The following is a 57,671-nucleotide window of genomic DNA, read 5'->3' as shown; positions in this document are numbered from 1 at the left end:
GACCGGGATCGCGGCCAGCGCGGGATCGTCGCGCAGCTGTGCGAGCACCGCGAGCCCGTCCAGGTCGGGCAAGCGGAAATCCAGAAAGATGCAGTCGACGCGGCCGCCGTCGCGCAGCGCGCTCAACGCCGCGCGCCCGGCTCCGGCTTCGACGACCCGATGACCGAGATCGGCGAGCGTCTCGGCCAGGCCGTCGCGAAATGCCGCGTCGTCGTCGACTATGAGGATGGTTGCCATGGGATTTCAATGACGAAGGATGCGCCGTGCGGAACGTCGTCGAGCCAGGCCTGGCCGCCATGCGCCGCGGCCACTTCGCGGACGACGGCAAGACCGAGGCCGGTGCCGTCCGCCCGCCCCGTCACGAACGGCTCGAAAATCCGCTCGCGCTGCTCGGCGGGAACCCCGGGGCCGGTATCCGACACGGTGATCCTCAGCCAGTCGCGTCCGGCGAACGTGCGACGCGCGGCGGCGAGCGTCACCGCGCCGCCGTCGCCGGCATGGCGCAGTGCATTGAGCAACAGGTTGTCGAGCGCGCGACGCATCTGGTCGGGATCGAACACGGGGAACGCGGCGGGCTGCGCAAGGCGTTCGCCCTGCTCGCCGGGCAGCCATGCGAGATCGATCGCCTGCCGCTGCGCCAGCTCGCGGTGCGCGTCGACGACCTGCGCGAGCCACGCGTCGACATCGACGCGCGTCGCATGCGGGCTGACCGGCTGCGTCAGCGCGAGCAGGCCCGACAGCTGCGCATCGATGCGTTCGATCTGCGCCAGGATCACGCGCAGCGCGTCCTGCTGCCGTCGGCTGTCGCCGGCCAGCGCGTTTTCGGCTTTCAGGCGCATCGCGCCCATCGGGTTGCGAATCTCGTGCGCGACCTGCGCGGCCAGTTTGCCGAGCATCCCGAAGCGTTCCGCCTGCGCGAGCCGCGTGCGGAGTTCGGCGGCCTGCTGTTGCAGTTGCTCGGCGCGCCGCGCATGCGCGTTGAACGCATCGATGATCCGGTCGAGATCGGGCTCGCCGACATACGGCAGGTGCGGTGCGCGGCCGTCGGGCGCCAACCCGGCTTCGATCCGCGCGAGATTGCCTTTCCAGCGCCGCAGCGCGATGGCGAGCGCCGCCGCGATCGCGAGAATCACCGCGAGCACGCCGGCAAGGCCCGTCGCCAGCAGCTCGCCGTGCCGGCCGAGCGGCGGGCGGGCGCGCGTCAGCATCCAGACGAACAGGCCCGATCCGGCGCGGACCGGACACGCCGCCGCGATCACGGCATCCTGCGCGCCCTCGACCGCATTCGACGTCGTGGCACGCGTCGCGGCGGCCGCGCGCAGCGTGCGGAGAATCAGCGGCGTTTCCGCGTCCGGCACGTCGCGCTTGATGCCGCTGCCTTGATAAGTCGGAAAGGAATACGCAAGAAAACCGCTCGCCGCGGGTGCGCCGCCGGCCGTCCAGAAACCGCCTTCCATGTCCGGTGCGCGCGCCAAAACGATATCGAGGATCGCATGCATCAGCGCCGAATCGGGCTGCGCGCCGGCCGGCGCGGACGCATCGTAGCGCGACGCGACCGCTTCGCAGGCCGCTTCGCCCGCGGCCCGCGCGCCGGCGATCTGCTGCCCTTCGGCGGAACTGGCCATCACCCAGACGACCGCGACGAGCGTCGCGCAGAGCGTCGCGACGAGCGCCCAGAGCATGACGAGTTGAGTGGAAAACGGCGGACGCTTCATCGGATCGGGCAGGCGGTCGAGGGCGACAGGATAACGTAAAGCATACGACGCCGGGACCCGCACCGCCGGCCTGCCGGATCGGGCAGGCCATCGCGCCGGACGGCAGCCGCCGCCATCGGGAAAGGCCGCTGAAAGATCGAACCGCTAGACTGCCTCCGGCCCGACGCGGTGGAGAATCCCGACAGTTTCAGGACAATCACGCCGGTCAGGCAGGACCTGTTCCCGTGGACGTTCCGCGACGAGCTGAGCTGGGTCGAGCCGTACTATGCGCGCTTCGGCGATCGCCGCCTGCCGGCGATCATCGCGCCGCGCCGCCCGTTCAGCGAATGGCGGCTCGGCGGCGACGTGACCGCGGTGTGGGGTGCGCCGCTGCCGTAACGGTCGCCCGCGCGCGTTCAGGAAGTTTCGCTGTCGCGAACCGCCGCGACGGCAAAACGAGCCGGGCCATGATCACGGATCGTGTCGACGCCCGCTTCAGCCGCTTTCCAGTGCGAAATTGTTCGGTCGACGCACAACCTCGCGCAATCTCGCGCGAACGGCGCCGGCCAGGCCATTCATGTATCAGCGCGCAGCGCCCGGAACGGACTCGTTCATCGCGTCGCCGTATCGCTCCGCGCGCTCGACGATGCGCGCGAGCCGGATGATGTCGGTCAGCGCGAAATCGTTCGCGTCCGGCCTCGGACGATCGTGCTCGTCCGCCACGCGCATCGCGAACGCGAGCGCTTCCGAGCGCTCGCGCAACAGCGTGCGCAGCGCATCCGCGATGATCCGGCGGTCGCGCGGATCGCCCAGGCCGAGCGCGGCCCCGTGATCGTATTCGACGGCCGGCGTCGCGAGCGGCGACGCCGTCAGCATGGAGATCCCGCGCATCGGTACCGTGTTCCGTTTCATGTCCACCTCCCGTTGACGGGCGGCCAGGGCGCGACGCCTCACCGCCGGTTCGACCGCGACACCACGTCGATCCACACCGCCAGCACCAGCACCGCGCCCTTGACGATCATCTGCCAGTACGCGTCGACGTCGAGCATCGACATGCCGTTGTCGAGGCTCGCCATCACGAGCGCGCCGATCAGCGCGCCGTACACGGTGCCCGAGCCGCCGCGCATCGACGTGCCGCCGATGAAGCACGCGGCGATCGCGTCGAGTTCGCCCATCGTGCCCGCCGACGGCGAACCGGCCGCGAGCCGCGCGGTGTTCACGATGCCGGCGAACGCGCACATCAGCCCCATCAGCGCGAAGATCGCGAGCTTCACGCGGTCGGTATCGACGCCGGACAGCCGCGTCGCCTCGAGATTCGAGCCCACCGCATAAATGCGCCGGCCGAACACGGTCTGCGTCGCGATCCACGAGAAGATGCCGAGCAGCGCGAGCAGCAACAGCACCGGCACCGGGATGCCGCCGTAGCGGTCGAGCGTCGCGACGAACGCGAACAGCACGGCCCCCGCGCCCACGATCTTGACGGCGTCCTGCCACAGCGGCGCGACCGCAAGCCGGTAGCGGCGCCGCGTGCCGCGCTGGCGCACGACCAGCAGCGCGACGAGCGCGAACAGCAGCAGCGCGAGGCCGTCGCCGGCCACGCGCGGCAGGTAACCCTGCCCGAGGAACACGAAGCCGTCGGACACCGGGGCGATCGTCGAGCCGCCCGTCACGCCGAGCAGGATCCCGCGAAACGCGAGCATCCCGCCGAGCCCGACGATAAACGACGGCACGCGCCGGTAGGTCGACCACCAGCCGTTGAAAAGCCCGATCAGCACACCGAGCGCGAGCACCGCCGGGACCGTCACGGCGACGGGCCAGTGGCGGTTCACGTCGAGGATCGCCGCGACGCCGCCGAGCAGCCCGAGCAGCGAGCCGACCGACAGGTCGATCTCGCCCGCGATGATCACGAACACCATCCCGCACGCGAGCATGCCGGTGATCGACATCTGCCGCAGCAGGTTCGACACGTTGCGCGGCGTGACGAACGCGCCGTCGGTCAGCACCGAGAAGAATGCCCAGATCGCCGCGACCGCGAGCAGCAGCGCGAGGATCTTGTAGCGCACGAATATCTGGCGAAGCTGGCTGCCGGTCGAGCGCCCGGCCGGTTGCCCTGCTTCGTGGCCGCTTGAACGGCGCGCATCCGCGTCCTGCGTCGCCGGGGTGGAGGAAGAAAGTTCGGAATTCATGTCGCACTCGTTGCGGTGGGTTCGGTCGGCCGCCGGCCGGATTTCAGCGCGGCGCCGAGGATCTGTTCCTGTGTCAGGCCGTCGTTGACGAAGTCGCCGCGCAGCTCGCCTTCGCCGATCACCAGCACGCGATCGGCGAGCCCGAGCACCTCGGGCATTTCCGACGACACGACGATCAGCGCGACGCCGCGCTTCGCGAGCGCGAACACGAGGCGGTAGATCTCCGCTTTCGCGCCCACGTCGACGCCGCGTGTCGGCTCGTCGAGAATCAGCACCTGCGGCTCGGCCAGCAGCATCTTCGCGAGCACGGCCTTCTGCTGGTTGCCGCCGGACAGGCTCGCGATCGGCAGGAACGGATGCGCGGCACGCACCGACAGCCGCTGCATCTCGGTGCGGATCGCATCCAGCTCGGCGGCCGCGTCGATCCGGCCGCGCGCCGCGAAGCGCCGCAGCACCGTCAGCGTGATGTTGTGGCCCACACCGAGCTGCGGCACGATGCCGTGGCGCTTGCGGTCCTCGGGCACCATCGCGATGCCGGCGCGGATCGCATCGGCGGGCGTGCGGATCGACAGCGGCTGGCCGTTCATCAGCACGGTCGCCGTGCACGCGCCCGGATACGCGCCGAAGATCGCCTGCATCAGCTCGGTACGACCCGCGCCGACGAGCCCCGCGACGCCGAGGATCTCGCCGCGCCGCACGCTGAACGACACGTCGTCCACCCGCTTGCGGCGCGGGTTCGTCACGTCGCGGCAGGTCACGTGGCGCGCTTCCAGCACGACGTCGCCGATCTCGTGCGGCTCGCGCGGGTACAAATCGCGAATCTCGCGGCCGACCATCATCGCGATGATCCGGTCGGTCGTCAGCGCGCGCATCGGCTCGGTCGCGACATGGCGGCCGTCGCGGATCACCGTCACCGTGTCGCACACCGCCTCGACCTCGTCGAGCTTGTGCGAGATGTACACGCACGCGACGCCGCGGCGCTTCAGGTCGCGCACGATGTCGAGCAGGATGCGCGTTTCGGACGCGCTCAGCGACGACGAAGGTTCGTCGAGGATCAACAGCTTCGCGCGCTTGTTCAGCGCCTTCGCGATCTCGATCAGCTGCTGGTGGCCGCCGCCGTAGTTCATCACCGGCTGCGCGACGTTGATCGAGTCGATCCGCAGTTCATGCAGCAGCGCCTCGGCACGCTGCACCATCGCCGCGTAGTTCATGCGCCCGCCCGGCAGCGTGATCTCGTTGCCGAGAAAGATGTTCTCGGCGACCGACAGCTCGGGCACGAGCATCAGTTCCTGATGGATGATCACGATGCCCGCGCGCTCGGTGTCGCGTACGCCGGACGCGACGAGCGGCGCGCCCTCCCAGCGGATCTCGCCCTCCCACGTGCCGTGCGGATACACGCCGGACAACACCTTCATCAGCGTCGATTTGCCCGCGCCGTTCTCGCCGCACAGCCCCACGCACTCGCCCGGCCGCACCACCAGGTCGATGCCGTCGAGCGCCTTCACGCCGTCGAATTCCTTGACGATGCCGCGCATCGTCAGCAAGGGTTCGGTCATTCGCTCATGCCTCGCAGTGTGCGCGCGGACGCACCGGTGGGACGCCCGCGCGCCGCGTCGTTACTGGCTCGCCAGCTGCGCCTGGGTATAGAAGCCGTCCTTCACGACGACGTCGACGTTGCGCTTGGTCAACAGCGTCGGCTGCAGCAGCACCGTGTCGACCTTCTTCTTGCCGTTGTCGTATTGCGCGTTGAACGCGGGTTTCGTGCCCTTCGCGAGATCCACCGCGAGTTTCGCTGCTTCGCTCGCGATCAGCTTGAGCGGCTTGTAGACGGTCATCGTCTGCGTGCCGGCGATCACGCGCTTGACCGCGGCGAGATCCGCGTCCTGCCCGGACACCGGCACCTTGCCGGCCAGGTGCTGCGCGGCGAGCGCCTGGATCGCGCCGCCCGCGGTGCCGTCGTTCGACGCGACGATCGCGTCGATCCGGTTGTTGTTCGCGGTCAGCGCATCCTCGACGATCCGCAGCGCGGTCGACGCGCTCCACTCCGGCACCCACTGCTGGCCGACGACCTTGATGTCGCCGCGATCGATCGCCGGCTTCAGCACCTTCAGCTGCCCTTCGCGCAGCATCTTCGCGTTGTTGTCGGTCGGCGCGCCGCCGAGCAGGAAATAGTTGCCCTTCGGCTTCGCGTCGACGACGCCCTGCGCCTGCAGTTCGCCGACCTTCTCGTTGTCGAACGAGATGTACGCGTCGACGTCGGCGTCGAGGATCAGCCGGTCGTACGACACCACCTTGATGCCGGCCTTGCGCGCTTCGGCGACCACGTTGCCGAGCGTCTTCGAGTTGAACGGGACGATCACGATCACGTCCACGCCGCGCGAGATCAGGTTCTCGATCTGCGAGATCTGCCGCGCCTCGCTCGCGTCCGCGGACTGCACGGACACCTTCGCGCCGAGCTTCGTCGCGGCGGCCACGAAATAGTCGCGGTCGCGCGACCAGCGCTCGACGCGCAGGTCGTCGATGCAGAAGCCGATTTCAGGCTTGTCCTTGCTCGCCTGCGCGAGCGGGGCGCCCAGTGTCAGGATCGCCAGCGCAGCGGCGCCGGCAAGCGAGCTCAATACCGTACGACGTTTCACGGATTTCATGTCTCCATTCCTCTCTTTATAGGACTACTCCACGAACGCCGGGCAGCCGCCGAAGCCGGTCGCCCATCGTCTTGCCACCGCGCGGCACGGCTTCGTGCGGCCTGTCACACGCCCGTCACGCGCCTGTCGCAAACACCGGCTCGAGCGCCCGATACAGCGCGCGAAACGTCGGCCGCCGCGCGTCGCGATACCACGCGTGGCGCGCCATGTCGGGCTCCCGTACCGCGACGACGGGCGGCTGCGGGCACACCGCGTCGAGCGGCGCATCCGGTTCGAGCGCGAGATGCGCGAGCCGCGCGGCGCCGAGCGCCGGGCCGACTTCGCCGCCCGCGCGCAGGGTCAGCGCGCGGCCGCTCAGGTCGGCCAGCATCTGCGTCCAGTACGCGCTGCGCGAGCCGCCGCCGATCACCGTGATGCCGTCGGGCGCGAGGCCGGCCGCATGCAGCGCGTCGATCCCGTCGAGCAGCGCGAAGCCGACGCCTTCGAGCGCCGCGTTCGCGAGATCCGCGCGCCGCGTATCGGGCGTCATCCCGTAGAACACGCCCTTCGCATTCACGTCGTTGTGCGGCGTGCGCTCGCCGCTCAGGTAAGGCAGGAACCACGGGCGCTCCGCGCGCGCGTTCGCTTCCGCGTCGGCGAGCAGCGCGGCAACGCCGTCGTAGCCGGCCAGCTGCGCGGTGAAATCGACGCAACCGGCCGCGTTCAGCATCACCGACATCAGGTGCCAGGTGCGCGGCAACGCGTGACAGAAACTGTGAACCGCCGATTCGGGATTCGCGCGAAAACCGTCCGACACCGCGAAGTAGACGCCCGACGTGCCGAGCGACAGCAGCGCGTCGCCGGGCCGCACGATGCCGACGCCCACCGCGCCGGCCGCGTTGTCGCCGCCACCCGCGACGACCGGGATCTCGCGCAACCCGAGCGCGCGTGCGACGGCCGGCAGCAGCGTGCCGGTGATGCGGTTGCCTTCGAACACGGCGGGCATCTGCGCGCGCGAGAGCCCGCATGCGGCGAGCAGCGTGTCGTCGTAATCGCGCTTCGCGACATCGAGCCACAGCGTGCCGGCCGCATCCGACGGATCGGTCGCGAACGCGCCGGTCAACCGGTAGCGCAGATAATCCTTCGGCAACAGCACATGGGCGATCCGCGCGAATACGTCCGGCTCGTGCCGGCGCACCCACAGCAGCTTCGGCGCGGTAAAGCCCGGCATCGCGAGATTGCCGGCGACGGCGCGCAGCGTGGGCGCGAGCCGCTCGAGTTCCGCGCACTCCGCATCCGCGCGGCCGTCGTTCCACAGGATCGCGGGGCGCAGCACGTCGCCCTGCGCGTCGAGCAGCGTCGCGCCGTGCATCTGCCCGGTCAGACCGAGTGCATCGATGGCACGCGGATCAATGCCGGCCGCGCGCGCATCGGCGACGAGCGCCGCGAGCGCACCGCCCGCCGCGTCCCACCAGTCGCGCGGCGCCTGTTCGGACCAGCGCGGCCGCGGCCGGCTCACCGCCAGCGGCCGGCTCGCGCTGGCCCGCACAACGCCGTCACGGTCGAGCAGCACGGCCTTCACGCCCGACGTACCGAGGTCGACTCCGATGTACATGGCGTCAGCGCAACCCGTAGATGGCCTGGTTCACGATGTTCTCGAGCCGCTCCTGCCCGCCGCTCGCATGCTGCGGGTTCACGCCGCGCGCGAGCGCGTCGGCGGCGAGCGACTCCAGCGTATAGCCGCCCGACAGGATCTCGCGGCCGAACGCGCTGTCCCACTGCGCGTAGCGCTGCCGGCGCAGCGCGTCGAGCCGGTCGTTCGCGACCAGCACGGCGGCGCGCTCGAGCCCGAGCGCGAGCACGTCGATCGCGCCCACATGGCCGTGGAACAGGTCTTCCGGATCGACGCTCTGGCGCCGCACCTTCGCGTCGAAGTTCATGCCGCCGGTAGTGAAGCCGCCGTGGCGCAGGATCTCGTAGAACGCGAGGGTCAGCTCCTCGACGCTGTTCGGGAACTGGTCGGTGTCCCAGCCGTTCTGCGGATCGCCGCGATTCGCATCGACGCTGCCGAACACGCCGAGCGCGAACGCGTTCGCGATCTCGTGATGGAACGAATGGCCGGCGAGCGTCGCGTGGTTCGCCTCGATGTTCACGCGGATCTCGTTCTGCAATCCGTATTGCGTGAGGAAACCGTGCACGGTCGCGACGTCGTAGTCGTACTGATGCTTGGTCGGCTCCTGCGGCTTCGGCTCGATCAGCAGCGCGCCCTTGAAACCGATCCGGTGCTTGTGCTCGACGACCATCGACAAGAAGCGCGCGAACTGCTCGCGCTCGCGCACGAGATCGGTATTGAGCAGCGTCTCGTAGCCTTCGCGGCCGCCCCACAGCACGTAGTTCTCGCCGCCGAGCCGGTGCGTCGCGTCGAGCGCGTGGCGCACCTGGGTCGCCGCCCACGCGAACACGTCGGGATTCGGGTTGGTCGCCGCACCCGCCGCGAAGCGCGGGTGCGAGAACAGGTTCGCGGTGCCCCACAGCAGCCGCACGCCCGTGGCCTGCTGACGCTCGCCCAGGTAGTCCGTCATTCGCGCGAAGTTCTCGACGTACTCGCGCAGGCTGTCGCCTTCCGGCGCGACATCGGTGTCGTGGAACGTATAGAACGGCGTGCCGAGCTTCGTGAAGAACTCGAACGCCGCGTCCGCCTTCTGCCGCGCCCGCTCGAGCGGGTCGCCCGGCTGCTGCCACGGCCGCCGGAACGCGCCCTGGCCGAAGATGTCGTGCCCCGGCCACACGAACGTATGCCAGTAGCACACCGCGATGCGTAGATGCTCCTCGAGCGTCTTGCCGAGCACCTGCTTCGTGCGGTCGTAATGGCGGTAGGCAAGCGGGTTGTCCGATTGCGGACCTTCGTAGCGAATCGCGGGAATCTGTTCGAAATACGACATGGCGTCTCCGTCCGGTTTCTTGTTGCAGTGCGGCGCGCGGCGCGTTGGCGTGCGGGCCGAATTCGGTCTGGCTGGATCGTGCCCGCGCGCCCCCGCCCCCGCAATTGCGAAATTGCGCAGCACGCTTAACGTTTCTTGCCAGCGCGCTGCGCACCGCACGCGTTCCGTCCTACAATCGCCGGACACCAGACAAGCGCGCGGCACCGTCCGCGCCCCCGGAGACAACGGCGCGACGCCCCGCACGGCACGCGCCTCGAGACCGAGATGACCCGCGCCCCTTCCAGCCAGACACCGCACCGCATCGCGCTGCTGTTCAACGCCAACAAGGTCTACGACCGCGAGATCATCAGCGGCATCGGCCAGTACCTGCGCTCGACGCGCGTGGTGTGGGACCTGTTCCTCGAGGACGACTTCCGCTGCCGGCTCGCCGGCATCGAGCATTTCGACGGCGACGGCATCATTGCCGACTTCGACGATCCGGCCGTCGCCGACGCGCTCGCCGGCTCGCCGCTGCCGATCGTCGCGCTCGGCTCGTCCTACGAAGATCCCGCGCAGTATCCGGACGGCGTGCCGTATATCGCGACCGACAACGCGAAACTCGTGTCGCTCGCGTACACGCACCTGATCGGCGCCGGGCTCGCACACTTCGCGATGTACAGCCTGCCCGACGCGCAGCAGAACCGCTGGGCGCAGCAGCGCGAGCTGGCGTTCGACCGGCTCGCGCGCGCGGACGGGCTCGACGCGCCGATCTACCGCGGGCTGTCGACGAGCGCATCGGCATGGAATCACGCGATCGAGCAGCTGATCAGCTGGCTGCATGCGCTGCCGAAACCCGTCGGCATCATCGCGGTGACCGACGCGCGCGCGCGGCACCTGCTGCAGGCCTGCCTGATCGCCGGCCTCGCGGTGCCGGAACAGGTCGCGATCATCGGCATCGACAACGATCCGCTCACGCGCACGCTGACGCGCATCCCGCTGTCGTCCGTGATCCAGGGCACCGAGGAAATGGGCCGGACCGCCGCGCACCTGCTGCACCAGATGCTGCGCGGCGTGCGTTTTCCCGACCGGCGCATTCTCGTGCCGCCCGTCGGGATCAACGTGCTCGAATCGACGCGCCACCAGCCGCTCACGAGCCCCTACGTGATGCGCGCGCGCCACTTCATTCGCCAGTACGCGTGCCAGGGCATCAAGACGGAACAGGTCGCCGACTACGTCGGCGTGTCGCGTTCGCTGCTGGAGGAGCACTTCCGGCGCGAACTGCAGCGCACCGTGCACCAGGAAATCCTGCGCCACAAGCTCGAAGCGGCGCAGGCGCTGCTTGCCGGCCGGCAGGCGTCGAGCGCCGAAGTCGCGATCCGCTGCGGGTTCACATCGCTTCAGTACATGTACGCGGTATTCCGCCGCGAGCTGGGATGCACGCCGCGCGAATACCAGGAACGCACGATCGCCGCGCACTGAAGCCGGCCTTACCCATCGAATCCATCCATGCATATCGATACCGACTCTCCCCGCCCGGCGCCCGGCGTCGCACGCGTCCCTTCCGAACCGTGGGGCACGCTGCCCGACGGCGACGCGGTGCGGCGCTACACGCTGCGTAACGCGCACGGGATGCGCGTCGTCGTCAGCGACCTCGGCGCGACCGTCGTGTCGTGGCTCGCGCCCGACCGCGCCGGACGCTTCGCCGACATCGTGCTCGCGCACGACACGCCCGCCGAATACGTCGAATCGGGCGCCTACCTCGGCGCGACGGTCGGCCGCTGGGCGAACCGGATCGCCGGCGCGCGCTTCACGCTCGACGGCGTCGACTACCGGCTCGATCGCAACGAGCGCGGCAATCTGCTGCACGGCGGCGCGAACGGCTTTCACCGGCAGCGCTGGGCCGTCGTCGACGATTGCGGCGGGTTGACGCTGCAGCTCGATTCGCCCGAAGGCGACGCGGGTTTTCCGGGCAACGTGAGCGTGCAGGTTCGTTATGCGCTCGACGACGACGGCACGCTGACGATCGACTACACCGGCGTCACCGACGCGCCCACGCCGCTCAACCTGACGAATCACAGCTATTTCAACCTCAGCGGCCGCGCGGGCGGCGACGTGCGCGGCCACGTACTGAGCATCGACGCCGACGCGTTCCTCGAAGTCGACGACGCGCTGATCCCGACCGGCACCGCCGACGTGACCGGCACCGCGTTCGACTTCCGGCACAGCGCACCGCTCGGCGCGCGCCTCGACTGGCCGCACGCGCAGCTCGCGCGGGCGCGCGGGTTCGACCACTGTTTCGTGCTGCGCGACGGCGCGCACGCGCTCAGGCCCGTCGCGGCGATCTACGACCCGGAAAGCGGCCGCGAGCTGCTCGTGTCGACGGATCAGCGCGGCCTGCAACTCTATACGGGCAACTACCTGGACGGCGTGCGCGTGAGCGGCGGCACGCGCTGCGCGCGACACGCCGCGCTGTGCGTCGAAGCCGGCGGTTTTCCGGATCAGGTCAACATGGACGACCTGCGCGACGCCGTCATCGTTCAGCCGGGCGCCGTCTATCGACAGACCACGCAATACCGCGTCGGCGTTCGCGCCTGACGCGGTGCGCGCCGGCGGCGCGGCTACGTCGCGCGCCGTTGCCCGGTCGATCCCGCCCCGCTGCGCCGCACGCGCGGTGCGATCCCCGGTGCGATCCCCGGTGTGATCCCGGTGTGATCCCCTACGCGCGCCGCATCGTCGACACGAGCGCCGCATCCTCGCCCGTCCCGGCCGGCCGTGCCGATGCGGCGTCGGCCGGCCTCGGCCGTTCGCCCAGCCCCGTGCCGCCGGTGCGCCGCCGCGCGGAATGCCGCTCGATCACCCGCTGCAGCACGCAGAACACGCACAGCAGCGCGCCGATCACGATCCGCGTCCACCACGAGCTCAACGTGCCGTCGAACGTGATCAGCACCTGGATCGTGCCGAGGATGCCGACCCCGAACACCGAGCCGATCACGTAGCCCACGCCGCCCGTGAGCAGCGTGCCGCCGATCACGGTCGCGGCGATCGCGTCGAGCTCCATTCCCTGCGCCTGCAGCCCGTAGCCCGACAGCACGTACAGCGTGAACACCACGCCGCCGAGCGCCGAGCAGAAGCCGCTCAGCGCGTAGACGCCGATCTTCGTGCGCGCGACCGGCAAGCCCATCAGCAGCGCCGAACGTTCGTTGCCGCCGATCGCATACACGTTGCGGCCGAACCGCGTGAAATGCGCGACGTAGATCGCGGCGGCCAGCGTCGCGAGCGCGATCAGCGCGCCGGCGCTCAGCGTGCCGCCGCCGACCGGCACGCTGATGCCCGCGATCGCATGAAACGTCGGCTCGTTGATCGTGATCGACTGCGTCGTGATCAGGAAGCACGCGCCGCGCGCGAGAAACATCCCGGCAAGCGTGACGATGAACGGCTGCAAGCGAAAGCAATGGATCAGCGCACCCATCGCCGCGCCGTACAGCGCACCGAACGCCAGCACGAGCGGCACGATGACCCACACCGGCCAGTGCAGCCGCTCGGCGCCGACCGCGCAGAGGATCGTTGTCAGCGCAACGACCGAGCCGACCGACAGGTCGATCCCGCCCGACACGATCACGAACGTCATCCCGATCGCGACGATCAGCAGGAACGCGTTGTCGACGAGCAGCCCGGTGAGCACCTGCATCGAGAAAAATCCGGTGTACATCACGGACCCGAAACCGAACAGCGCGACGAACAGCAGGATCGTCACGACGATCGGCAGCGTGCGCGGGTCGGCGAGCCGGCCAAGGAATCGGGTCATCGGGGCGTCGCTCCGGTGGTGGCGCGCGAACGCGCGGATGGCAGCAGCCGTGACGCATGCCGGACGACGAGCGCGCGCGCCGCCTCCGACTGGATCAGCGTCACGACGATCACGACGACCGCCTTGACGACGAGCGTCGCCTCCGGCGGCACGCCGATCGAATAGGTCGTGTAGGTGAGCGTCTGGATAATCAGCGCGCCGAGCACCGAGCCGGCGAGGCTGAAGCGGCCGCCGAGCAGCGACGTGCCGCCGAGCGTCACCGCGAGGATCGCGTCGAGTTCGAGCAGCAACCCGGCGTTGTTGCCGTCGGCGCTGCGCACGTTCGAACTCGCGAGGATGCCGGCGAGCGCCGCCATCACGCCCGAACACAGATACACGCCGAACACGACCGCACCCGCGCGCAGCCCGACGAGCCGCGTCGCGACCGGATTCACGCCGATCGCGCGTATGAACAGCCCGAGCGCCGTGCGGTTCACCAGCAGCGCGGTCGCCGCGATCGTCGCGATGGCGATCCACACCGCGCACGGCACGGTCGCGAGATAACCGCCGCCGAGCGCGAGATAGCCGGGCGCGCCGATCGGGATGATCTGGCCGCCCGTCAGCAGCTGCGCGACACCGCGGCCGGCCACCATCAGGATCAGCGTCGCGATGATCGGCTGCATCCCGACGAACGCGACGAGCAGCCCGTTCCAGGCGCCCGCGAGCAAGCCGACGCCGAGCGCGGCGGCCAGCGCGGCACCGACCCGCGACGGATCGCCGTCGAGCACGATCGCCGCGGCCGCGCCGGCGATCGCGACGATCGCGCCGACCGAGATGTCGATCCCGCGCGTCGCGATCACGAGCGTCATCCCGAGCGACACGATCACGAGCGGCGCCGCGCGGTTCAGGATGTCGATCGGCGCGCCGAACAGGTGGCCGTCGAGCAGCGCGATCGACAGAAAACCCGGACGATGCGCGACATCGAGCGCGAACAGCAGCGCGAGCGTCAGCACCGGCCACGCGAGCGAATGACGAAACAGCATGCGCAGCGGCGTCATGACTGGCCTCCCGCGATCAGACGGTACACCTGCTCCTCGGACGCATCGGCGCCGGTCAGCTCGGCGACCTTGCGACGGTCGCGCAGCACCGCGATCCGGTGGCTCACGCGCACGACCTCGCCGATCTCCGACGAGATGAACAGGATCGCGAGCCCGGTCTTGCACAGCGCGAGCACGCGCTCCATGATGTCGAACTTCGCGGCGACGTCGATCCCGCGCGTCGGTTCGTCGAGAATCAGCAGCTTCGGGTCCGTCGCGAGCCAGCGCGCGAGCAGCACCTTCTGCTGGTTGCCGCCCGACAGCAGGCCGATCGGCTGCTCCGCGTCGCGCGCCTTGATGCCGAGCCTGGCGATATACGACTCGGCGATCTCGCGCTGGCGCGCGCGCCCGATCAGCCGCCACCAGCCGCGCCGCGCCTGCAGCGCGAGGATGATGTTCTCGCGGATCGACAGCGCGGCGACGATACCCTCCTTCTTGCGGTCTTCCGGGCAGTACGCGATGCCGTGCCGCACCGCGTCGTGCGGCGACGCGAGCCGCGTGCGCGTGCCGTCGATCTCGATCGCGCCGGTGTCCGGGCGCTCCGCGGCGAACGCGAGCTGCGCGGTTTCGGTACGCCCCGAGCCGAGCAGCCCGGCCAGCCCGACGATCTCGCCGGGCCGCACGTCGAGATCGAGCGCGCTCATCATCCCGCGCCGGCCGACCTGCTGCATCGACAGGAACGGCGCGGCGTCGCCCGCGGTGCGCACGGCGGCCGCGGCACCCGCCTGCAGCGTATCGGACATCCGCTCACGGCCGGTCATCTTCGCGACCAGCGCGTCGACCGGCAGGTCGCGCGCCAGGTACTCGCCTTCGCGCTCGCCGTTGCGCATCACGGTGATCCGGTCGGACACCGCATAGGTCTGCTCGAGAAAGTGCGTGACGAACAGGATCGCGATGCCCGACGCCTTCAGCCGGCGCAGCACGTCGAACAGCCGCGCGACCTCGCCGTCGTCGAGGCTCGACGTCGGTTCGTCGAGGATCAGCACGCGCGCGTCGACGGAAACGGCGCGCGCGATCGCGACCATCTGCTGCACGGCGATCGGGTACGCGTCGAGCGAGCGCGTGACGTCGAGCGACAGGTCGAGTTCCGCGAGCGCCGCGCGCGCACGCGCATGGATCGCGTTCCAGTCGATCGCGCCGCGCCGCATCGGCTGCCGGCCCGCGAAGATGTTCTCGGCGACCGACAGGTTCGCGCACAGGTTCACTTCCTGGTAAAGCGTCTGGATCCCGGCCGCCTCGGCTTCGCGCGGCGCGGCGAAGCGCACGGGCCGGCCGCCGACGCGAATCTCGCCCGCGTCGTGCGCATGCACGCCGGTGAGCACGTTGATCAGCGTCGACTTGCCCGCGCCGTTCTGCCCCATCAGCGCATGGATCTCGCCGGGAAACAGCCGGAAGTCCACGCGCTGCAGCGCGCTGACACCCGGAAATGACTTGTCGATGCCGGTCATCTCGACCACCGGCGATTGCGTCATGACCCCTCCGTCGAAACGGTTGCGAAACGGTTGCGACTCGGGCGGCAGCCGCGCCGCCGCCCGCGCGGGACATCAGTACTTGCGGGTCGGCAGCACCTGCGCCGCGACGTTCATCGGGAACACCGTCTCGTTCGTGACGATCCGCTTGGGCAACTGCTTGCCGGCGACCACGTCCTTCACCGCGCTCATCAGCTGCGGGCCGAGCAGCGGGCTGCATTCGACGTCGACGTTGATCTTGCCGGCGATCATCGCCTGGAAACCGCCCTTCGTCGCATCGAACGATACGACGCTCACGTCCTTGCCGGGCTTGATCCCGGCTTCTTCCATCGCCTGGATCGCGCCGAGCGCCATGTCGTCGTTGTGCGCGTAGACGACGTTGATCTGCTTGCCGTAGGTCTTCGCGAACGCTTCCATCACCTGCTTGCCGCCGGCGAGCGTGAAGTCGCCGCTCTGCGACGCGATCACCTTGAATTTCGGATTGTTCTTGATCACTTCGAGCAGGCCCGCGCGGCGATCGTTGGCCGGCGCGGAGCCGACGGTGCCCTGCAGTTCGACGATATTGATCGGGCCCGCGTCGTTCTTGTAGCGCTCTTCCATCCAGTGGCCGGCGCGCCGCCCTTCCTCGAGGAAGTCCGAACCGATCATCGTCACGTACAGCGACGGGTCCTTCACGTCGACCGCGCGATCGGTCAGGATCACCGGGATATGCGCGGCCTTCGCTTCGGTCAGCACCGGTTCCCAGCCCGATTCGACGACCGGCGAGAACGCGATCACGTCGACCTTCTGCGCGATGAACGAACGGATCGCGCGAATCTGGTTCTCCTGCTTCTGCTGCGCGTCCGAGAATTTCAGGTTGATGCCGGCGTCCTTCGCCGCGCCCTTCACCGACACGGTGTTCGCGGTGCGCCACGCGCTTTCCGCGCCGACCTGCGAGAACCCGAGCGTGATCGGCTTTTGCTGCGCGAACGCGCCGTGCGCGAACACCGTCGCCGCGGCGACGAGCGCGCCGGCCGTCAGCTTCCTGAAGAATGTCATGGTCCGTCTCCGATGATGTCGTTGTATGCCGCTGCGCTGTTGTGGTTCTGCGTGGCGCGGGGATGCGGGTCGGGCTGCAGACCGGGCCGGCGCGTGCGGCCGGCCCGGTCTGCATGCCCCGCATCAGTCTATGAACAAGTCCGATAACCTTCCAATGAAATATTGGATTCGGGCGATATCGGAATTGGCATACGTATAAACACCTAAACGGGCCGGGGGACGGGCGCGGCGGAGATGGGGAAAGAGGCCGGCTATACGAGCGCGCAAGGCGCGATCATGGGCGGCTTCGTGAACCGGGGCGGCAGACCGGGCTCGGTCGCGAGCGGCTGGCTGATGGATCGCTTCGACCGCTACCGGGTGATCGCCGCGAGTTTTTGCCTGGCGGCACGGTCGCTCCGGGCCGTGCACGGGATGCAGTCGACGTTCCGGGCCCGCAGGTGCTCGCCTTTGCTTGGGGATCGTTCATTCCCGGCACGAATACCGGCATGAACGTGTTGACCGCGCTTTTATCCGACCGTCGCTCACGACGGCCAGGATTACCGCGCATCGCCATCGCCGGCCAAGCCGAGCCGCCGGCCGATGCCGCTGTCGCGACCGCGCGACGTCTCGCCGCCCCGATTCGGCACGACGCCGGCCGCATGCGGCCGACCGTCGTCGGCCGCGCGCGCCGGGTTCAGCGCTTGCAGCACGCTCGCTCGCCCGCCGTCGTCATCGGGCAATTGCGGCATCCCGCGTGCAAAGGCCGGCGCGACCGCCGCCGCGAGCAGCGCGGCGATCGCCAGCCGGGAAAGGCGCTTCATCGCCTGTCTCCCGGTCACTGCGCGCTGACGGCCGGCACCGGCGTCGACGCGGTCGCGGTGGCCTGCTCGCCGTGCGCGATCGCATAAAGCTCGCGATTGCGCGCGACCGTCTGCGGGCTCGGCGGATAGTCCCAGTTCGACATGGGCACGGTGCCGTCGCGCTGCGCCTGAACGAGCTCGGCGATCACGTCGGCACGGGTCGGGCCCGACGACGACGCTTGCGCGAAAGCGGCTACCGGCGTGCCGATGGCGAGGGCGAGCAGCGCGGTCGCTGCGATCAGTCTGCGATTCATGATGAAACTCCCCAGAACGGTTAGATGAGGACGCATCGTCGATGCGCCGCCGGCGGTGCCGCGGAAGCGGTTCTCCGCCCGACGTCTTCATTCTGGTGACTGCGGCCGGCACGACGCTGACCGTGACATGACAATCCTGAAATCTGCGGCGCAACGCGCAGATAACAGTTTCGTAATCTTCGAGTCAGGGCCGGGTCAACGCGGCACCGGCAGACTGCACGCTCGTCGCATCCATCGCGGCGCCCTTGCCCTGCTTCGAGGAAAACATCATGTGGATCGTCCGGCTGGCGTTACGCAGGCCCTATACGTTCGTCGTGCTCGCACTGCTGATCTTCATCGCGGGCACGCTCGCGATCCTGCGCACGCCGACCGACATCTTTCCGAACATCGACATCCCGGTCGTCAGCATCGTCTGGTCGTACAACGGCTTTTCCGCCGAGGACATGGCCAAGCGCATCACGACCAACTACGAGCGCGCGCTCACGTCCGACGTCGACGACATCGAGCACATCGAATCGCAATCGCTGAACGGCGTGTCGGTCGTGAAGATCTTCTTCCACCCCGGCGCGGACATCAATCGCGCGATTGCCGAAGCCTCCAGCAACTCCGCGTCGATCCTGCGGATCCTGCCGCCGGGCACGCTGCCGCCGAACATCATCACGTACAACGCGTCGACGGTGCCGATCCTGCAGCTCGGGCTGTCGAGCAGCACGCTCGCCGAGCAGCAGCTGTACGACCTCGGCAACAGCTTCATCCGCACGCAGCTCGCGACCGTCCAGGGCGCGGCCGTGCCGCTGCCGTTCGGCGGCAAGGTGCCCGAGATCGTCGTCGACCTGAACATGCGCGCGCTGCAGGCCAAGGGGCTCGCGCCGATCGACGTGGTCAACACGATCAACGCGCAGAACCTGATCCTGCCCGGCGGCACCGCGAAGATCGGCGCGCGCGAATACAACGTGCAGATGAACGGCAGTACGCAGACCGTCGCCGCGCTGAACGACCTGCCGGTGAAGACCGTCGGCGGCAACGTCGTCTATGTGCGCGACGTGGCCCACGTGCGCAACGGCTACGCGCCGCAGACCAACATCGTGCGCAGCGACGGCAAGCGCGCGGCGCTGCTGACGGTCGAGAAGACCGGCAGCGCATCGACGCTGACGATCATCGGCCAGGTGAAGGCGATGCTGCCGAAGATCGCGGCCGGCCTGCCGAAGGCGCTGCACATCACGCCGCTCGGCGACCAGTCGGTGTTCGTGAAAGCGGCGATCCAGGGCGTCGCGCGCGAAGCGCTGATCGCCGCGTGCCTGACGGCGCTGATGATCCTGCTGTTCCTCGGCAGCTGGCGCGCGACGCTGATCATCGCGGTGACGATCCCGCTCGCGGTGCTGACGTCGCTGTGCGCGCTGGCCGCGCTCGGCGAGACGATCAACATCATGACGCTCGGCGGGCTCGCGCTCGCGGTCGGGATTCTCGTCGACGATGCGACCGTCGCGATCGAGAACATCACGCACCACCTCGAACGCGGCGCGCCGCTCGAGGAGGCGATCCTGACCGGCGCGGGCGAGATCGCCGTGCCGACCTTCGTGTCGACGCTGTCGATCTGCATCGTGTTCGCGCCGATGTTCCTGCTGACGGGCGTCGCGCGCTACCTGTTCGTGCCGATGGCCGAAGCGGTGATCTTCGCGATGATCGCGTCGTACTTCTTCTCGCGCACGCTGATCCCAACGCTCGCGATGGTGCTGATGCGCGCCAAGGGGCACGGCAAGCAGCCGCGCGGCATCTTCGCTCGCTTCGCGCGCTTCCAGGCCGCCTTCGAGCACCGTTTCGAAGCGGTCCGCGCGCGCTATCGCGCGCTGCTGTCGGCCGCGATCGCGAACCGGCGCCGCTTCGCGGCCGCGTTCCTGCTCGCCTGCGTGGCTTCCACGAGTCTGTTCGCCGTCGCCGGGCAGGATTTCTTCCCGTCGGTCGATACCGGCGAGATCCGGCTGCACCTGCGCGCGCCGACCGGCACGCGGATCGAGGAGACCGCGCGCCTGACCGACGAGGTCGAGACGCGGATCCGCTCGGTGATCCCCGCGAACGAACTGGCCGGCGTGCTCGACAACATCGGCGTGCCGGTCAGCGGGATCAACCTGACCTACGACTCGTCCGATCCGGTCGGCGCCGGCGACGCCGACATCATGATCACGCTGAAGCCGAACCACCGGCCGACCGCGCAGTACGTGACGAAGCTGCGCAACCTGCTGAACCAGGCGTTCCCGGGCGTGACCTTCGCGTTCCTGCCGGCCGACATCGTCAGCCAGATCCTCAACTTCGGATTGCCCGCGCCGATCGACATCCAGATCGTCGGCAACCGGCTCGATGCGAACCGCGCGGTCGCGAACCGGCTGCTCGCGCAACTGCGCGGCGTGCGCGGCCTCGTGGACGCGCGCATCCAGCAGCCCGGCGACGCACCCGCGATCAACGTCGACGTCGATCGCACCAAGGCGATCCAGGCCGGGCTCCAGCAGCGCGACGTGGCGCAGAACCTGCTGATCGCGCTGTCCGGCAGCTCGCAGACCACGCCGAACTTCTGGCTGAACCCCGCCAACGGCGTCAGTTACCCGGTGCTGGTGCAAACGCCGCAGTACGACGTCAATTCGCTGCAGTCGCTCGCGAACATCGCGATGCCGACCGCCGCGCAATCGCCGCAGACGCCCGCGGGCGGTCCCGCAGCCGGCGCGGGCGCGCAGAACCTGCTCGGCACGCTGGGCACCTTCTCGCGCGCCGAGCAGCAGGCCGTCGTGTCGCACTACAACGTGCAGCCTGTGCTCGACATCTTCGCGTCGGTGCAGGACCGCGATCTCGGCGGCGTGACGGCCGACGTGACGAAACTCGTCGACGCCGCACGCGCGCAACTGCCGCCCGGCTCGTCGATCGTGCTGCGCGGCCAGGTGCAGGCGATGCACCAGTCGTTCGCGGGGCTGCTGAGCGGCCTCGTGCTCGCGATCGCGCTGGTCTACCTGCTGATGGTCGTGAACTTCCAGTCGTGGCTCGACCCGCTCGTGATCGTCAGCGGCCTGCCCGCGTCGCTCGCGGGCATCGCGTGGATGCTGTTCGTCACGAACACGACGCTGTCGGTGCCCGCGCTGACCGGCACGATCCTGTGCATCGGCATCGCGACCGCGAACAGCATTCTCGTCGTCAACGCGGCGCGCGAGCTGAGCGCCGGCGGCACGCCGCCGTGGCAGGCCGCGCTCGACGCGGGGTTCAGCCGGTTCCGCCCGGTCGTGATGACCGCGCTCGCGATGCTGATCGGCATGCTGCCGATGGCGCTCGGCCTCGGCGACGGCGGCGAGCAGAACGCGCCGCTCGGCCGCGCGGTGATCGGCGGCCTCGCGTTTGGCACGGTGTCGACGCTGCTGTTCGTGCCCGTCGTGTTCGGCTTCGTCCATGCGTGGCTCGAACGACGACGCGATGCGGCCGCCGCACGCCGCGTGCCGGACACGCCGGCACTGCCTTGAGCACGGATACCCGGATAGCTGGACTGGATACCCGCCGATTTCCTCCGACTCGCCCGACTTCGAACCCATCATGAACGACTCGACCGAACCTCTCGCCCCGATTTCCGCCGAAACGGCGGCGGTGCCGCCTGTCGCGCGCGACGCCGCACCCGACGCGCCGCCGCCCCGTCGCGGCCGCCGGCTCGCCGTCCCGCTGGCCGCGCTCGCATTCGCCGCCGCGCTGCTGGCCGCCGGCATCGTGCCGCGTATCGATGCGCGCGCCGCGCAGCGCGTGCAGGTGGCCGCGCAGCAGGCGCTGCCGGTGTCCGTGATCCGGCCCGGCGCCGCGCCGGCCGACCAGACGCTCACGCTGCCGGGTGCGGTGATGCCGTACGCGGAAGCGTCGATCTATGCGCGCACGAGTGGTTATATCGCGCACTGGAGTGCGGATATCGGCACGCACGTGAAAGCCGGGCAGACGCTCGCGCAGATCACGGCGCCCGACCTCGACGCGCAGTTGCGCCAGGCGCACGCCGACACGTCGACCGCGCAGGCGAACTACGACTACGCGAAATCGACCGCGCAGCGCTGGCAGGAGATGCTGAAGACGCAGTCGGTATCGCAGCAGGACACCGACACGAAGGTCGCCGACATGAACGCGAAGCGCGCGATGCTCGCCTCCGCGCAGGCGAATGCCGCCCATCTGAACGAACTCGTGTCGTACGAATCGGTGACGGCGCCGTTCGACGGCGTGATCACCGCGCGCAACGTCGACGTCGGCACGCTCGTCACGGCGGGCGGCACGCCGGGCAGCCCGGGGCTGTCGGGCGAGCTGTTCCACCTCGAGCAGACCGACACGCTGCGCGTGTTCGTCGACGTTCCGCAGGACAGCGCGGCCGGCGTGTCGGCCGGCACGCCCGTGTACCTGACCACGCAGCAGTATCCGGGCCGGCGCTTCGCCGCGCGCGTGGCGCGCAGCGCGGGCGCGATCGATCCCGTGACGCGCACGCTGCGGGTCGAGATCGACGTCGACAACCACGACGGCGCGCTGATGCCGGGCGCGTATGCGCAGGCGCACCTGCTCGTCGCGAGTGCGGCGCCCGCGTTCGAGCTGCCGGTCAGCGCGCTGCTGTTCCGGCCGAACGGCGTGACGGTCGCGACCCTCGCCGCGAACGGCACCACCGCGCTGAAGACCGTGCAAATCGGCCGCGATTTCGGCACGCACGTCGAGATCGTCGCGGGGCTGGCCGCGACCGATCGGGTGATCGACAACCCGGGCGATTCGATCGCCGACGGCGAGACCGTGAAGATCGTGGCGGTCGAGCCCGGCGCGGCGCAGGCGGCTGCGCGGGCCGGCTCGGCTACCGGCGTGCCGGCGGCGCCGCGCGCGGTAGCGGCCGCGGCAGCGCCGGCCGCCGTCGCGGCGCCCGCGTCGACGCCGGTTGCGACGTCGACGAAGGCCCGCAGCTGACCGTTCATGACAACCCGCGAGATCTCCACCATGTGCCTCTTTCATCCGCTCCCGTTCGCGCGCCGCGTCGTCGCGCTCGGCATCGCCGCCGCGTTGACCGCATGCTCGACGCTACCCGCCTACTCGCCCCCCACCGTCGCGGTGCCTGCGCACTATGCGGGCGTACCGGCTACGGGCATACCGGCTACGGGCATACCGGCTTCGGGCGTACCGGCTACGGCCGCCCCCGTCTCCCAACCCGGCTGGAACGTCGCCACGCCCGCCGATGCCGCGTCGCGCGGCCCGTGGTGGACCGTCTTCGACGACGCCGCACTGAACGCGCTCGAAGCGCGCGTCGACATCTCGAACCAGACCGTGAAGAAAGCCGTCGCCGATCTCCAGCAGGCGCGCGCGATGGTCGGCTACCAGCGTGCGGGGTTCCTGCCGACCGTCACGGCCGGCGTCGCGCAGAGCCGCTCGCGCTTGTCGCAGAACAAGCTCGGCTCGTCGCTCGCCGGCAAGACGACGCCCGACTACCAGGCCGGCGTCGCCGCGAGCTGGGAACCCGACCTGTTCGGCCGCGTGCGCGACGCCGTGACGGGCGCGCAGGCGAATGCCGACGCGAGCGCGGCCGACCTGCAGGCCGTGAGGCTGTCCGTCACGGCCGAGCTCGCGACCGACTATTTCGCGCTGCGCTCGCTCGACACGCAGAAGCAACTGCTCGACGAAACGGTGCGCGCGTATGCCGATGCACTGAAGCTGCTGAAGCAGCAACTCGCGGACGGCGCGATCGACGCGTCGGCCGTCGCGCAAGCCGAGACGCAGCTCGAATCGACGCAGACGCAGGACACCGACATCGACGCGTCGCGCGCGCAACTTCAGCATGCGCTCGCGACGCTGGTCGGCGAAAGCGCGTCGACCTTCACGCTGCCGCCGCGCGTGCAGGCATTCGACGTGCCGGCGATCCCGGCCGGCGTGCCGTCGCAACTGCTCGAGCGGCGGCCCGACATCGCGGCGGCCGAGCGGCGCGTCGCGGCCGCGAACGCGCAGATCGGCGAGGCGCGCGCCGCGTTCTTTCCCGACCTGGTGCTGTCGGCGAGCGCGGGGCTCGAAAGTTCGTTCTTCGCGCCGTGGCTCACCGCGCCGAGCCTGTTCTGGTCGCTCGGCTCGCAGCTCGCCGGCACGCTGTTCGACGGCGGGCGCCGCAGCGCGTCGCTGCACGCCGCGCATGCGCAGTACGACGGCGTGGTCGCCGATTACCGGCAGACCGTGCTGGCCGCGTTCCAGCAGGTCGAGGATCAGCTTTCCGCGCTCGATGCGCTCGCATCGGAAGCGAACAGCCAGCAGCGCGCGACCGACGCGGCCGACCTGTCGCTGAAGCTGACGACCAACCGCTTCAACGCCGGTGCGGTCAGCTATCTCGACGTCGTGACCGCGCAGACGATCGCGCTGTCGAACCGGCGCCTGGCCGACCAGATCGCCGCGCGCCGGATGGAGGCGGCGGTCGCGCTGCTGACGGCGCTCGGCGGCGGCTGGAACAAGGATACGGATATGGATGCGCACGCAACGGCCGCCGCGCACGCGGCCGCTACGCCGTCGGCGTCCTGACGAACGTGAGGATGAAGCGCGTGCCGGCCGCGTCGCTTTCGACGCGTGCGGTGCCGCCGTGCAATTCCATCACCGAGCGCACGATCGCGAGGCCGAGCCCGGCCGTGCCGCCCGGCACGCCGCCGCTGCGCGCGGGGTCGCCGCGCACGAAACGCTCGAAGATGCGCGGCAGCAGCGCGGGATCGATCGGCTCGCCCGGGTTCGCGACGACGACGCGCACCGCATCCGCCGTTTCGTCGACGCTCATCGCGATCACGCCGCCCGCCGGCGTATAACGCAGCGCGTTGGCCAGCAGGTTGCTGACCGCGCGGCGGAACAGTTCGAGATCGGCGGTCAGTTGCCCGTGCCCGTCGACGCGCAGCGTCGATCCCGCTTCGTCGGCCAGCCCTTCGAAATAACCGGCGATACGCTCCAGTTCGTCATGCACGTCGAACGCACGCTGCCGTGTGACGAAACCCGGATGCTCGGCGCGCGCGAGAAACAGCACGTTCTCGATCATCCGCGCGAGACGGTCGTATTCCTCGAGATTCGATTCGAGCAGCGCCTGGTACTCGTCGGGCGAACGCGGTCGCGCGAGCGCCACCTCGGTCGCGCCGCGCATGTTGTTCAGCGGCGTGCGCAGGTCGTGCGCGAGATCCGCGCTGAATTGCGACAGGTGTCCGAACGCCTGCTGCAGGCGGCCGAGCATCGCGTTCTGCGCGTCGACGAGCGCCGTCAGCTCGCGCGGCGCACGCGACGCGTCGAGCCGCGTATCGAGCTTGTCGACGGTGATCCGGCCCGTGTTCGCGACGATCTCGCGCAGCGGCGCGAGCGATGTGCGGATCAGCCAGTAGCTGAGCAGCATCGCGAACAGCGCACCCAGGCCGCCGGCGATCTTCAGCCGGTCACGGTAGCCGTCGAGCATCGCGGCGCGATCGCTCATGTTGCGCGCGATCGCGATCCGAATCGTCGAGTGGTCGCGCAACTGCGCGTCGCTGACGACGCCGCGCACGGACACGCCGCCGCCGGCCGTCCACGTTGCGATCCGGTCGGTGGTGATCCGTTCGTTCGCGGGCACCGGCGTCGCGTGCGGCGGGAACTGCGCAGCGTCGGGCAATGCCGGCGGCGCGGGCGAGGTGGGCGAGGTGGGCGTCGATGCGGCTGCCGCCGGCTCGGGCGAGTCCTCGAACCCGGTGCGCTCGACGTTGTGGCGCGCGAGCACGTTGCCCTGCCCGTCGACGACGGCGATCGACAGCGCCGCGTTGCCGAGCACCTGGCTCGTCAGCCGGTCCGCATGCGTGCGCACCGCGTCGAGCGAATCGAGCTCGCCCGCCAGCCGGCGCGTGTGCCGCGCGGCGAGCACGATGTCGAGGTCGTCCTGCGTGCTCACCTGCCGCTCGAGGGCCGTATACACATAGGTGCCGACAAGCGCGAAGACGGCGAGCATGGTCGCGCCGAACGCGAGCGCGAGCGTCGCGCCGATCGAGCGGCCGATCAAGCGGCCGAGCGTCATGCGGCGTCCTTCGGTTCGAGCACGTAGCCGACGCCGCGCACCGTATGGATCAGCTTGACCGCGAAATCGTCGTCGATCTTCGCGCGCAGCCGCCGGATCGCGACTTCGACGACGTTGGTGTCGCTGTCGAAATTCATGTCCCACACGTACGACGCAATCTGCGTGCGACTCAGCACCTCGCCCTGCCGGCGCGCGAGCAGTTGCAGCAGCGAGAATTCGCGCGGCGTCAGGTCGATCCGCACGGTGCCGCGCTTCACGCGGCGGCGCACGACATCGATCTCCAGGTCGCCCACCGCGATGCGCTCCGTCTCGCGCGGCGGCCCGCGCCGTGCGAGCGTGCGGATCCGCGCAAGCAGCTCGACGAATGCGAACGGCTTCACGAGGTAGTCGTCGGCGCCGAGTTCGAGGCCGTGCACACGATCCTGCACGTCGTCGCGCGCGGTCAGGAACAGCACGGGCGTCGCGTGCGTGTCGCGCAGCCGCTTGAGCACACTCCAGCCGTCGAGCACGGGCAGCATCACGTCGAGCACGATCACGTCGTAGCTTTCCTCCTGCGCGAGTGTCAGGCCCTCGCCGCCATCCTTCGCGAGATCGACGCTGAAGCCGGATTCCTCGAGCCCTTTCTTCAGGTACGCGCCGGTCTTCGGTTCGTCTTCGACTATCAGGATGCGCATGGTCGGCTCCGTCGCATGGGGTGGTGACATGCGCCGATGTTACCGGGAAACGCGGCGCGCGAGCCGCATCGTGCAAGCGCGAAACGGGCGGATTACAAAACTGTAATCGGCGGGTCAGCGTCGTGACTGCCGCGGCAACCAGAATGGGATACGTGGGGCCGCCCCACTCGCCCGTTCGTTCAACCACCAGGGAATCGCCATGAAACTCTTCACTGCCTTTGTCGTTGCCGCGCTGAGCCTGCCGTTCGGTACACAGGCCTTCGCCCAGTCCACGCAGGCGCCGCTCACGCGCGCCGAAATCTACCAGCAGCTGATCAATGCCGAAGCCGGCGGCCTGCTGCCGACGGACCGGAACGACTATCCGCCGTCGCAGGCGCAGATCGCGCGCAATCGCCAGCTTTACGCGCGTGCGCATCCCGATGCGGCGCCGGTTGCGACGGCATCGGCCGGCTCTTGATCTCCGCATCTGTTCGGCAGCCGGCTGACGGCCGGATCGCGCGCCGACCCGGCGCCTGTCGGCGGATTTCGCGGCGCCCGCAGCCGGGCCCGCGAAATCCTTGTCGCTCAAGCGCTCGAGCGCACCAGCCCGACGGCCGCCCGCTCGTCCGACGACGTGAAACGATGATCGCGAAAAAACGGGCCGTGCTCGGCCCGGGCATGCCGGCCGCATGCCTTTCCGGCGCGATCCTGCTCATTGGCCGGCTCCCGGCCGCCGCCTCACGCCTCGCCGCTCACTCGCGGCGGTGCGGTCGAGCGCCCGTCTCGGCGACGCGGTCGACCCAGCCCCGGTAGAACGCGCGGTACTTGAGCACGAGCTTGTCGTACCTGCTGTACGCACCGCCGCCGTCCGGCTTCATCCCGTTCCAGATCCTGACGTCGTACCCCGCGGCCTGTCGGGTCTGCAACCCGAACAGCACGTAGTCGGTCGCGCGGCGCAAGACGCCGCCCACCTTCTTGATCGAGATGAGCATGTGCATGACGTTTTTGCCGTCGCTCACCGGCGTGACGCACTGGAGCAGCTTGTATTTGAAGTGTCCGTCCAGCGCGACGGTCATCACGCACCCGCCGGGGTAGCCGTCGAAGTGCAGGTTCATCTGCGACATGTTCAGGCCGAGCGCGCGCGACAGCATGCCGAGGGGCCCGAAGTACCGGTTCACGGTGAAGTCGATCCCGGCACCGAACCACGCGCCCGCCCGGGCCAGCGGCTCGACCTCCGGCCACGGGCGCCAGTCGTCGAACAGCTTGAGTTCGAAGGCCGAGATCGGGAGCGCGTGCACGGGGGTCGCGTGCTGCGCGTCGTAGAAGTTCTCGACGATCCGCAAGACCGCCGTCGTCGTCTCGAACGCGAAGTGCAGGTGCATGAAGTCGCCGTTGTCGACGTCGGCCGCGGCGATTTCGGGCAGCGGGTGCAGCGGCTGCGGAGAGCCGTACCAGACCCACACGTAGCCGTACCGCTCCGCGGTGACCCACGTCGGCTGACGCGCGCCGCGCGGAACGGGCTCCAGCTGCCGCACCACCTGGCTGTGTCCGGGGATGTGAACGCACCGGCCCTGCTCGTCGTACCGCCAGTGGTGAAACGGGCACTGGATGCACCCGTCCGTGACCCGCCCGTCGGCCAGGTTCGCGCCGAGGTGCGAGCAGTGGCGGTCCATCACCACCGCCCGCCCGGTCGCGCCGCGCCACGCCACGCACGGACGGCCGAACAGCGTCAACTCCGTCGGCTTGTCCTTGAGGTCGTCCGAGCGCATCGCGACGTACCAGCTCGCGGCCACGCGCGTGGTCGCGTCGTACACCCCCGGGGCTTGCTCCGTGGCGACCGCTTGATCGAATTGAACGTCGTTCATCGTTTTCCTGGCGGTGTCGGCCGGCTACTTCAGCGCCAGGCCGATGCGGGTCGTGATGTACGCCTTGAGCAGCGCGAACATCGGGTTGTAGTCGAAGTACCGTTTCACCTCTGCCGGCGCGCTGGTTTGCGTCCAGTGCATCAGCTTCATCGCCGGCACCAGGCTGTACTTCGAGTTGTTGAGTTGCGGCCTGGCCCCGGTGATGCAGTACCCGAAGCCGAACATCGGCCTGGCGAACTCGCGTTCGTCGATGAGGGCGTGAATCCGCGCCGCGGCCTCCCCGGCCTCCTTGCGCCCGGCGCTCACGGCCTCGACCTCGGCTTTGGCGTCGTTGAACAACTGGTAGTACCCCTCCATGTCCGCGCACAGGTACCCGAGGTACGGAGGGTCGTTGTCCAGGTGATCGAGGTCGCCCTCGTCACGCGACGCGCGGAACCTCGCATGGGCCTGCACGAGCCGGAACTGCCCGAGGATCGTGCCGACCGCCCACAGCCGATGGAACGCGTCCCACAGGCGGAAGTCCGAGAACGCCGTGTAGCAGCAACTGACGAAGTCGTCGTTGTGGTCCAGGAGCTTCTGCTGCAGGCGCTCGATGTACTCGAAGCGCTCGGGGGAGAAGTCGTCGTCGCGCAGCGCCTTGATGAGGCGCGCCGCGAGCGCATGGATGGTCACCGCGGTGTTCTCGAGCCCCCGGGAAAACAGCGGGTCGATGAACCCGTTCGCATGCAGCATCAGGCAGTAGCGGTCGCCGACGCAGGCGCTCGACGAGAATTGCAGGCGGTCGGTCTTGACCCAGTCGCGCACCGGCACGGCGTCCCGGAACTGCGCCGCGATGCTCGGGAACCGCGCGAGGAACTCGTCGAATTCCTGCTGCGCGGAGATGTCCGTTTTCGGGTAGACACGCGGGTCGAGCTGCAGGCCGACGCTCACCAGGTTGTTGGTCGATCGCGGGTGGTTGTTGAACGGAATCACCCAGAGCCAGCCGCCCGCGAACATGTGATGCAGGGTTCCCTCGTGCCAGCGCCAGCGCTGCCCCTTGACCTTGAAGATGTCGTCGAACGGCTTGACCCCGAGCATGTGCGTGTAAATGCTGCGCGAGTGCGTCTTGAAGCGGCACGGCTCTTCGCGGAGCTTGAACTTGGTCGCGAGCGGCGCGCGCGGCCCGCCGCAATCGATCATGTACCGGCCGGTGAACCGTTCGCCCTGGGCGGTGGTCACCGCGACGCCGTCCTTGTCCGCGTGGTATTCGGTCACGTTCGTCTTCTGGCGCACCGTGCAGCCGTATTTGATCGCGGCCTGCAACAGGTAGGCGTCGACGTCTTGCCGGTAATAGTGGCTCTCCGGGCCCCACGGCAGCTCGGGAATCACGCACTGCGTGAACTCCTTCGGGTCGTGTTCCTGGCCGGGCTTGTGGAACACGAAGCCGAAGTTGCGCTTGATGCCCGTGCTCGACGCGACGTAACGCTGCGTCGCGTAGAACGACGTGATGCGGTCGAGCTCCGGAATGCCGTAGCGATCGGCGATGATGCGATTCATCAGGGACGTCTCGGGGATCGACGATTCGCCGATCGTGAAGCGCGGGTGCGACGACTCCTCGATGATCAGCACGCGAAACTGCTGGTTGGCCAGGATCGCCCCCATCTGGGTGCCGGACATGCCCGACCCGAGGATGATCACGTCGAAGTGGTTGCTGTCGCGCCCGTTCGCGGGGCTCTTTTGAGTCATGAGGGCACACTCTCCTTGTGAGATGGAACACATGGCCGCACGCGTCGGGCGTCGGGTGTCAGGGCTCGTCGAGCGCGGCGCGAAGGCGGGACCGCACGGCACGCGTGAGCGTGAGCAGATCGCCGAGCATGCTGGGCGCGTACCCCCCGCTACCGATCGTCGGGCCGCTTCGCCCGACTTCGTACGCCCGCTCCGCCAATTTGACGTGCGGCGCGCGGAAGCGCAGCAGGATCTCGAAGACCCGGTCGAGGGCGGCCAGCCCGGCCACGACGGGCTCACTCCGCGCGCCGGTCGCCTGCACCTCGTCGAGCACGCGGTCGACGAGCGAAGGCGACCCGGCGAACCGCGCGTAGATCGCCCCGAACGCGGGAAGCACGTAGGGCAGGTACGTCTCCTTGAATTCCCGATAACCCGGGTGGTCCGATTGCGACCCCCACAGCACGTGCTCCAGCACGAAAAGCGGCATTTCCACCGCACCGGGGCCGAGGTAGCTCCGGCCCCCGACCCGAATCGGTTCGTAGTACGGGCGAAGCTCGTCGTAGAAGACCTGCACCGAGATATAGCGGTAGGCGTAAACGATCGATTCGACCATCTTGTGGAGATAGTCCGCCAGCTCGTCGCACCCTTCGGCGAACGACGGCGACCGCAGGGGAACGTCGTACAGCTCGACGGTCATCCCGATGGCCGCCTCGAGCGCCGCCATCGAGATACGCACGCTCTCGAGCAGGTGCGCTTCGTCGCGCAGCCCGGTGTAGCTCCGCTGCGCGTCGGCCGCCGCGGGGTTCCAGACCGTCACGTGCAGGAGCGTCTCGCGCGGCGGCAGGCCGGTCACGCGCGCCAGGTCGAGCAGCACCGGCTCGAGCCCGGGCACCGCGTCCACAGGCTCGTGGCCGTGCCGCTTGAGCGAGCCCAGGAAGAACCCGATGTCCCGCATCGCGGCGGCGGCTTCGACGAAGCCCCAGTCGGCGGGCACGCCGCGCACCGGGAGGAACTCGCGCAACAGGCGGACGATGCCGGGCACGTCCTTCTGACGGTTCAGGCCCGGCAGTTGCAGAACGAGTGCCCGCGCCCGCAGCGGATCGCAAGCCGCCACCGCGGCGTGCGTCGCCGCGAATGCGCATGCGCGGTCCAGGGTGCGCTCCACTACAGGGTTTCCGGCGCCGCGAGCGTCGACCCGGGCTGGCTGCGAGACAGCCCCGCGCCGCCGTCGCGCAACGACCGCAGGTAGTCGTAGTTCGTCGGCAGGCTCGTCCGCAGACGCTCGGCCTCGCGCCGGATGCGGGCGAACATCGCCTCGGCCTTGTCGATCGACTCCGGCCGGTGCTGCAAGAGCGGCAGCGACCGGTCGGGCAGCAAGCCCAGGCCCGCAAAGATGCAGTAGTAGTTTCCGTTCAACCAGAAGTTCCTGAATTCGTAGTCGAACGTTTCGTAGTACGTCGAATCGTCGAACGACGTGGTGGTCAGCGGCAATCCTGCCTTGTAGCGCTGAACCTTTTCCTTGATGGCGTCCGAGAGGCGCAGGTCGTGCCGGTTCGCGAGCCAGAACGGCGTGTCGTCGCGCGACGAGGTGAAATAGTGCGCCTGGACGAAATCCCGGCAGTCGTCGAACATGTGGACGATCTCGGCGTTGAATGCGTCCGCCAGCCGCGGGTCGAACGAGGTATCGGGGAAGTGCTTCACGAGTTGGTAAAGCGCCGCATAGATGAAGTAGATTCCCGTCGACTCCAGCGGCTCCAGGAAGCACGACGAGAGCCCGATCGCGACGCAGTTGTTGACCCACGCCCGCCCGTTGCGCCCGACCCGGAACTTGATCTGGTTGAGCGGCTGCTTGTCCGACAGGCCCCAGAGGTTGAGGAAGTCGGCGGTGGCCTGGTCGCGCGACGTGAACTTGCTCGAGAAGACGTAGCCGCTGCCGAACCGGCCCAGCATCGGAATCTTCCAGGTCCACCCCGCATTCATGGCGATCGCCGAGGTGTACGGCTCGACTCCCACGCGCGCATCGGCATTCGGCACTGCACTGGCGACCGCGCTGTCGCACAGCAGGTAGTCGGACATGTCGATGAAGGGCTCTTTCAGCGCCTGGTTGATCAGCAGCCCCCGCATGCCGGAGCAGTCGATGAACAGGTCCGCCTCCAGCGTGCGCCCTTCCTTGGTGGACAGGCTGGCGATGTAGCCGCGTTCGTTCAGGTGAACCTGCTCGACCTCGTCGATCACCTGTTTCACCCCGCGCTCGATGGCCCAGCGCTTCAGGAAGTCGGCTACCAGGTGCGCATCGAAGTGCCACGCGTGGGACATCTGGCGGGTACCGTCGGACAGGCACGGTGCGAGCTTGGCGTCGAGCGCCCCGGGCTGCGGGTAGCACGCGTACTCCATCGGCTGCTGGAAGCCCTGTTCGCGCTTGCGCATCCAGTAGTGGGTAAGCGGTACGCCGTCGCAGTTCGGCACGGTGCCGAACAAGTGGTAGAAGTGATCGTCGCGCGAGCGCTCCGGGGACTTCCTCCAGTTCACGAACTTGATGGCGGCCTTGAACGCGCCGTTCACCTGGGGCATCCACTCCCGCTCCGGTATCCCGAGGAAGTCGAAGAACACCTTCTGCAAACTCGGGATGGTCGCCTCACCCACGCCGATCCGGGGGATCGCCGCGGACTCGACGAGCGTAATGCTCGTGTGCTGCTGGAGTGCCCGGACGAGGTACGAAGCGGCCATCCAGCCCGCGGTGCCGCCGCCCACGATGACGATATTCTTGATCGGGTTGCTCATGACACGGTTCTCATAGGATTTAAAACCTGAAGGGATGGTGCCGCCTGATCGAGCTGAACTCGTAAATCGTCCGGTAACACGTCATGAATGGATTGGCTTGCCGATGCGGAAATTGCCATTAACGCATCGAATGCACATGAAACTTCAGCCTTCCGAAATTTTCCATACCGTTCGCGCAACCTGTCCGATACACCTTAACAGCGTTCACGACGGCACACCTCGTAAAATTTCATATCAATTTTCATTGCTCCAAAGAAATATTCAATCCATAAAATATCGGCAAGATATTTTATGGATGAGCATTTACATTTCTAAAAATCAACATTTCATTTTTAGCCAACACACCCGTTTATTGTATAAAAACGATAAATTAACTACCCAATTAACGGGAAACGAATAAGGTCGCCACCATTTGCGAAACAATGATGTCGACCCTTGCGCATTTCGGCGAACTTGACCTGCTCCCGGCGATGAGAGGGGTGCTGCCCGACAGGCCTTAGCGATTGAGTACGGAAAACGCCAGCGTGCCCGCGAACATCGCCAGCACGACCGACGCGCCGCGAAGCAGCGTTCCGGTATGGGTGGCCAGCGACCGGCGCGCCGTCAGGACACCGCCGACGACAAGCCACATCGAACCGATCGTCACGGCAAGCGCCGTAAAGACCGCGATCGAGCAGAGATAGAAGGGAACCGATACGAAAGCCTGCGGGGGAAAGATCGCCGTGGCGAACAACAACGCCTTCGGGTTCATGGTCGTCGCGACGAACATGTCGCGAAAGCCGATGGTGCCCGACCGGATGTCTTCAAGATGCGGGCTTTTCCATAGCTGCAGGGCGAGATAGAAGATGTAGGCCGAACTCCCCAGCTTCAACACATCGTAAAGCCAGGGCCGCGTGGCCGCGAAGGTCGCCAGGAAGAAACCCCACAGTGATATCGCGAAGCCGTAGCCCGATGCCTCCGCCACCAGGAGCCGCGACGATTGCCGGAAGCCGACCTTGATTCCCGAGGACAGCAACAAGGTATTTGTCGGGCCTGGCGTGGCCAGGACCAGCGAAACGTAGAGTGCCATCTTCAACATCACCTGGAATGTCGGCATCTTGCTTCCTTGGTGTCGATGACGGTCGCCATGCGTCGGGGCGAGCTGTCGTATCGGTTGTGGGTCATTCTGCATTCGGGCCGCTGTCGGCGTCCGCAACAGGCGCCAGCGGTGCCCGGCAACCATGCCAATGGCGATCAAGAGAAAACCAGCCGGGTTCGAGGGGCTTTGGGAAAATTGCGCGCTTTTCACGGCATTACCGTTTCGCAGCGAATTGTACGTCGCCGATCCGAATTATGCTGCGCCTGAAAATGCCCGCCTGAGATTAAAAATAGATGCAACCAATGTTACTCAATCACACATTTTTTAATTCTGAAAATTAAAGCGTAACTTTCCGCGCGATTGATTCAATTACGTGTTCTTAATCGTTTAATCGGGTCACGATGATCAAAATGGCTCCAATAGCCCCGACAAGAACCGCGCGGTGAAACAAACGTCACCTGCGCGTCACCCTGAATATGTCACGGGTCAAATCCGCCAATGGCCGGATTCGTATTGGTTCATAACAGGCACCGACCCTGCCGTTCGGCACGCAGACTTTCGCGCCATCCACGCCGGCGTCGCTCACGCGCGCCGAAGTCCGCCAGCAACCGATCGATGCCGAAGCCGACACACTGCTGCCGACCAACCGTAACGACTGTCTGCCGTCGCACGCGCTCGCGCATCCCGATGCGGCACCGGTCGGTTGTCGATCAACGGTGGACAGCCGCGTCGCAGACACCGTCCCTTTTCATTCGCTCCACCGCTTTATTATCAGGAATCCTTTCATGTCATCCAGTAGAGCGACGCATCATCCGTGCATGAGGCGGACGTGAGTGAACCCGAGGCCTTCCCGCCAGCACGGCGCCCTGCCCGCCACCGGATCATCGGCGTCGTGCCGGTCGCGCTGATCGCCGCTCACCTGCTGCGCCAGACGAAACCGGTCTCGGTGCAAAAAGAGGCGGCTACGACCAATGGCCGTCAGTCAGTCGTTGGCGCGAACGACTTCAGGTACTTCATGCCGGTGTCGCACATGATCGTCACGATCGTGGCGTCCGGGCCAAGCCGTTCGGCGAGTCGCAATGCGCCAGTTACGTTGGCTCCGGTCGACGTACCGCAGAACAACCCCTCTTCGGCGGCCAGTCGGAACGCCATGGCTCTCGCCTCCTCCGTGGAGACACGCTCGAGTTCGTCAGCAATCCCGTCGCGCCAAAGCGGCACGACATAACCCGCGCCGATCCCGTCGATCTTGTGCGCGCCGGTAGGGCCGCCCGACAGTACCGCGGATTCGGCCGGCTCCACACCGGCGATCCGAATGCGTGCATCGTGTTCGCGCAAGCGCCGCGAGATCCCGCGCAGCGACGCAGCCGTGCCGACACTTTGGACGAAGCCGTCGAGGCGGCCGCCGGTCTGCTCCCAGATCTCGTCGGCCATCTTCGTATAGGCGTTGAGCTGATCGGTGTTTTCCATCTGCGCCGTGATGTATGCGCCCGTCTCGCCGGCAATTCGATGCGCTTCGCGAATCATGTCCTTCGTCAGCTTCTCGGTTTGCTTGCCGTTGTCGCTGGCGACGAGCGTCAGCTTCGCGCCCAGCAGGCGCATGTGATCCAGCTTTTCCTTCGAGAACGCATCCGATGAAACCAGATGCAGCGGATGCCGCTTGACGGCACACACCAGCGCCAGCGACACACCTGTGCTGCCGCCGGTGTATTCGACCACTGCGCCGCCGGGCTTCAGACGCCCATCCCGCTCGGGAGCTTCGATCATCTCGAGCGCGATCCGATCTTTCATGCTGCCGGTTGGATTCTGGCTTTCGAGCTTGACGAAAAGGCGTGCGCCGTTCTTCGGGACAACGTTTCGCAACGGGACGAGCGACGTGTTGCCGATCGTGTCGAGGATGTTGCCGGGAGTCGATTTCATGGTGACCTCTGAAGTAAGCAGGCAAGTGAAACGCAAGTGCGTGGGGGTCAGCTCGCTTGTCCGAGCAACGCAACAGCGAACGTGAGCGTCGCCGCGAAGCCGGCCAGGAAAGCGATCGTGCGAACAACGGGAATGCCGGCGGCGTAGACCACGTAGTGAACCAACCGGGCACCGAGATAGAGCTTGGCCGCGAACACCGTCGCCGGGCCGCTCGCCCCCGTCATTGCGCACATCAGCACGAGCGGGGCGAACACGGCGAGATTCTCGATCGCGTTCGCATGCGCGCTCCGTGCGCGTTCCGCCCACGGCGGATCGGGCGGACGGGACGGATCGGGATTGTTCAGGGCCGCCATCAGGCCACGCGTCATGATCCTGGCCAGCATGTACGGAATCCACATCAGCAGCGTTGCGAGCGCGGTGAGCGTCAGCAGGTGAAGTTCTGGCGAAAATGTCATCGGATTGGCCTTGTCGTACAGAAGGTGCAGCAGAGATCTGCGGATGCCGGAAACGCTTCGCAGTCTAGACTTGCGACGAGGTCTGATCCATAGTCACAAATGACATTAATAGCGACAATCGCGACATCCAATCGACACGGAATCCGGCAGTCGTTCGACCGCGACGATGCATCGTTGGCGCGTAGCACAAACGCGCCATACGTCGCCCACCGAATTCATTCACACCGCACGCGACACAAGCTCGCCAAGAACCGTATCCAGTGCGATGTGACCGCGCACGATTTCTTCCGGATTACTTTCGAAATCGATCCAGCCTTCGTTGAAGCCGTCCAGCATGCGCATGCGGGGTAATGGATGTTTCATGCCCTGCGCGCGGAACAATGCTTCCCACGTTCGCCTGTCGACGCCTTCCGCGCGCACCTGCCGGCCCAGAACGCGAGCGAAGGCGAGTGCAAGATCGTCGGGGCTCACGCGGCGCGGGCCCTCGAGCTCGACGACACGCACACCGCGCCAGGTCTGCTGGAGCAGTTCTGCCGCAACGCGACCTACGTCCGCGGTGGCGACCATCGGCACGGGCTTGTCGAGCGGCTGCAGGTAGCTGGCGACGACGCCCTCGTCGCGCGCGGACGCGACGTCCCACGCGGCGTTCTCCATGAACCAGCCGGGCCGCAGGAAGGTCACGGGCATCGGCATCTCGCGCAGCGCCTGTTCCATCAGCGTGCGTTGCGTGAGCAGATTGGGCTCGTCAGCCTGTGCACCGATCGTCGACAGGCAAACGACCTTTTCGGGGCGCGCCTTCAGAAGCGCCGCGGACACGGCCTCGATCACCTTCCGCGCCTCGGGAAACCCGGGCTCCGGATCGAACTCCGAAGGCGGCAGGATGAAAACGCCCGCAGCGCCCGTGAACGCGGCGGCGAGCGACGATGGGTCTTCCATGAAGGCAGTCGCAATCTCGCACCCGCGCGCCGCCCACGCCCCTGCCCGCGTCGTGTCGCGCGCGACCGCGCGCACCGGCCGCCCCGCCGCCAGCAGCTCGCTGGCCAATGCGCCGCCGACCTTGCCGGTGATTCCTGTTATCGCATACATGTTCGTTCTCCGTGTGTGAATACGTCGGTCGCATTCTGGCCAAACATCGAGCGAAACAAAACGACATGGATGGAAGCAGATAAGTGACAACGCGTCACTAATTCGGCATGATCGACGCAGACGACCGGCATTGCTGCGCTGTCCGGCGTCGGCGTGGCGGCCTTCAGCGGGTCGCCCGCGATCCGCCACCGTATGCACTCGAACAACCATGAGATCCAGTAGCGAGAAACTGTCCGGCAGCATTAGCGTGTTCGCCGCCGTGGTCGATGCCGGAACGTTTGCGGCTGCGGCCGACGTAATAGGCATGACGCCGCCGGGCGTCAGTCGAGCGATTGCACGACTGGAAAGAAAGCTGAACATCCGGCTTTTCAATCGAACGACGCGGTCGGTGTCGCTGACCGAAGAGGGCCGCAGGTTTTACGAGCAGGTCATGCCGCATCTTGCCGGGCTGGAGGAAGCAGCTGCGGCGGCCGCAGGCGGCGCCTCCGTCGTGCGCGGAAAGCTGCGAATCAATCTGGATCCCGTCGTTTACCGGGCCATTCTCGGGCAACAACTCGATGCGTTCATGGACGCACATCCCGACCTCGAAATCGAGCTCATCGCGCGAGACAGCCTGGGCGACCTCGTCATGGACGGCTTCGACCTCGCCGTGCGATTCGGCGAACCGCGATCGTCCAGCCTGATTGCGAGAAAGCTGCTCGATACCGGCGTCGTGACGGTCGCGGCGCCCTCGTACATCGCTCGCCGGGGACGGCCGGCCAAACCCGAGGACCTCGAAAGCCGGAGCCACCGATGCCTTGAATTTCGCAACCCGGAGACAGGCAAGCCGTTCGCCTGGGAATTCCATCGTCGGCGCAAACGCATCGTGGTCGACACCCGGGGACGCCTCACGGTCAACGATCCGGGCGCCCTGCTCAGCGCGTGCCTCGCCGGTTCCGGCATTGCGCAGATGCTGCTGCTCGGTGCCGAGCCGCTGATCGCCGACGGCCGGTTGATCAATCTCTTTCCCGAATGGGCCGACGAGCGGTATCCGTTATATGCGTACTACCCATCCCGGCATCACGTGCCGGCCAAGACCCGGGCGTTCCTGGATTTCATGGTCGAACTGACGGGTGTTCACGGGCGCGCCGGCAGGCGCTAGTGCCGTTCCGGCGGCGCCCACGGCCCCTTGGTTCGGCATTCGCCGCGTACGGCACGCCGCTTTTCGGGGCCGGACGCTACCGATTGCTGGCACGCAATTCCCGCACCCCACGGCCGAGCCTGCGACGCAACAAGGCCCGCAACGTCGCCGCATCCGCGTAGCCGACCTCGCTTGCAATCGTCTCCAGGTCGTAACCCATCGACACGAGATTCTGCGCCCGTTCGATGCGCAGATCCTGGACGAACGCCAATGGCGACTTCCCAAGTACCGCCTCGGTACGGCGCTGCAGCGTGCGCGGTCCGACGGCCAATGCGGCGGCCGCCGCCTGAAGCGAAAAACCCGTGGAAAGATGCTCGCGGGCCCATCGCTCGAATCGAGCGACCAGCGGATCCGCATGGGCGAGGTAATCCGGAATGATGTATTCGGCCTGTGACGAACGCTTGTCGATCAGCATGAAACGGGCAACGAGCGTGGCCAGTTCGGGACTCGCCTGACGCATCAACCACAGCGCAAGGTCGAGATGGCCCATGGCCGATCCCGCCGTCACCAGGCGATCCGCGGCGACGACCATGCGTGAATCGTTCAGATCGACCGCAGGATAACGTTGACGAAAGAAGGGCGAGAGCGACCAGGTGGTCGTCGCCTCGCGATGATCCAGAAGCCCGGCTTCCGCCAGCACGAACGTACCGATGCAAGCGGCGGCGACGCCGACGCCATCGGCATGCCACGCCCGAAGGTGCGCCATTGCATCGCGCACGTCCGGACGCTCCAGCGCCTCGATCAGGCGCTCCGGCTGCCTGATGCCAGGCGCGGGCACGACCACCCAGTCGGCATGGCGTGCGCTGCTTGCGGGCTCCGCCAGCATGGACAGTCCGTGCGCGGTACGGACGCGTCTGCGTACGCCGACCACTCCGACGTCGAAGGGCGGCGCGGCAAAGCCCTGAGCGGCAGCCAGTTCGTTGGCCATCGCGAAGGTATCCAAAAGCACCGTCAGGCCGGTGTCGAACAGCCCTTCGAGCGCCAGAATGGACAATCTCATGTCGTAAACGCATCCATTAATGTCATTTGCGACTATAGCCCGCTTTCCGTGAAAAACCTAGACTGCACTGCAATGCGGCGAAGAGTTCTCCAATGACGTCGTCCATTTCATCTCGACCGCGCCGGACATGCTCGCGCTGATTCGGTTGCGGCTCTCCAACCTTGTTTTGCTGGAACACACTCGACATGACCAAAACTATTCTGATAACCGGCGCCAGCAGCGGCTTCGGCCGCCACACTGCAGAGGGGCTCTCGGCGGCCGGGCACCGGGTATTCGCGTCGATGCGCGACATCGCCGGCCGAAACCGGCTGCATGCCGAAGCCCTTCAAGCGAAAGGCATGCACGTCATCGAACTGGATGTGGCGGACGATGCGTCCGTCGAGCGAGGCGTAGCTTCCGTGCTGGAAAATGCCGGACATCTCGACGTCCTCGTCAACAACGCAGGTATCGGATCAGCGGGTATTTCCGAGGCGTTCACGACACAGCAGGTACAGGCGCTCTTCGACGTGAATGTATTCGGCATCCAGCGAACGTCGAGGGCGGTGCTGCCGACCTTCAGGAAACAGGGCGAGGGCCTGATCGTGAACATCGGCTCGATACTCGGCCGCGTGACGTTTCCGTTCTTCGGTCTCTATGGCGCATCGAAGTTCGCGCTCGAAGCGTTGACCGACAGCTACCGCTACGAGTTGTCGACGTCGGGCATCGACGTCGTTCTCGTTCAACCCAGCAACTATCCGACGAATATTTTCGCCAGCGCGCAGCGGCCCGCCGACGCCGCACGCATACCCGGCTACGGCGAGGCCGGTGCGATTCCGGACAAGATGGTGGAGACGCTCATGGCGCTGTTCGCGAGCGACCACGCGCCGAACCCGCACGACGTCGCCGACGCGATCGTGCAGCTTGTCGCACAAGCCAACGGTACTCGCCCACCGCGTTTGATCGTGGGCGAGTCATTCGGCGCTGACGCCCTCAACGCCCAAGCGGCATCGATTCAGGCGCAGGTGCTCGAGGGCCTCGGGCTGGCACACCTCGCCGAGCCGAAAGGGCGATCCGCCGCGGCCTGAAGGTACGGTCGACGCGGAAGCCGACACCGATCCGGCGCGCTGCCCCCGCTTCGTTCAATTGCCGGGCGCGAGGTCGTTGGCAAACCGGTTCGTATAACCGAGCGTACCGACGCCGCCGATGGAGTTGCACGTCGACGATGCGGCGCCGGGCGGACAATCGACGTCACGGTCGAACGACCAGAAGTGGACACCCACGAGGCCATTCTGTTTCACGAACTGCGCAACGGTGTCCGCATCGGCCGGCGTAAAGGTTTCGCCGCTCACATCGTTGCCGCCGATCATCGGCGTCAGCTCGATCTGGCTGTACGGTACGCCCCAGTGATCGTGCAGGTTCATCGCCGCCTGGATCGCCGACTGTCCCATCTGGCAGGTGCCGTTCGCGACCACGCAGTTCCCCGCCCCAGCCGACCCGTAGTCCATCGTCATCAGGTCGATGGTGTAGTTCTTCAGGCCGTACGCCTGGATCGCCTGCATGACCCAGTCTCCATACACGTTGAAGCTGTCGGGGGCGCTGGCGCCCCAGGAGCCGGCCGTGGTCGCGCCCTGCTGGGAAGGGGCCAGTGTCGCGAGCGTAAAGCTGAAGCGCAGGCCGGGATAATTCTGCTGGGCGACTGCCACGCGCCGGACGAGATCGTTGATCACCTGTTGTGTCTGCCCGCCCTCGATATCGAAGTCGATCCCGATGAGGTTGTTCGACGCATAACGATTGATGAAGGCCGCCATGCCCGCATCCGACCCGCACGTGAACATGCCGGCCGCGCCGCCGGTGGAAATCACGTAATTCACATTGGCCGCGGTGAAAAGCGGCACATTGGCGGCCGCCATCGCACCGCCGTCGACGCCCGCCCAGTTCTCGCTGCCGCATTCGCCGGTCGCAAACGCAAGCGTCAGCGTACGGACACCGGCTGGCAGCACCGACAGCACCGGGCGCATCTGACCGGTGACGTTCGACGAGATGACGTTCGTGTTCCAGTTCATCGAAATCGTCGCGTCCTTGTACGGGCTATAAACGAATGCCGGCGCCGTGCCGGTACCCGTCCCGGCTGCCGCGGCGGTGCCGGTGCCGAAGGACGACCATGCCAGCAGAAGCGCCAGCGCGCCCTTCAAGGTCGATCGCTGCATGATTCCGGATCGGTTGCTCTTCATTTTCACGCCCTCATTGCGTTTTACGCATTGCCGGCATCGGTCTTTCACGCGATACATGCCGGGGAAGATTTCAGGAAGACGCGCTCCGTCCACACGGGCGTAACGAAAACCCGCCACGTCATGCGGACGGCAAGCGTCTGCACCATTGATACGGACTACCGAATCAACATCGTGATCAGATCAGCCTTGCGGCTCCTCCACCCGGTGGCTTCCCCTTTCGATTGACAATGCTCCGCCCGGGTCGAATTCAAGAGAAATCAACCTTACAAATTGCCGTCCGAAGACAAATTTCGATATTGATTTTGTTTTTATATCTACGACGAAAAAACTACGACTTCGGTCTATGCTGGTGAAGCATGTGCACGCCACTTTCGCGCAAGACCGGATATCCGTCACAAGCGCGATGCAGGCGGTACGTGAAGCCGTCACGCAGGCTTGGGATAGCGTGCCTGCCTCGCGGCGGCGGATACCGGTCTTTCGACGGCCGATGTAGTGATGCTTCAATCAAACGCCCGCGTTTCGATTGGTTATACTACATAATCGTCAGGCATCAACCCTTGAATCGAGTATTTTCACCCATATCGAAACCAGAAATATTCACGCGATCGCATTGCCATATTGCAATTATCGCCATTCGATAATTTAACCGGATATCCCGCAGCCATTTGGCTGATTGTTCAAATCGACGAAATTCAGGCGACGCGATCTGGCTTCATCGTATTGGCTGCCGACCCGCGATGACGTCACGTAGCCGTCCTTGATGCATCCACCGAATCCGGAGGCCGAACATGACTGTCGATCTCGCCCCCCAAGCGTCGACCCGCACCGCCCAACTGGTCACCCGGGTGTACGCGAGGCTCCTGCTGGTCGGCTTCGCGCTGCTGCCCGCCTATCTGATCGCCTACCTGTACTTCTTCCAGGACCCGTCGCTGAAATTCGAGAATCACGCCTTTCACGAGCTGGCGATCGCGGCCGCCACGCTCGAAGGCGCGTTCGTCACGTATGTCTGCTGGCGCTGCTATCGCCTGTCGGGTGAGCCGTTGCTTCGCTGGCTTACGCTGGGCTTTCTGGGCTTTTCCGTCATCTATGCGTTGCACGGCCTGTTCACCGGCATGGCGCATCACAACATCTGGCTGTTCCTGCTGTACGGGCCGGCATCGCGCCTGACCATGTCGATCCTGATCCTTGTCGGGCAGCTCACCTATAGTCACAAGGCCGACAGCGCAACGACCCGCGCCGATCCCCGCATCTGGTTGCCCTGGCTCGCGCTGTTCGGACTCGTCGACGTCGCGGTCGCCGTGATCGCCTTCTCGCCGGTAGCCGGCCACCTGTGGGTGCGCCTGTCGATGGAAGGCGGCGCACTGCTGCTCTCGGCCGTGAACGTCGTTGCGCTGGTCGTACGCCGCATCCGCTCGCCGCTGATGACGATCTACGGCATTTCGGTCACGTCGTTCGCACTCTCGTCGCTCGCCTTCATCCTCGGGCGGCCGTGGAATCACATGTGGTGGCTCGCGCATGCGATTTTCGCGGCCGGCTTCTTCCTGCTCAGTTTCGGCGTGGTGCAGGCCTTTCAAACGACCCGTTCGTTTTCGAAGATCTACAGCCAGGCAGAACTGTTTGCCCGGTTGAGGGACGCGATGGCCAGGACGGAGCGCGCGTTGCAGGCGCTGCAACGGACCAACGAAAAGCTCGAGCACCTGGCGGCCACGGACCCGCTCACGGGCGCGACCAACCGGCGGCAATTCATCGAAAGCGTGGAAGCGGAAATCAACCGGGCCAAGCGCAACGGTGCGCCGTTCTCGCTGCTCGCGCTCGATCTCGACCACTTCAAGGCGATCAACGACAGTTACGGGCATCAGGCGGGCGATCAGGTGTTGCAACGCTTCGTCGACAAATGCACCGATGCGATCCGGCCGTACGATGGCGTCGCGCGGGTAGGCGGCGAGGAATTCATGGTGCTGCTGCCGCAAGCCGCGCTGGACACGGCCCGGTCGATCGGCGAGCGCATCCGCGCGGCGATCGCCGGCGCGCCGTTCGAAGCAGGCATCGGCGAACCGATCAAGGTCACCGTGAGTGTCGGCGCCTCCGAATTCGGCCGGGACGGCGAGACGATCGACGCGATCCTGCGCAAGGCCGACGAACGCCTGTACCGCGCGAAGCATCAAGGCCGCAACCAGGTAGTCGCCGGGTAAGCCGGTTGCCGTGTCAGTGCCGCCCACCGCGCTCCTCACACGGGTTCTTCAACTCATGACGCGCCGGGCATCGCCGGGCGCGTCATGTCGCGGCCGGATCAGAACGGGCTGCGTGTCGTATCGCCATTGGTGAAGATCGCGTCGACGACCTGATAGAACGCCATCGCCGTATCCGCGACTTCCCAGACTGCAAGGATGACGTGGTAGCCGCTACGCATCGGCAGCCGACACGCGTGAATGGTCGGCTGCTGAGGCACCAGGTTCGCGTTCGGGTTCCAGTATGGCTGGCCGGGATTCTGGATCGTGCAGAACGGCGTGGGCTCGAACTGCGCACGCGTGAGCTTTTCCGACGGGTTCCAGTCGGCGCGTGTAATGAAGTAGTTCCAGCGACGCGTCTTGTGCACGGCGCTGAATTCCCATTTTAAATTCTGCACCGCGCCCGGCCGTAGCGGGATCTTCTGCCAGCGGCCCGGCGACTGCTCGTTCAGCACGGGCAGCGGGCCATTCGTGCTGGCGCCGGCGATTTCGCCGTCCTTCGGTGGTGCGGCATTCTTCGCGTCGTCCGGCGCGAACGAATCCGACAGGCCGCTTTGCGTCGCGGGGAAGAACTTGCCGTTCTCCATCGCGTTAGCGTGCCACGCGTCGACAGGGCAGTTCGGATTCTGGCCTTGCGTGCACAGCACGATGCGCGAAGGCGGTTCGGTCAAACGGCCGTGCGAGTGCGCACCGGCCGCCGCGACCAGCAGTGCCGCACCGGCCAGCGCGCGTGGCATGACGGAAGCAACGTAGCTGCGGATGTTCTTGTTCATGAGCCCTCTCATGGCATGAATGTCGAAACGGATATGCGCACATCGAGCCTGTCGCAGGATTCCGCGAAGAGATTCCTGTCGACGCATCGTCGCGCATGCTGATCGGCGAAAGCGGCGGTCGAATGAAACCGCGGCAAGCAATGATCAATCGTCGCGCTTCCTGACAAATCACTTTCACCGAGTCGAACCTTATCCGCAAAAACCGGAAAAATAAACGTCCGTCATTGATAATCATTTGATTCGCGGCATCGAATCATCCATTCCTGGTTTCTTCGCCCTTCAACCCTGACGTAACGCGGATTCTGGCGTTTGACGATCGTGAATGATCGATCCCGGAATTTCGCGTTCTGAGGCCACCGGAATGGCCGCCTCCATTGCTCAATAATTTGATTCGTCGATTGATATTTGAATTGGATCAAGCACGCCAATCATTCAAAATACGGATCGGGATGAATTATTATTTTGCTGAAAATTGCGCCTGACCTGAAAATAACTCGCAGGTCATCGTCGATCGGAAACCTCAAGATCCAGGCATATTCAAACGCTGGCGCGCTGCGCATCGATGTCGTCAATGTCGGTCGCGTTGCGAAGCACGGAGTCATCCCCCCAGCCCCCACCCCGAAGCGAACAACCCACAGCGCCCAACACCCGCGTTGTCGACCGCCCACAGGCACGAAACCAACGCAAAAACTGAAAGACTGAATTGCCGATCCACACGCTTTTGACGCGGCTATATTCTCGACGACCAGCCCTTTAAACAAGGACTGCGAATAATATCCGTCAACCTACGTTCGAGACCTTCATCCATGAATAAAACGACACGGCTGCTGCGCATGACGTGCGCACTCGCCTGCTGCGGCCTGTTCTCCCACGCGCATGCGCAAAGCAGCGTCACGCTGTACGGCGTCATCGACACCGGGATCGACTTCGCGTCGAACGTCGACGGCCAGCACCTGTGGCAGATGGCGAGCGGCGTCAGCGCCGGCAGCCGCTGGGGGCTGCGCGGCAAGGAAGATCTCGGTGGCGGGCTCGCCGCGATCTTCGATCTCGAAAGCGGCTTCAATTCCACGAACGGCGGGCTCGGCAGCGGCCTCGCGTTCTCGCGCAACGCTTACGTCGGGCTGTCCGACCAACGCATGGGCACGCTGACGCTCGGCCGGCAGTGGGATCCGATCGTCGACCTGATCGAGCCGTATTCGCTGAACGACTATTACGGGGGCTGGTATTTCTCGCACCCGAACGACATGGACAACCTCGACAACGGCTTCGCGATCAGCAACGCCGTGAAATACACGAGCCCGACGATCGCCGGCTTCACCGCCGAGGCGCTCTACTCGTTCGGCGGGCAGCCCGGCCGCTTCTCCGACAACGCCGCGTACAGCGCGGCGCTCGCCTACACGAACGGGCCGTTCTCGGCCGGCGTCGGCTACTTGCGCGTCAACGATCCGGAGCAGGCTGTGCAGAGCTACCAGAACGGCAGCGGATACACGAACGCGGTGTACGGCGACGCGCTCATGAACGCGCGCAGCCAGAACATCTTCGCGGCCGGCGCGTCGTACCAGATCGGCAACGTCAAGCTGATGGGCAACTTCACCAACGTCGATTTCCAGCAAGGCGACGACGCGCAGGACGTGAAGTTCCAGAACTACGAGATCGCCGGCACGCTCGCCGCCACGAGCCAGCTCAATTTCGGCCTCGGCTACACCTACACGACCGGCCGCGACCACGCGACCGGCCAGGAACCCGACTACCGGCAACTGAACGCGAGCGCCGAGTACGAGCTGTCGAAGCGCACGGCGATCTATGCACTCGCGGCACTGCAGATGGCGTCGGGCGGCGCCGTCGCGCAGGTGGCGGGCTTCGATCCGTCGTCGAGCGGCCGGCAGGCGGTCGGCCGGATCGGGCTGCGCCACACGTTCTAGGCGATCGCGCGAAGGGGCCGGCTTCCCGTGCACCGGAAGCCGGCCCCGGCCGGTGCGATCGACCCACGCGCCGAATCAGTTCGGCAGGCTGACCACCATCTGCTCGTCCTCGAGCAGTTGCGTGAGCGACCCGTGCAGACGCTCGAGGCTCCGCGGCGGCAGCGCGAAACTCGCCCAGCCGAGCCCCGTGTGCCGGAGCAACAGCACCGCGCCGCCGTACAGCGGATGGCGCTCCGCATACCAGCACGGGTCCATCTCCGTCACGAACTGCTGCGCGCGCGGCGGCATCTCGGGCACGGCCGGCTGCATCGACGCGCGCAACAGGCTCAGATACTGGATGACCGCGTCGACGTCCTCCGGATCGAGCACCGCGGCGCCCCGTTCGACCGACACCAGCACCACCGGCTTGCCGTGTTCCTGGATCATCTTGATACTCAGCGGCTGCGTCATTATTGCGTTCCTCGTGGCTACTCGTATCGGCCCATTATCGGCAGCCGCGTCGCGCGCGCACCTGAAGATTTGATGCAGCTTCATGAATTTATTTTTAGGTTGACTGCCGTTGCGTCAATCGCGTATTCGCCGTCACGACGCACGACGATCTCGATGGCAGGGTCGATACCTTCGACGACACGCATGTTCAGTGAATCGCGGCGTCAGGCGAGAACGCCGCCCCGCTCGCGCACGCCTCGCCCCCCGCCTCGTCCGCCGCTTCCTTAAACGAAATTTCATCCATTCCGCGTCGTTTTTTAAGCGTCCGGCGCCGGCCCGCATCCCATAATCGGCTCGCTACCTTGCCGGTCACGCGCGGCGGCACGCATCGAGCGATGCGTCGGCGGCGCATGCGAACGGTCAATTCTTTCCTTCGGCGGACCATGAACCAACTGCAAGCGATGCGCGTGTTCACGCGTGTAGTCGAGTTGTCGAGTTTCAATCTCGCCGCGCGCCAGCTCGGGATGTCGGCGGCCGCGGTCACGCGCAGCGTCGGCATGCTCGAAGCGCACCTGAACATGCGACTGCTGAACCGGACGACCCGCAGCCTGTCCCTCACCGAGACCGGCCGCGAATATCTCGACGGTTGCCGCTCGATCATCGAGAAGCTCGACGAGATGGAATCGAACCTCGTGCAGGTCACGCGCGACCCGCGCGGCACGCTGCGGATCGCCGCGTCGGCGACCTCCGTCGCGGCCGGCCTCGGCATGCTGCTGTCGGCGTATCGCGACGGGCATCCGCGCGTCCGGTTCGACGTGACCACGTTCGACACGCACGTCGACATGGTCGAGGGCGGCTACGACGTCTGCTTCTGCGACGATCGCCGCCTCGTCAACGCGACCTTCGTGTCGCGGATGCTGACGAGCGTGCGCGACGTCGTCGTCGCGTCACCCGAGTACCTCGCGCGCCACGGCACGCCGAACGATCCCGTCGAACTGAACGAACACAGCCTGCTGACCGTGTCGAACGGCACCGCGCGCAGCTGGGAATTCTCGGACGTCGACGGCTCCTACCGCGTCTACACCGGCAACGCACTGGCCTCGACCGGCAGCATGATGGTGCGGATCGCGGCGCTCAATCACATGGGCATCACGCAATTGCCGCACCCGCTCGTCGCCGACGATCTCGCACGCGGCGCGCTGGTGCCGCTGCTCGAACGCTACGAAGTGAACGGCGGCGCGCGCTGCATCTCGATGCTTTACCCGAGCCGCAACCATCTGTCGACCAAGGTCCGCAGCTTCATCGACTACGTGGTCGAACACTATCGCGCGCCCGAGCGCGCCGCCGCCTGATTCCGCCCGGGCCGCCCCGTCCATGCCCCACATCCTGACGATCGAAGACGATCCGCTGATCGCGGATCACATCACCCAGACGTTGCGCGCCGCCGGCCACCAGGTGGACGTCGCGCGCACCGGCCGCGACGGCATGGCCAGGGCGATGAGTGCCGACTACGACGTCGTGACGCTCGACCGCATGCTGCCGGATCTCGACGGGCTCACGATTCTCGCGACGATGCGCGGCGTCGGCCTCGACACGCCGGTGCTCGTGATGAGCGCGATGTCCGACGTCGACCAGCGCATCCAGGGGCTGCGCGCGGGCGGCGACGACTATCTCGTCAAGCCGTTCTCGCTCGACGAGATGTGCGCGCGCATCGACGTGCTGATCCGCCGCCGGCCGCGCGGCGCGCAGGTCGAGACGGTCCTGCGCGCGGGCGAGCTCGCGTTCGACCTGGTGCGACGCCGCGTCACGCTCGGCGCGAGCGAGCTCGCGCTGCTGCCGACCGAATTGCGCGTGCTCGAATTCATGATGCGCCACGCCGGGCGCGTGCTCACGCGCACGATGATCTTCGAGGCGGTGTGGGGCTGCCGCTTCGATCCGGGCACCAACCTGATCGACGTCCACGTCGGCCGCCTGCGCAAGAAGGTGAACCGTCCGGATGCGGCACCGTTGATCCGCACGATCCGCGGCGCGGGCTACATGCTCGGCTGAATCCGGCCGCCGCCACCTAAAACTTCTTTCATCTTTTTAGCGACCGGCTGTTAGGGGCCGCTCCGCAGAATGCGGTCATCGGCTGCGTATCGGTGTTTTCCCGAAGCCGCGCGCATCCGGCTCTTCTTCACGACGCTTTTGAACGGAGCAGCACCCCATGCTGAAAATTGTCCGGCTCGCGCTCACCCGGCCCTACACGTTCGTCGTGCTGGCGCTGCTGATCCTGATCGCGGGTCCGCTCGCGGCACTCCGCACGCCCATCGACATCTTCCCGGATATCCGCATTCCGGTGATCAGCGTCGTCTGGAACTACGCCGGCCTGCAGCCGGACGACATGTCCGGACGCGTGATCACGTACTACGAGCGCACGCTCGGCACGACGGTCAACGATGTCCAGCATATCGAGTCACAATCGTTCCGCGGCTACGGCATCGTGAAGATCTTCTTCCAGCCGACCGTCGATATCCGCACGGCGACCGCGCAGGTCACGTCGATCTCGCAGACCGTGCTCAAACAGATGCCGCCCGGCACCACGCCGCCGCAAATCCTCAACTACAACGCGTCGACCGTCCCCGTGCTGCAGATCGCGCTGACCAGCAACACGCTCGACGAACAGAAGCTGGCGGATTACGCGGTCAACTTCATTCGACCGCAGCTGCTGTCGGTGCCCGGTGTCGCGATTCCGACGCCGTACGGCGGCAAGTCACGTGAAGTGCAGATCGACCTCGACCCGCAGGCGCTGCAGTCGAAAGGGCTGTCGGCGCAGGACGTCGCGCACGCGCTCGCGCAGCAGAACCAGATCATCCCGGCCGGCACGCAGAAGATCGGCCGCTTCGAATACAACATCAAGCTCAACAACAGCCCGCTCTCGCTCGACGCGTTGAACGACCTGCCGATCAAGTCGGTCGACGGCACGACGATTTATATCCGTGACGTCGCGCATGTGCGTGACGGCTACCCGCCGCAGGGCAACATCGTGCGCGTGGACGGCCATCGCGCGGTGCTGATGAGTATCCTGAAGAACGGCTCGGCATCGACGCTCGACATCATCGCGGGCGTGAAGGCGAAGCTGCCGCTGGTCGAACAGACGCTGCCGCCGGGCCTGAAGCTCGTCACGATGGGCGACCAGTCGACCTTCGTGAACGGCGCCGTCAGCGGCGTGGCGCGCGAAGGCATCATCGCCGCCGCGCTGACCTCGCTGATGATCCTGCTGTTCCTCGGCTCGTGGCGCTCGACGCTGATCATCGCCGCGTCGATCCCGCTGGCCGTGCTCTCGGCGATCGCGCTGCTCGCGGCGACCGGCGAAACACTCAACGTGATGACGCTCGGCGGCCTCGCGCTCGCGGTCGGGATTCTGGTCGACGATGCGACGGTGACGATCGAGAACGTGAACTGGCACCTCGAACAGGGCAAGGACACGCGCACCGCGATCGTCGACGGCGCGAAACAGATCGTGATGCCGGCGCTCGTCTCGCTGCTGTGCATCTGCATCGTGTTCGTGCCGATGCTGATGCTCGACGGCATCTCGCGTTTCCTGTTCGTGCCGATGGCGAAGGCGGTGATCTTCTCGATGATGTCGTCGTTCGTGCTGTCGCGCACCTTCGTGCCGATGCTCGCGCAATACCTGCTCAAGCCGCACGCGTCGGCCGGCCATGCGTCGGGCGAGCTCGCGGCGATCATGGATTCGCATGCGGGCCATGCCGGCGCGCACGACGCGCCGCCGTCGCGCAATCCGCTGGTGCGCTTCCAGCGTGCATTCGAGCGCCGCTTCGAGTCCGTGCGCGCGTCGTACCGGATCCTGCTAGGGCTCGCACTCACGCGCCGCAAGCCGTTCGTCGTCGCGTTCCTGTGTGTGGTGGCCGCATCGTTCCTGCTCGTCCCGTGGCTCGGCCGCAACTTCTTCCCGACGATCGACTCGGGCGAGATCTCGCTGCACGTGCGTGCGCCGGTCGGCACGCGCGTCGAGGAAACCGCCGCCGAGTTCGACCGTATCGAAAACACGATTCGCGGCGTGATCCCGCCCGCGCAGTTGCGCGAAGTGGTCGACAACATCGGCCTGCCGAACAGCGGGATCAACCTGACCTACAACAACAGCGGCACGCTCGGACCGCAGGACGGCGACATCCTGATCTCGCTGTCGCACGACCACGCGCCGACCGCCGACTACGTGCGCGAGCTGCGCGAACGCCTGCCGCGCGCCTATCCGGGCACGACGTTCTCGTTCCTGCCTGCCGACATCGTCAGCCAGATCCTCAACTTCGGCGCACCGGCCCCGGTCGACCTGCAGGTGGCCGGCCCCAACCAGCAGGCCAACCTCGCTTATGCGCGCGAGCTGTACCGCAAGCTGCGCCTGATCGCCGGCGTGGCCGACCCGCGCATCCAGCAGGCCAGCACCTATCCGCAGTTCACGGTGGCGGTCGACCGGACGCGTGCCGACCAGCTCGGCATCACCGAGCAGGACGTGACGAACTCGGTGGTCGCGACGCTCGCGGGCACCAGCCAGGTCGACCCGACCTACTGGCTCAATCCGCGTAACGGCGTGTCCTATCCGATCGTCGCGCAGACGCCGCAGTACCGGATGACCACGCTGTCGGCGCTGCAGAACCTGCCTGTCACCGGCGCGAACGGCCAGTCGCAGCTGCTCGGCGGTCTCGCGACGATCACGCGCGGCGTCGGCAACGCGGTGGTGTCGCACTACAACATCGAACCGCTGTTCGACATCTACGCGACCACCCAGGGCCGGGACCTCGGCGCCGTCGCCGCCGACATCGGCAGCATCGTCAAGGCCGCCGCGAAGGATCTGCCCAAGGGCTCGACCGTCACGCTGCGCGGCCAGGTGCAGACCATGAACAGCGCGTTCACCGGCCTGCTGCTCGGGCTCGCGGGCGCCATCGTGCTGATCTACCTGCTGATCGTCGTGAACTTCCACTCGTGGGCCGATGCGTTCGTGATCGTCTCCGCGCTGCCGGCGGCGCTGGCCGGCATCGTCTGGATGCTGTTCACCACGCACACGCAGATGTCGGTGCCCGCGCTCACCGGCGCGATCCTGTGCATGGGCGTGGCCACCGCGAACGCGATCCTCGTCGTCAGCTTCGCGCGCGAGCGTCTCGCCGAAACCGGCAACGCGCTCGCCTCGGCGCTCGAAGCCGGCTTCACGCGCTTTCGGCCCGTGCTGATGACCGCGCTCGCGATGATCATCGGCATGGCGCCGATGGCGCTCGGCCTCGGCGACGGCGGCGAGCAGAACGCGCCGCTCGGCCGCGCCGTGATCGGCGGCCTCGCGTGCGCGACGATCGCGACACTGTTCTTCGTTCCCGTCGTGTTCAGCCTCGTGCATCGGCGCGATGCGCTGAAGCACGACGCACCCCGCGCTTCCTCCCCTTCCGCGTCCGGAGCTTCCCATGTCCACTGAGATCGAAATCAAGTCGCCGAAACGGCTGCCCAACCTCAAGCTCGTCGCCACGATCGCCGCGCTGGCCGCGGTCGGCATCGTGACGGCCGGCATCGCAGGCCGCGCGCACGCGAAACAGGAAATGACCCGATGGTCCGCCGAACAGGCGGTGCCGACCGTGGTCGCCTACACGCCGACGACCGGCGGCGACGGCGCCGCGCTCGTGCTGCCCGGCCACCTGTCCGCGTTCGAAAGCGCGCCGATCCATGCGCAGGTGTCGGGCTACCTGCACGCGTGGTACACCGATATCGGCGCGCACGTGAAGTCGGGCCAGCTGCTCGGCCTGATCGACACGCCCGAGCTCGACCAGCAGCTTCAGCAGGCGCGCGCCGACCTGCAGAGCTCGCTCGCCAACGAGAAGCTGGCCGCGTCCACGGCCGCGCGCTGGACCAGGATGCTCGCGCAGGATTCCGTGTCGCAGCAGGAAACCGACGAGAAGACCAGCGACCTCGCCGCCAAGCAGGCAATCGTCGCGGCCAACGAGGCCAACGTGCGGCGTCTCGACGCGCTGGAGGCGTTCAAGCGCATCGTCGCGCCGTTCGACGGCGTCGTCACCGCGCGCAAGACCGACATCGGCCAGCTGATCTCGGCCGGCGGCGGCGCCGGCCCCGAACTGTTCGCCGTGTCCGACGTGCACCGGATGCGCGTCTACGTGAGCGTGCCGCAGAACGAGGCCGCCGCGATCCGCCCCGGCATGAGCGCGACGCTGACCGTGCCCGAGCATCCGGACGAGACCTTCCATGCGACGCTCGCCGACACCGACGATTCGATCGCCGATTCGACCGGCACGCTGCTCGTGCAGCTGATGGTCGACAACCGCGACGGCAAGCTGATTCCGGGCGAATACACCGAGGTGCATTTCGCGCTGCCGGCCGGCAGCAGCCACGCGTTGACGATTCCGGCCAGCTCGCTGATCTTCCGCCAGGCAGGCCTTCAGGTCGCCGTGGTCGGCAAGGACGATCGCGCGGTGCTCAAGCCCGTCACGATCGCGACCGACCTCGGCACGCACGTGCAGATCGCGACCGGCCTCGCGCCCGACGATCGCGTGATCGACAACCCGCCCGACTCGCTGTCCGCGGGCGACCGCGTCCGGCTCGCGACGCCGGCCGGCACCGTCGCGGCGGCCGTGCGCGACACGGAGCGTGCGAATGGCTAACCCGCGTCGGCTCTGCGCGATGCTCGCCAGTATCGCGTTCCTCTCCGCCTGCTCGTTCGCGCCCGTCTATCACGCGCCCACCACCGCGCTGCCTGCCCAATTCAAGGAAGCGGGCGGCTGGCAGCCGGCACAGCCGGCCGACCGCATCGCACGCGACGGCTGGTGGAAGGCGTTCCGCGATCCGGTGCTCGACCGGCTCGAAGCGCGGGTGGCGGCCGCCAACCCCGACGTGGCCGCCGCGGTGGCCCGCCATGACGAAGCCGGCGCGCTGTTCGATCAGGCGCGCGCGGGGCTGTTCCCGACCATCGGCCTCGGCGCGCAGGTCTCGAGCAACCGGCAATCGGCCACGCGCCCGCTGCGCGGCGCGAACCAGCCGAACGTGTACGGCTCGAACACGCTCGACGCCGGCTTCGACTACGACCTCGACCTGTGGGGCAAGGTGCGCAACGAGGTCGCGGCCGGGCGCGCGAACGCGCAGGCCAGCGCCGACGATCTCGCATCGGTGCAGCTGAGCCTGCAGGCCAGCCTCGCGAACGCGTACTTCAACCTGCGCGGGCTCGACCAGCAGCAGCAGTTGCTGTCCGACACGATCGACACGTACCAGCGTGCGCTGAAACTCACGATGAGCCGGCACGCGGGCGGCATCGCATCCGATCTCGACGTCTCGCGCGCGCAGACGCAGCTCGACTCGGCCCGCGCGTCGGCCGAGGACGTGCGGGCACGGCGCGCGCTGTACGAGCACGCGATCGCGACGCTCACCGGCGTACCGGCCTCGTCGTTCGCGCTCGCGCCGGACCTGAGCGTGGCGTATCTGCCCGCGATCCCGACCGGCATTCCCGCCACGCTGCTGCAACGGCGGCCCGACGTCGCGGCCGCCGAACGCCGCATGGCGGCCGCCAACGCGCGGATCGGCGTGGTGCGCGCGGCGTTCTTCCCCGACATCACGCTCGGGCTGATCGGCGGATACCAGAGTTCGGGGCTCGGCCATTGGCTCAGGGCGCCGAACGAGATCTGGTCGATCGGGCCCAGCCTCGCGCTCACGCTGTTCGACGGCGGCCGCCGCCAGGCGCTCACGGCCCAGGCGCACGCGCAGCTGGCCGAGAACGGCGCGAAATACCGTGCGGTGGTACTCGACGCGTGCCAGCAGGTGGAAGACAACCTCGCACTCACGCACCATCTCGGCGACGAAGCCGATCGTCAACAGGAAGCGCTCGACGCGGCCGAACGCACGTTGCAGCTGTCGATGTCGCGCTATCGGGACGGCGTCGTCAGCTATCTCGACGTGGTGACCGCACAGACTACCGAGCTCGAGACGAAGGTGGCGATGCTGGAACTGAATACGCGCCGGCAGTTGGCGGCGGTCGGGTTGATCGCGGCACTGGGCGGAGGGTGGTCGGCCGACGACGCAGCGTCCGGCGCGAAAGCGCCGGTCGCGACGCCGGCTCGTTCGACGACCTGAGCCCGTTGCGGCACGTGGGGAGCGTGTCGCGTTTGGATGCACCCGTCATCGCGACGGGTGCTTTTTTTCGCGGGCCCGGCCGGTCAGAACTTGTGACGGATGCCGGCCGCGACCACCGCCTGGCGATCGTTGCCCGACGCGGCCAGATTGAAGATCCCCGCGTTGCCGAGCACCGCGACACCGTCCGCGCCCGTCACGCGCTGATACACGCCTTCGAGATAGAGATCGGTGCGGCGCGACAGCGCATAGTCGGCCTGCAGCATGAACTGGTTCCACTTCGGCGCGATACTGCGGCCCGCATCGTCGAAACGGCCCTGCGTGAACGTATACGAGCCGCCCAGCGAGAAGGCCGGCGTCAGGAAGTAGCGTCCGTTCAGTTCGTAGTTGCTGAAGGTCAGCAACTGGCCGTTCACGGTGCCGTACGCGCCGCCCTGCGACAGTTCGCGCGGGTCGTTCAGGATCGTTCTCGTATAGACGAAGCCGATCGTCGCATGATCGAACGCATAGTGCGCGCCGGCGCCGAACGTGCGCCAGCGTCCGCCCGCGAGCATCGCATCGCCGTCCGAGCTGCTCAGCGATCCGCCAGTGTTCTTCGGCGCATTCACGCCGCCCGGCTGGTTCGACTGTAGGTACGCCACGCCCACGTCGAGCGGACCGTTCGCATACCGCGCGCCGACGCTGTACGCGTTGTTGTTGCTGAACCCGCCGCCCTGGTTGCTGAAGCCGTACGCGCCGCCGAACGTGAAGCCGCCGTAGTCTGCGCTGCGGAACTTCACCGCGTTGTTCATCCGCGTGTCGTTGGCGAGGTTGTCGTTGTCGTACGGGTGATCGGCGAGGTTGCCGCCGAATCCCGAGCCCGTCGCCGACAGCGGCGCGACGAAGTCGACCAGGAAATCGTATTGCCGGCCGAGCGTCACTGTGCCCCATTGGCGGCTCGCGAGGCCGACCCAGGCCTGACGGCCGAACTCGTCGCCGCCGTTGCCGAACTTGCCGTTCGCGACGCTGAAGCCGTTCTCGAGGGTGAACACGGCGGCCAGGCCGCCGCCGAGATCCTCGTTGCCGCGCAGCCCCCAGCGCGACGTGCTGACGTTGCCGCTCTGCACGCCGTAAGCGGGCCCCGCGCCGGCCGCCGATTTCTGGTTGCTGATGTAGTCCAGGCCCGCGTCGATCGTGCCGTACAGCGTGACGCTGCTCTGCGCATGCGCCGCGCCTGCAAGCAGGCACGCGACCGCTGCCGGGATTGCCAGAAGTTTCTTCATGATGGTTTCGCTAGAGTGGATCGGTCTTCTCGCATCGCCGGCCGGTGTGGAACGGCCGCTCCGTCCGCGATGCGATGGCGCACAATTTAGGCAGCGGGCGTGACAGCGCCGTTATCGAAACGGCCCGAAAAATGAAACCTTCTTCATCCTCGCGATACGCCGCATTCATGTCCGTGCGGAACGCGCCGGCGCATGAATTTCTTTTCACGTTGCGTATGCCGATCCGATAGCCCCCCTCCCCTATGCTTGTCCTCAACCCAACGCGCGGCATCGACTGGCCGTGCCGGGGATGATCCAGTCAATCATCATGAGGATTCCGAACATGAAAACCGCCAAGATCGTCGCTTCCACGCTGCTCGCCGCGTGTGCCGCGCTGTCCGTTCCCGCGTTCGCGCAAACGAGTACCCACGCGATGCAGATGACGCCGGCCGCCACCAAGGACGGCGTGCCCGGCGCGCAGGCCGCCGGCCAGTGGGTGCCGCCGTACGGACAGCCGATCCACGAGAAAACGCGTGCCCAGGTCTACGCGGAACTCGTGCACGCCGAACAGGACGGGCAGATCAAGTACCTCGACTCCACGCTCTATTCGCATTGATGCGCACCGCCGCGCGGCCGGGCGTGCTGCCCGGCGCGCGCCGCCCACCCCTCGCATCACCCGTCATTCATGAAGCTGCGTCCCTTGCTCGTTCGTTCCGCCCGTGTTGCGCTCGTCGCGATCGCGGCCGGCGTGATGCTGTCCGGCTGCGCCGGCGCGCAACCCGACGGCCCCGGCGATTGCGTCGGCCCGCCCGATTTCTGTGTGCCGTTCTTCGGCTCGTAAACGCACGACGGGCGCGCTGCCATCGGCAACGCGCCCGTTCGTACAGGGGGGCCGCGCGGTTATGCGTCCGGCAGCGTCACCTGGTAGCCGTAGCGGCTCACCGTATCGATCCGGACATCGGGCAGATGCCGCGCGAGCTTGCGGCGCAGCCGCGACACCACGAGATTGACGCTCGATGGATCGACATCGTCCTTGTCCTGCCACACATACCGGATCAACTGGTCGCGCGGCACCGGCGCGTTCGGATGGCGCATCAGGCATTCG

The 57,671-nt window shown here is 67.1% G+C and carries 48 protein-coding genes (2 of these 48 cut by a window edge); 18 read left to right on the top strand and 30 right to left on the bottom strand.

Annotated features, from left to right (window positions below):
* Positions 1-237, bottom strand: the 5' portion of a protein-coding gene (locus ABIC51_RS13525; protein ID WP_354006511.1) for a sigma-54-dependent transcriptional regulator. Its footprint begins 1,149 nt before the window's first position; the window shows 237 of its 1,386 coding nt (coding positions 1-237); it begins with the start codon at positions 235-237; its stop codon lies off the left edge, out of view.
* Positions 219-1,715 carry a sensor histidine kinase gene (locus tag ABIC51_RS13520; protein ID WP_060174472.1) on the bottom strand — a complete coding sequence of 499 codons (1,497 nt, stop codon included), beginning with the start codon at positions 1,713-1,715 and terminating at the stop codon, positions 219-221. Before ABIC51_RS13520 ends, ABIC51_RS13525 begins: the two co-directional genes overlap by 19 nt.
* 168 nt (positions 1,716-1,883) lie before the next feature.
* Between ABIC51_RS13520 and ABIC51_RS13515 the strand changes: the two genes are divergently transcribed.
* A complete protein-coding gene (locus ABIC51_RS13515) occupies positions 1,884-2,093 on the top strand; it encodes a hypothetical protein (protein WP_060174473.1) in 210 nt (69 codons plus the stop codon).
* 183 nt (positions 2,094-2,276) lie between these two features.
* Here ABIC51_RS13515 and ABIC51_RS13510 read toward each other — a convergent pair whose 3' ends face one another.
* The 6 genes from ABIC51_RS13510 to xylA all read right to left on the bottom strand — a co-directional run bounded on the left by ABIC51_RS13510 (position 2,277) and on the right by xylA (position 9,446).
* On the bottom strand, positions 2,277-2,606 hold the full coding sequence (locus ABIC51_RS13510) for a hypothetical protein (RefSeq protein WP_060174474.1): 330 nt from the start codon (positions 2,604-2,606) through the stop codon (positions 2,277-2,279).
* 38 nt (positions 2,607-2,644) lie between these two features.
* Entirely contained in the window at positions 2,645-3,880 is a 1,236-nt protein-coding gene (locus ABIC51_RS13505) for a sugar ABC transporter permease (RefSeq protein WP_354006510.1), read from the bottom strand.
* On the bottom strand, positions 3,877-5,436 hold the full coding sequence (gene xylG, locus ABIC51_RS13500; RefSeq protein WP_354006509.1) for a D-xylose ABC transporter ATP-binding protein: 1,560 nt from the start codon (positions 5,434-5,436) through the stop codon (positions 3,877-3,879). Before xylG ends, ABIC51_RS13505 begins: the two co-directional genes overlap by 4 nt.
* 60 nt (positions 5,437-5,496) lie before the next feature.
* Positions 5,497-6,525 (bottom strand): D-xylose ABC transporter substrate-binding protein, encoded by a 1,029-nt coding sequence (xylF, locus tag ABIC51_RS13495; RefSeq protein WP_226128502.1) that lies wholly within the window; start codon positions 6,523-6,525, stop codon positions 5,497-5,499.
* Positions 6,526-6,640: 115 nt separating this feature from the next.
* Positions 6,641-8,119 (bottom strand): xylulokinase, encoded by a 1,479-nt coding sequence (gene xylB, locus ABIC51_RS13490; protein WP_175899638.1) that lies wholly within the window; start codon positions 8,117-8,119, stop codon positions 6,641-6,643.
* A gap of 4 nt (positions 8,120-8,123) precedes the next feature.
* Positions 8,124-9,446, bottom strand: coding sequence for a xylose isomerase (gene xylA / locus ABIC51_RS13485; RefSeq protein ID WP_059699589.1), 1,323 nt, complete (start codon positions 9,444-9,446; stop codon positions 8,124-8,126).
* A 264-nt stretch (positions 9,447-9,710) separates the two neighbouring features.
* Here xylA and ABIC51_RS13480 point away from each other — a divergent pair, with 264 nt between their 5' ends.
* Together ABIC51_RS13480 and ABIC51_RS13475 are read left to right on the top strand one after the other, a co-directional pair.
* Positions 9,711-10,904: a XylR family transcriptional regulator gene (locus tag ABIC51_RS13480; RefSeq protein ID WP_027792867.1), complete on the top strand. Its 1,194-nt coding sequence runs from the start codon at positions 9,711-9,713 to the stop codon at positions 10,902-10,904.
* A 27-nt stretch (positions 10,905-10,931) separates the two neighbouring features.
* Positions 10,932-12,020: an aldose epimerase family protein gene (locus ABIC51_RS13475; RefSeq protein ID WP_027792868.1), complete on the top strand. Its 1,089-nt coding sequence runs from the start codon at positions 10,932-10,934 to the stop codon at positions 12,018-12,020.
* Positions 12,021-12,141: 121 nt separating this feature from the next.
* On the opposite strand, the gene yjfF is transcribed toward ABIC51_RS13475, so the two are convergent.
* The 6 genes from yjfF to ABIC51_RS13445 form a co-directional block, all read right to left on the bottom strand.
* On the bottom strand, positions 12,142-13,230 hold the full coding sequence (yjfF, locus tag ABIC51_RS13470) for a galactofuranose ABC transporter, permease protein YjfF (RefSeq protein WP_354006508.1): 1,089 nt from the start codon (positions 13,228-13,230) through the stop codon (positions 12,142-12,144).
* The gene (locus ABIC51_RS13465) at positions 13,227-14,267 is read right to left on the bottom strand and encodes an ABC transporter permease (RefSeq protein ID WP_175861692.1); all 1,041 of its coding nucleotides are present in this window, start codon (positions 14,265-14,267) and stop codon (positions 13,227-13,229) included. The genes yjfF and ABIC51_RS13465 overlap by 4 nt, the downstream gene beginning before the upstream one ends.
* Positions 14,264-15,778 carry a sugar ABC transporter ATP-binding protein gene (locus tag ABIC51_RS13460; RefSeq protein ID WP_175861691.1) on the bottom strand — a complete coding sequence of 505 codons (1,515 nt, stop codon included), beginning with the start codon at positions 15,776-15,778 and terminating at the stop codon, positions 14,264-14,266. The genes ABIC51_RS13465 and ABIC51_RS13460 overlap by 4 nt, the downstream gene beginning before the upstream one ends.
* A gap of 72 nt (positions 15,779-15,850) precedes the next feature.
* Positions 15,851-16,813 (bottom strand): ABC transporter substrate-binding protein, encoded by a 963-nt coding sequence (locus tag ABIC51_RS13455; RefSeq protein ID WP_059686211.1) that lies wholly within the window; start codon positions 16,811-16,813, stop codon positions 15,851-15,853.
* Between the two features lie 536 nt (positions 16,814-17,349).
* Complete coding sequence (locus ABIC51_RS13450) at positions 17,350-17,613, bottom strand: hypothetical protein (RefSeq protein ID WP_175861623.1); 264 nt, start codon at positions 17,611-17,613, stop codon at positions 17,350-17,352.
* A 14-nt stretch (positions 17,614-17,627) separates the two neighbouring features.
* On the bottom strand, positions 17,628-17,906 hold the full coding sequence (locus ABIC51_RS13445; RefSeq protein ID WP_059686220.1) for a DUF4148 domain-containing protein: 279 nt from the start codon (positions 17,904-17,906) through the stop codon (positions 17,628-17,630).
* Between the two features lie 269 nt (positions 17,907-18,175).
* On the opposite strand from ABIC51_RS13445, the gene ABIC51_RS13440 reads away from it, so the two are divergent.
* From ABIC51_RS13440 to ABIC51_RS13430, 3 genes are all read left to right on the top strand, one after another.
* Entirely contained in the window at positions 18,176-21,403 is a 3,228-nt protein-coding gene (locus ABIC51_RS13440; protein WP_354006507.1) for an efflux RND transporter permease subunit, read from the top strand.
* A 70-nt stretch (positions 21,404-21,473) separates the two neighbouring features.
* Positions 21,474-22,853, top strand: a complete 1,380-nt coding sequence (locus ABIC51_RS13435; RefSeq protein ID WP_354006506.1) for an efflux RND transporter periplasmic adaptor subunit — start codon at positions 21,474-21,476, stop codon at positions 22,851-22,853.
* Between the two features lie 30 nt (positions 22,854-22,883).
* Positions 22,884-24,440, top strand: a complete 1,557-nt coding sequence (locus ABIC51_RS13430; protein WP_175899712.1) for an efflux transporter outer membrane subunit — start codon at positions 22,884-22,886, stop codon at positions 24,438-24,440.
* Here ABIC51_RS13430 and ABIC51_RS13425 read toward each other — a convergent pair.
* Both ABIC51_RS13425 and ABIC51_RS13420 read right to left on the bottom strand, forming a co-directional pair.
* Positions 24,421-25,932, bottom strand: a complete 1,512-nt coding sequence (locus tag ABIC51_RS13425; protein ID WP_175899647.1) for a heavy metal sensor histidine kinase — start codon at positions 25,930-25,932, stop codon at positions 24,421-24,423. The two genes, ABIC51_RS13430 and ABIC51_RS13425, sit on opposite strands and share 20 nt — an antisense overlap.
* Entirely contained in the window at positions 25,929-26,606 is a 678-nt protein-coding gene (locus ABIC51_RS13420; RefSeq protein WP_021160488.1) for a heavy metal response regulator transcription factor, read from the bottom strand. The genes ABIC51_RS13425 and ABIC51_RS13420 overlap by 4 nt, the downstream gene beginning before the upstream one ends.
* A gap of 199 nt (positions 26,607-26,805) precedes the next feature.
* Between ABIC51_RS13420 and ABIC51_RS13415 the strand changes: the two genes are divergently transcribed.
* Positions 26,806-27,063, top strand: coding sequence for a DUF4148 domain-containing protein (locus ABIC51_RS13415; protein ID WP_027792878.1), 258 nt, complete (start codon positions 26,806-26,808; stop codon positions 27,061-27,063).
* Between the two features lie 274 nt (positions 27,064-27,337).
* Here ABIC51_RS13415 and prnD read toward each other — a convergent pair whose 3' ends face one another.
* The 8 genes from prnD to ABIC51_RS13375 form a co-directional block, all read right to left on the bottom strand.
* Positions 27,338-28,450, bottom strand: a complete 1,113-nt coding sequence (gene prnD / locus ABIC51_RS13410) for an aminopyrrolnitrin oxygenase PrnD (protein ID WP_175853839.1) — start codon at positions 28,448-28,450, stop codon at positions 27,338-27,340.
* Positions 28,451-28,474: 24 nt separating this feature from the next.
* Positions 28,475-30,175 (bottom strand): monodechloroaminopyrrolnitrin halogenase PrnC, encoded by a 1,701-nt coding sequence (gene prnC / locus ABIC51_RS13405; RefSeq protein WP_060084747.1) that lies wholly within the window; start codon positions 30,173-30,175, stop codon positions 28,475-28,477.
* 58 nt (positions 30,176-30,233) lie between these two features.
* Entirely contained in the window at positions 30,234-31,319 is a 1,086-nt protein-coding gene (prnB, locus tag ABIC51_RS13400; RefSeq protein WP_175853838.1) for a monodechloroaminopyrrolnitrin synthase PrnB, read from the bottom strand.
* Positions 31,319-32,935, bottom strand: a complete 1,617-nt coding sequence (gene prnA, locus ABIC51_RS13395) for a tryptophan 7-halogenase PrnA (RefSeq protein WP_175899649.1) — start codon at positions 32,933-32,935, stop codon at positions 31,319-31,321. The genes prnB and prnA overlap by 1 nt, the downstream gene beginning before the upstream one ends.
* A gap of 496 nt (positions 32,936-33,431) precedes the next feature.
* Positions 33,432-34,031 carry a LysE family translocator gene (locus tag ABIC51_RS13390; protein ID WP_060084750.1) on the bottom strand — a complete coding sequence of 200 codons (600 nt, stop codon included), beginning with the start codon at positions 34,029-34,031 and terminating at the stop codon, positions 33,432-33,434.
* A gap of 960 nt (positions 34,032-34,991) precedes the next feature.
* Positions 34,992-35,966 (bottom strand): PLP-dependent cysteine synthase family protein, encoded by a 975-nt coding sequence (locus ABIC51_RS13385; protein WP_226257410.1) that lies wholly within the window; start codon positions 35,964-35,966, stop codon positions 34,992-34,994.
* Between the two features lie 11 nt (positions 35,967-35,977).
* Positions 35,978-36,385 carry an MAPEG family protein gene (locus ABIC51_RS13380; RefSeq protein ID WP_175861684.1) on the bottom strand — a complete coding sequence of 136 codons (408 nt, stop codon included), beginning with the start codon at positions 36,383-36,385 and terminating at the stop codon, positions 35,978-35,980.
* Between the two features lie 219 nt (positions 36,386-36,604).
* Positions 36,605-37,471: an NmrA family NAD(P)-binding protein gene (locus ABIC51_RS13375; protein ID WP_060316217.1), complete on the bottom strand. Its 867-nt coding sequence runs from the start codon at positions 37,469-37,471 to the stop codon at positions 36,605-36,607.
* Positions 37,472-37,679: 208 nt separating this feature from the next.
* Here ABIC51_RS13375 and ABIC51_RS13370 point away from each other — a divergent pair, with 208 nt between their 5' ends.
* Entirely contained in the window at positions 37,680-38,612 is a 933-nt protein-coding gene (locus ABIC51_RS13370; RefSeq protein ID WP_134319879.1) for a LysR family transcriptional regulator, read from the top strand.
* A gap of 76 nt (positions 38,613-38,688) precedes the next feature.
* On the opposite strand, the gene ABIC51_RS13365 is transcribed toward ABIC51_RS13370, so the two are convergent.
* Positions 38,689-39,651, bottom strand: coding sequence for a GlxA family transcriptional regulator (locus tag ABIC51_RS13365; protein ID WP_060316211.1), 963 nt, complete (start codon positions 39,649-39,651; stop codon positions 38,689-38,691).
* A 185-nt stretch (positions 39,652-39,836) separates the two neighbouring features.
* Here ABIC51_RS13365 and ABIC51_RS13360 point away from each other — a divergent pair, with 185 nt between their 5' ends.
* Entirely contained in the window at positions 39,837-40,715 is an 879-nt protein-coding gene (locus ABIC51_RS13360; RefSeq protein WP_175899651.1) for an SDR family oxidoreductase, read from the top strand.
* 54 nt (positions 40,716-40,769) lie between these two features.
* Here the strand turns inward: ABIC51_RS13360 and ABIC51_RS13355 are convergent, their stop codons facing one another.
* The gene (locus ABIC51_RS13355) at positions 40,770-41,978 is read right to left on the bottom strand and encodes a chitinase (protein ID WP_404842210.1); all 1,209 of its coding nucleotides are present in this window, start codon (positions 41,976-41,978) and stop codon (positions 40,770-40,772) included.
* 671 nt (positions 41,979-42,649) lie between these two features.
* On the opposite strand from ABIC51_RS13355, the gene ABIC51_RS13350 reads away from it, so the two are divergent.
* The gene (locus ABIC51_RS13350) at positions 42,650-44,053 is read left to right on the top strand and encodes a GGDEF domain-containing protein (RefSeq protein ID WP_060084757.1); all 1,404 of its coding nucleotides are present in this window, start codon (positions 42,650-42,652) and stop codon (positions 44,051-44,053) included.
* A 98-nt stretch (positions 44,054-44,151) separates the two neighbouring features.
* Here the strand turns inward: ABIC51_RS13350 and ABIC51_RS13345 are convergent, their stop codons facing one another.
* Positions 44,152-44,826, bottom strand: a complete 675-nt coding sequence (locus ABIC51_RS13345) for a lytic polysaccharide monooxygenase auxiliary activity family 9 protein (protein WP_354006527.1) — start codon at positions 44,824-44,826, stop codon at positions 44,152-44,154.
* A gap of 869 nt (positions 44,827-45,695) precedes the next feature.
* Between ABIC51_RS13345 and ABIC51_RS13340 the strand changes: the two genes are divergently transcribed.
* The gene (locus tag ABIC51_RS13340; protein ID WP_060316354.1) at positions 45,696-46,784 is read left to right on the top strand and encodes a porin; all 1,089 of its coding nucleotides are present in this window, start codon (positions 45,696-45,698) and stop codon (positions 46,782-46,784) included.
* A gap of 75 nt (positions 46,785-46,859) precedes the next feature.
* Here ABIC51_RS13340 and ABIC51_RS13335 read toward each other — a convergent pair whose 3' ends face one another.
* On the bottom strand, positions 46,860-47,234 hold the full coding sequence (locus ABIC51_RS13335; RefSeq protein WP_027792893.1) for a hypothetical protein: 375 nt from the start codon (positions 47,232-47,234) through the stop codon (positions 46,860-46,862).
* 422 nt (positions 47,235-47,656) lie between these two features.
* Between ABIC51_RS13335 and ABIC51_RS13330 the strand changes: the two genes are divergently transcribed.
* From ABIC51_RS13330 to ABIC51_RS13310, 5 genes are all read left to right on the top strand, one after another.
* Entirely contained in the window at positions 47,657-48,565 is a 909-nt protein-coding gene (locus ABIC51_RS13330) for a LysR family transcriptional regulator (protein ID WP_027792894.1), read from the top strand.
* Between the two features lie 22 nt (positions 48,566-48,587).
* Positions 48,588-49,262, top strand: coding sequence for a response regulator transcription factor (locus ABIC51_RS13325; protein ID WP_059699628.1), 675 nt, complete (start codon positions 48,588-48,590; stop codon positions 49,260-49,262).
* 157 nt (positions 49,263-49,419) lie between these two features.
* On the top strand, positions 49,420-52,674 hold the full coding sequence (locus ABIC51_RS13320; protein ID WP_226128487.1) for an efflux RND transporter permease subunit: 3,255 nt from the start codon (positions 49,420-49,422) through the stop codon (positions 52,672-52,674).
* Positions 52,664-53,869 carry an efflux RND transporter periplasmic adaptor subunit gene (locus ABIC51_RS13315; protein WP_226128485.1) on the top strand — a complete coding sequence of 402 codons (1,206 nt, stop codon included), beginning with the start codon at positions 52,664-52,666 and terminating at the stop codon, positions 53,867-53,869. The genes ABIC51_RS13320 and ABIC51_RS13315 overlap by 11 nt, the downstream gene beginning before the upstream one ends.
* On the top strand, positions 53,862-55,328 hold the full coding sequence (locus tag ABIC51_RS13310; protein ID WP_124672320.1) for an efflux transporter outer membrane subunit: 1,467 nt from the start codon (positions 53,862-53,864) through the stop codon (positions 55,326-55,328). Before ABIC51_RS13315 ends, ABIC51_RS13310 begins: the two co-directional genes overlap by 8 nt.
* A gap of 83 nt (positions 55,329-55,411) precedes the next feature.
* Here ABIC51_RS13310 and ABIC51_RS13305 read toward each other — a convergent pair whose 3' ends face one another.
* The gene (locus tag ABIC51_RS13305; protein WP_176099000.1) at positions 55,412-56,587 is read right to left on the bottom strand and encodes a porin; all 1,176 of its coding nucleotides are present in this window, start codon (positions 56,585-56,587) and stop codon (positions 55,412-55,414) included.
* A gap of 322 nt (positions 56,588-56,909) precedes the next feature.
* Between ABIC51_RS13305 and ABIC51_RS13300 the strand changes: the two genes are divergently transcribed.
* The gene (locus tag ABIC51_RS13300; protein WP_059699687.1) at positions 56,910-57,182 is read left to right on the top strand and encodes a DUF4148 domain-containing protein; all 273 of its coding nucleotides are present in this window, start codon (positions 56,910-56,912) and stop codon (positions 57,180-57,182) included.
* Between the two features lie 69 nt (positions 57,183-57,251).
* The gene (locus ABIC51_RS13295; RefSeq protein WP_162923038.1) at positions 57,252-57,407 is read left to right on the top strand and encodes a hypothetical protein; all 156 of its coding nucleotides are present in this window, start codon (positions 57,252-57,254) and stop codon (positions 57,405-57,407) included.
* A 59-nt stretch (positions 57,408-57,466) separates the two neighbouring features.
* Here ABIC51_RS13295 and ABIC51_RS13290 read toward each other — a convergent pair whose 3' ends face one another.
* On the bottom strand, positions 57,467-57,671 hold the end of the coding sequence (locus ABIC51_RS13290; RefSeq protein WP_060174506.1) for a response regulator transcription factor. The gene runs 479 nt beyond the window's last position; the window shows 205 of its 684 coding nt (coding positions 480-684); the start codon falls outside the window, past its right edge; it ends in the stop codon at positions 57,467-57,469.

The organism is Burkholderia sp. 572 (assembly GCF_040545135.1).
Lineage (GTDB): Bacteria > Pseudomonadota > Gammaproteobacteria > Burkholderiales > Burkholderiaceae > Burkholderia > Burkholderia cepacia.
This window is presented reverse-complemented; position numbering and strand designations above follow the sequence as displayed.

Coding starts and splice junctions, on each gene's coding strand:
- ABIC51_RS13450 (WP_175861623.1), bottom strand. CDS start 17,613: ATGAAGCGCCTTTCCCGGCTGGCGATCGCCGCGCTGCTCGCGGCGGCG.
- ABIC51_RS13340 (WP_060316354.1), top strand. CDS start 45,696: ATGACGTGCGCACTCGCCTGCTGCGGCCTGTTCTCCCACGCGCATGCG.
- ABIC51_RS13305 (WP_176099000.1), bottom strand. CDS start 56,587: ATGAAGAAACTTCTGGCAATCCCGGCAGCGGTCGCGTGCCTGCTTGCA.
- ABIC51_RS13430 (WP_175899712.1), top strand. CDS start 22,884: ATGTGCCTCTTTCATCCGCTCCCGTTCGCGCGCCGCGTCGTCGCGCTC.
- ABIC51_RS13520 (WP_060174472.1), bottom strand. CDS start 1,715: ATGAAGCGTCCGCCGTTTTCCACTCAACTCGTCATGCTCTGGGCGCTC.
- ABIC51_RS13350 (WP_060084757.1), top strand. CDS start 42,650: ATGACTGTCGATCTCGCCCCCCAAGCGTCGACCCGCACCGCCCAACTG.
- ABIC51_RS13320 (WP_226128487.1), top strand. CDS start 49,420: ATGCTGAAAATTGTCCGGCTCGCGCTCACCCGGCCCTACACGTTCGTC.
- ABIC51_RS13445 (WP_059686220.1), bottom strand. CDS start 17,906: ATGAATCGCAGACTGATCGCAGCGACCGCGCTGCTCGCCCTCGCCATC.
- ABIC51_RS13300 (WP_059699687.1), top strand. CDS start 56,910: ATGAAAACCGCCAAGATCGTCGCTTCCACGCTGCTCGCCGCGTGTGCC.
- prnA (WP_175899649.1), bottom strand. CDS start 32,935: ATGAGCAACCCGATCAAGAATATCGTCATCGTGGGCGGCGGCACCGCG.
- ABIC51_RS13475 (WP_027792868.1), top strand. CDS start 10,932: ATGCATATCGATACCGACTCTCCCCGCCCGGCGCCCGGCGTCGCACGC.
- ABIC51_RS13380 (WP_175861684.1), bottom strand. CDS start 36,385: ATGACATTTTCGCCAGAACTTCACCTGCTGACGCTCACCGCGCTCGCA.
- ABIC51_RS13505 (WP_354006510.1), bottom strand. CDS start 3,880: ATGAATTCCGAACTTTCTTCCTCCACCCCGGCGACGCAGGACGCGGAT.
- ABIC51_RS13440 (WP_354006507.1), top strand. CDS start 18,176: ATGTGGATCGTCCGGCTGGCGTTACGCAGGCCCTATACGTTCGTCGTG.
- ABIC51_RS13370 (WP_134319879.1), top strand. CDS start 37,680: ATGAGATCCAGTAGCGAGAAACTGTCCGGCAGCATTAGCGTGTTCGCC.
- ABIC51_RS13295 (WP_162923038.1), top strand. CDS start 57,252: ATGAAGCTGCGTCCCTTGCTCGTTCGTTCCGCCCGTGTTGCGCTCGTC.
- ABIC51_RS13375 (WP_060316217.1), bottom strand. CDS start 37,471: ATGTATGCGATAACAGGAATCACCGGCAAGGTCGGCGGCGCATTGGCC.
- ABIC51_RS13465 (WP_175861692.1), bottom strand. CDS start 14,267: ATGACGCCGCTGCGCATGCTGTTTCGTCATTCGCTCGCGTGGCCGGTG.
- ABIC51_RS13315 (WP_226128485.1), top strand. CDS start 52,664: ATGTCCACTGAGATCGAAATCAAGTCGCCGAAACGGCTGCCCAACCTC.
- xylF (WP_226128502.1), bottom strand. CDS start 6,525: ATGAAATCCGTGAAACGTCGTACGGTATTGAGCTCGCTTGCCGGCGCC.
- ABIC51_RS13310 (WP_124672320.1), top strand. CDS start 53,862: ATGGCTAACCCGCGTCGGCTCTGCGCGATGCTCGCCAGTATCGCGTTC.
- ABIC51_RS13345 (WP_354006527.1), bottom strand. CDS start 44,826: ATGCCACGCGCGCTGGCCGGTGCGGCACTGCTGGTCGCGGCGGCCGGT.
- ABIC51_RS13365 (WP_060316211.1), bottom strand. CDS start 39,651: ATGAGATTGTCCATTCTGGCGCTCGAAGGGCTGTTCGACACCGGCCTG.
- ABIC51_RS13415 (WP_027792878.1), top strand. CDS start 26,806: ATGAAACTCTTCACTGCCTTTGTCGTTGCCGCGCTGAGCCTGCCGTTC.
- ABIC51_RS13435 (WP_354006506.1), top strand. CDS start 21,474: ATGAACGACTCGACCGAACCTCTCGCCCCGATTTCCGCCGAAACGGCG.
- ABIC51_RS13425 (WP_175899647.1), bottom strand. CDS start 25,932: ATGACGCTCGGCCGCTTGATCGGCCGCTCGATCGGCGCGACGCTCGCG.
- ABIC51_RS13455 (WP_059686211.1), bottom strand. CDS start 16,813: ATGACATTCTTCAGGAAGCTGACGGCCGGCGCGCTCGTCGCCGCGGCG.
- ABIC51_RS13360 (WP_175899651.1), top strand. CDS start 39,837: ATGACCAAAACTATTCTGATAACCGGCGCCAGCAGCGGCTTCGGCCGC.
- ABIC51_RS13510 (WP_060174474.1), bottom strand. CDS start 2,606: ATGAAACGGAACACGGTACCGATGCGCGGGATCTCCATGCTGACGGCG.
- xylA (WP_059699589.1), bottom strand. CDS start 9,446: ATGTCGTATTTCGAACAGATTCCCGCGATTCGCTACGAAGGTCCGCAA.
- xylB (WP_175899638.1), bottom strand. CDS start 8,119: ATGTACATCGGAGTCGACCTCGGTACGTCGGGCGTGAAGGCCGTGCTG.
- ABIC51_RS13480 (WP_027792867.1), top strand. CDS start 9,711: ATGACCCGCGCCCCTTCCAGCCAGACACCGCACCGCATCGCGCTGCTG.
- ABIC51_RS13460 (WP_175861691.1), bottom strand. CDS start 15,778: ATGACGCAATCGCCGGTGGTCGAGATGACCGGCATCGACAAGTCATTT.
- yjfF (WP_354006508.1), bottom strand. CDS start 13,230: ATGACCCGATTCCTTGGCCGGCTCGCCGACCCGCGCACGCTGCCGATC.
- ABIC51_RS13330 (WP_027792894.1), top strand. CDS start 47,657: ATGAACCAACTGCAAGCGATGCGCGTGTTCACGCGTGTAGTCGAGTTG.
- ABIC51_RS13390 (WP_060084750.1), bottom strand. CDS start 34,031: ATGCCGACATTCCAGGTGATGTTGAAGATGGCACTCTACGTTTCGCTG.
- ABIC51_RS13335 (WP_027792893.1), bottom strand. CDS start 47,234: ATGACGCAGCCGCTGAGTATCAAGATGATCCAGGAACACGGCAAGCCG.
- prnC (WP_060084747.1), bottom strand. CDS start 30,175: ATGACTCAAAAGAGCCCCGCGAACGGGCGCGACAGCAACCACTTCGAC.
- prnD (WP_175853839.1), bottom strand. CDS start 28,450: ATGAACGACGTTCAATTCGATCAAGCGGTCGCCACGGAGCAAGCCCCG.
- ABIC51_RS13325 (WP_059699628.1), top strand. CDS start 48,588: ATGCCCCACATCCTGACGATCGAAGACGATCCGCTGATCGCGGATCAC.
- ABIC51_RS13420 (WP_021160488.1), bottom strand. CDS start 26,606: ATGCGCATCCTGATAGTCGAAGACGAACCGAAGACCGGCGCGTACCTG.
- xylG (WP_354006509.1), bottom strand. CDS start 5,436: ATGACCGAACCCTTGCTGACGATGCGCGGCATCGTCAAGGAATTCGAC.